Source organism: Streptomyces sp. NPDC042364, assembly GCF_056437585.1.
In genome coordinates this window covers 56,414-111,379 of the sequence record NZ_JBWKAJ010000019.1, presented here as the reverse complement: position 1 = coordinate 111,379, position 54,966 = coordinate 56,414, and the positions used below count along the sequence as shown (strand labels likewise).

Sequence of the window (54,966 nt, the reverse complement as noted above, 5' to 3'; positions counted from 1 at the left end):
CCCGGTCCTGAAGGTCGCCACCGCCGACGGCGAGGCGGTCGTACGGTCCGTCGCCGCGGGCCGGGTCTCCGCGCTCGCCGCCACCATGGGCCAGATCATCCGCACCGGCGCCGATGTCGCGGCCGTCGAGAAGGTCGCGGACCCCGACGACCCGCTGTACGCCACGGTGTATGTGCCCGCCGCGAACGCCGCCTCCATCCCGCGGAACGCGCCCGTGGACCTGACCGTCCAGTCGGCCCCCACCCAGCGGTACGGGGTGCTGCGCGGCCATGTGAAGTCGGTGGACCGCACCGCGCAGACCCCGCAGTCGATCACCGCGTTCCTCGGGGACGGCCAGCTCGGCGAGCAGTTCACCAGGAAGGGCCGGCCGGTGGCCGTCACCGTGCGGCTGGACCGGGCGGCGTCGACCGCCTCGGGCTACCGGTGGTCGTCGCAGGACGGGCCGCCGTTCGAGCTGACCTCCATGACCATGGCCACGGGTTCCATCCGCATGGCCGACGAGCGTCCGATCGATTGGCTGCTCCCGTGACCTCATCACCGGACACCGCGCCGCCGCCGACGCACGGCCGACGCAGGGCGGCGCCGAAGAAGCGCCCGGTGCCCAAGGGCGTCCGCAAGGGTGTCCGCACCCCGACCGTGCTCCAGATGGAGGCCGTGGAGTGCGGCGCCGCCTCCCTCGCCATGGTCCTCGGCCACTACGGGCGGCACATCCCGCTGGAGGAGCTGCGCATCGCCTGCGGAGTCTCCCGCGACGGCTCCCGCGCCAGCAATCTGCTGAAGGCGGCCCGCAGTTACGGGCTGACCGCCAAGGGCATGCAGATGGACGTGGAAGCGCTGGCCGAGGTCAAGGCGCCGGCCATCCTGTTCTGGGAGTTCAACCACTACGTCGTCTACGACGGGATGGGGCGCCGCTTCGGGCGGCGCGGGGTCCACATCAACGACCCCGGCAAGGGCCGCCGGTTCGTGGCGATGGAGGACTTCGACGCCGGCTTCACGGGTGTCGTCCTCGTCATGGAACCGGGCGAGGACTTCGCGAAGGGCGGCCGCAGGCCGGGGGTGCTCGGCGCGATGCCCGCCCGGATGCGCGGCACCTCCGGCACCCTGCCGGCCGCCGTCCTCGCGAGTCTGCTGCTGGTGGCCGTCGGCGCGGCGGTGCCCGCGCTCAGCCGCACCTATATCGACATGTTCCTGATCGGCGGCCAGACCTCGCTGCTGGGCGTGCTGTTCACGTCCATGGGTGCCTGTGTGCTGCTGACGGTCCTGCTGACCTGGCTGCAACAGGCGAACCTGCTGCGCGGGCGGCTGATCTCGTCGACGCTCGGCAGCGCCCGCTTCCTTCGCCATCTGCTGCGCCTGCCCGTCACGTTCTTCGCGCAGCGCAGCCCCGCCGACCTCGTCCAGCGGCTCCAGTCCAACGACGCGGTCGCCGAGACCCTGGCCCGCGACCTCGCGGCGGCCGGCGTGGACGCGGTCGTGGTGGTCCTCTACGCCGTGCTCCTCTACACGTACGATCCGCAGCTCGCCTTCGTCGGCATCGCGGTCGCCCTGCTGAACGTGGTGGCGATGCGGGTGGTGATCCGGCTGCGCGCGACCCGTACGGCCAAGCTGCGCGCCGACAACGCCCGGCTCACCAACACCGCGTACACCGGTCTTCAGCTGATCGAGACGATGAAGGCCACCGGCGGCGAGGACGGCTACTTCCGCAAGTGGGCCGGACAGCACGCGACCACGCTGGAGGAACAGCAGCGGCTGGGCGTGCCGAGCGCCTGGCTGGGAGTCGTCGCCCCGACCCTCGCCACCCTCAACAGCGCCCTGATCCTCTGGATCGGCGGGATGCGCGCGGTCGAGGGGCACATGTCGGTGGGCCTGCTGGTCGCCTTCCAGGCGCTGGTCACCCGTTTCACCGCGCCGATCACCCGGCTCAACGGTGTCGCGGGCCGCATCCAGGACTTCGCGGCCGATGTGGCCCGGCTGAAGGACGTGGAGAACTTCCAGGCCGACCCGCTGTACGCCCGCCCGGACTCGGCCGAGTCCACCCGCCGCCTCCACGGCCACATCGAGCTGGAGAACATCACCTTCGGCTACAGCCCGCTCGACAAGCCGCTGCTCACCGGCTTCGACCTCACGGTCGGGCCGGGCCGGCAGGTGGCGCTCGTCGGCGGCTCGGGCAGCGGCAAGTCGACGGTCTCCCGGCTGATCGCGGGCCTGTACGCCCCCTGGGAGGGCGTGATCCGCATCGACGGGCGGCGGCTCGAGGACATCCCTCGCGGAGCGCTCGCCGCGTCCGTCTCCTTCGTCGACCAGGAGGTGTTCCTGTTCGAGGGCACCGTCCGCGACAACGTGGCCCTGTGGGACCCGTCGATCCCGGACGAGGCCGTGGTGGAGGCGCTGCGGGACGCGGCCCTGTACGACGTGGTGGCGCGCCGCCCCGGTGGCATCCACAGCAGGGTCGAGCAGGACGGGCGGAACTTCTCCGGCGGTCAGCGCCAACGTCTGGAGATCGCGCGGGCGTTGGTCCGCAGGCCCAGCATCCTCGTCCTCGACGAGGTGACCAGCGCGCTCGACGCGGAGACCGAGCTGGTCGTCATGGACAACCTGCGCAAGCGCGGCTGTGCCTGCGTGGTGATCGCCCACCGGCTCAGCACGGTCCGCGACAGCGACGAGATCGTCGTCCTGCAGCACGGCACGGTCGTGGAGCGCGGGCGGCACGAGGAACTGGTGGCGCGCGGCGGCGCGTACGCCCGGCTGGTCAGGGAGCGGTGAGATGACGGCCGTCCACGAGGAGGACCTCGTTCTCGGTGCGCTCGGCGCGATGGGCACGCCCCTCGACTGCGTCGGCCTCACCCGGCTCGACCTCGAAGGCCCGCAGGTTCTGTGGCTGGTGGCCTCCGGTGCCCTGGACCTGTTCGCGGTCGACGCCGTGGAGCAGGGCCACTGGCACCACCTCGGCCGGCTGGAGGCGGGTTCCGTGCTGCTCGGTCCGGTCGCCGGGCCGCAGCACACCCTGGCCGCACGCCCGCTGAGGGACTGTGTGGTGCGCCGTATCGGGCTGCGGGAGCTGTACCAGCCGGTCGGCACCGAGACCTGGTCGTACGACGAGTGGGGCAACCCCCAACCGGTGCCCCCGCAGACGAGCCCGCTGGAGTACGCCCTGGCCCTGGGCGTCGGCCGCGGCCTGTCCGTCCTCTTCCAGGCGCCGATGGCCACCGAGCAGGCCGCGGCCCCCACCGACGACGACGTGTTCTGGATGCGGGTCCCGCCCGGCAGCGTCCAGTACGGCTCGCTGTACGGGGCGGAGGCGGCGGCCGATCTGCTGATGGACCCGGGGGTCTGGCAGAGCATGGTCGACCAGCAGTACCGGCTGCTGGCCACCCTGGACCGCTGGATCGAACAGCTGGAGCGCACCCACGAGGACCGTACGGCCGCCGGTATCAAGGCCGGTGAGGCGGTCCGCGCCCAGGCCGACCGCACGCTGCTCGCCTCCCTCGGCCGGTCCTCGGCAGCCCGGCGGACGACGGCCGCGGACGCCGACGCCACGTACGCGGCGTGCCGGCTCGTCGCCCGCGCGGCCGGGATCGTGCTCGCGGAGCCCGCGCAGAGCGGCACGGAGAGCGACCGGCTCGATCCGGTCGAGCGGATCGCGCTGGCCTCCCGGGTCCGGGTCCGTGCCGTGCGGCTCGCCGGAAACTGGTGGCGGGACGACGTCGGTCCGCTGGTCGGCCACCGGGCACTGTCCGGCGCGCCGGTGGCCCTGTTGTGGCGGCGCGGCGGCTATGTGGCCGTGCAGCCGTCGTCGGGCCGGGAGACGCCGGTCGAGAAGGCGAACGCGGCGGAGTTCGAACCGCGGGCGGTGATGTTCTACCGTCCGCTGCCCGAACGGGTGCTGACGCCGCTGCGGTTGATGCGGTTCAGCCTCCACGGCACCGGCGGCGACATGACGGGCCTGCTGCTGAGCGGTCTGGTGACGGTGGTGCTGGGCTCGCTGGTGCCGATCGCGACGGGCCGGATCCTCGGCGAGTACGTGCCGAAGGCTCAGGAGGACCTGATCGCGCAGGCGTGTCTCGCGGTGATGCTCGCGAGTGTGGTGTCGGCGGCGTTCCTGCTGCTGCAGAACCTGACGATCCTCAGGCTGGAGGGCCGGATCGAGGCGACGCTCCAACCGGCGGTGTGGGACCGGCTGCTGAGGCTGCCGACGAACTTCTTCGCGTCGCGCTCGACGGGTGAGCTGGCGAGCGCCGCCATGGGCATCAGCGCGATCCGCCGCACGCTCGCCGGGGTGGGCCCGGTGGTCGCGCAGTCGGTGACGGTCGGTGCCGTGAACCTGGCGCTGCTGCTCTGGTACAGCGTGCCGATGGCGCTGGCCGCGATCGGCATGCTGGTGGTGGTGACCGCCGTGTTCCTCGGCTTCGGTCTGTGGCAGGTGCGCTGGCAGCGCCGCCTGGTGGTCCTGAACAACAAGCTGAACAACCAGGCGTTCCAGACCCTGCGCGGACTGCCGAAGCTGCGGGTGGCGGCCGCCGAGAACTACGCCTACGCGGCCTGGGCGGGCCAGTTCGCCCGGAGCCGGGAACTCCAGCAGAAGGTCGGTGGCATCAGGAACCTCAACACGGTGCTCGGCGCGGTGTATCTGCCGCTGTGCACCCTGCTGATGTTCATGCTGCTCGCGGGCCCCGCGCGCGGCTCGATGTCGGCGGCGGACTTCCTCACCTTCAACACCTCGGTGACCATGCTCCTCACCTCGGTGACCCAGCTGACCGGCGCGTTCGTGTCGGCGGTGGCCGTCCTGCCGCTGTTCGAGGAGATCAAGCCGGTGCTGGAGGCGGCCCCGGAAGTACGGACGGCGAGCACCCGCCCCGGCCTGCTCTCCGGAGCGATCGAGGCACGCCGGCTGTCCTTCCGGTACGCGGACGACGGTCCGCTGGTGCTGGACGACGTGTCGTTCGCGATCGAGCCCGGCGAGTTCGTCGCGGTGGTCGGTCCGAGCGGCTGCGGCAAGTCGACCCTGCTGCGTCTGCTCATCGGCTTCGACCGTCCGGTGTCGGGCGGTGTCCTGTACGACGGGCAGGAACTGACCGCCCTCGACCAGTCGGCGGTGCGCCGGCAGTGCGGTGTGGTGCTCCAGCACGCCCAGCCGTTCACCGGCTCGATCCTGGACGTCATCTGCGGCACGGAGCCGTACACGCCGGAGGAGGCGATGGCGGCGGCCGAGATGGCGGGTCTCGCCGAGGACATCCGGCGCATGCCGATGGGCCTGCACACCGTCGTCCAGGGCAACGGGGCGGTCTCCGGCGGCCAGCGCCAGCGGCTGATGATCGCCCAGGCCCTCATCCGGCGCCCCCGCATCCTCTTCCTCGACGAGGCGACGAGTGCCCTCGACAACGAGACCCAGCGCACGGTCATGGAGAGCACCCGCGCCCTCAACGCCACACGGATCGTGATCGCGCACCGGCTGTCCACGGTCATGGACGCGGACCGGGTGGTCGTGATGGAGGACGGCAAGGTCGTCGAGGTGGGTCCGCCGGCGCGACTGCTGGCGGACACCGGCGGACGGCTGCGCGAACTGGTGCGACGGCAGATGGCCTGACTCGCCCGGCGGACGCGGGGGCGGGCCGGTCCGCCGCCGCGCCTCAGCCGTGCGCGCGCCGGGCCCGCCCCCGCGGCACGGGGTCGCGCAGCACGTCGACGGCCGTGCACGCCAGTGCCTCCGTGACCGCGCGGAGTACCCGGCGGGCCCGCTCGGAGGCGGCGGCGTCGGCGAACTCGGCGGCGCGACAGCGGCGATGCTCCCGACGGGGATGCCCCGGGCCCGCTCCCCCGACGGAGAGACCGGTGCGAGCAGCCCGGCGGCACACGCGGCCAAGGCGACGGCGAGGTCCACCACGGCACCTCGCCCGGTCCTCCCGGGAACCGGCACCCCCTCTTCCTCTTCACCCGCCGCCCGGCCACGCCGTCGCTGCGCGGCGGCCCGGCCCCTCGGGGAACATCCGAGACCGCAACCCGGCGCGTCCGGCGCGCATCACCCTGCGGCGCCGGCCTCGACCGCGTCCGCCTCGACCGCACCCGCCTCGGCTGCTCCGTCCTCCGGCGGGCCGGGCTCCCAGCGGAGCAGGTCCCCCGGCTGGCATTCCAGCACCTCGCACAGGGCCTCCAGGGTGGTGAACCGCACCGCCCTGGCCCGGCCGTTCTTGAGCACGGCCAGGTTGGCGGGCGTGATCCCGACGCGTTCGGCGAGTTCACCCACGGACATCTTCCGCCTGGCGAGCATCACGTCGATGTCGACGGCGATCGGCATCAGATCACCTCGGCGAGTTCGGCCCGCATCCGAGCCGCCTCGATGTCGCGGGCGACGGCCTTGGCGAGGAGCAGTCGCAGGACGAGCACGATCAGCGCGACGCCCAGGACCGCCAGGGAGACCCCGCCCAGCAGCAGCACGACGCCCGGTGCCACCGCCTCACCCGGGGCGAGCACCACGCCGAGCGCGAACACCAGCGCCGAGGCCGCCACCATCGCGCCGATCACGCCGTGCACATAGCGGAAGGCCGCGTGGGAGAAGACCGTGTCGCGCCGGACCATCGTCACCAGCCGCCACACACAGACCAGTACCGCCTGGACGGTCACCACTCCCAGGACCACGATCACCAGCACCGGGGTACGCACCCGCGCCACGTCCGGGTCGAGATCGTCCAGATCGGCCGCCAGCAACGGCACCATCACCGTCTGCACCAGCACCGAACCCGCCAGCAGCACCGCGATCACCACGCGGAGCGCGAGCGTCGTCAGCTTTCCCATCACCCCTCCTTCTCTCGATGAGCGATGGAAATCTATCGATATTCGATACTCAAGGCAACAGCAGAGGCCCTGACCGCAGGCCGGCGGCGGGCCGTCAGGGCCGCCCGGCCGTCTCCCGGCGGCGGGGCAGGAGCATGATCGAGGCGACCGGGACCGCGGCCAGCGCCACCCAGGGCACGGCCGCGGGCAGCCGGGTGTCCATGAGGAACCCGGTGCCCGCACTGCCCAGCAGGACGATCAGACCGGAGACGGACGACATGGCCCCCGTGTAGAGCCCGAGCCGCCCCTCGACCGCGAGGTCCGGCACCCAGGCACGCGCCGCCGGAGCCACCAGCATCTGCCCCAGCGTCAGCAGCACCACGAACCCGGCGGCGGGCAACAGCCCCGCCATGCCCGTCCACGCGGCGGGCCGGGCCGCGGACACCACCACGAACCCGGCCGCGATCAGCAGCAGCCCCGCCGTCATCGACCGCCTCAGGTCCAGCCGGTCGGCCGCCCAGCGGGTCACCGGCAGCTGCGCGGTCACCACCAGCAGCGAGGACAGCCCGAACAGCCAGGCGAGCGCCGACTGCGACCCGGTCGCGCGCTCCACCTCGTCGGGGAGCAGGAGGTACAGCTGGTTGTAGGCCAGGAGATAGGCCCCGTAGGCGCCGCACAGGGCCAGGAAGCGGCGGTTGCGCAGCAGCCCGCCGAGGCCGCCCCGCACCTCGACCCGCTGCCGTCCGGGTATGTGCTGCGGCAGCAGCCGGGCGTGACCGGCGAGGACGAGGACGAAGACGCCGGCACCCGCGAGGCATACCACGCGGTAGTCGACCGCCAGCAGCAGTGCCCCGATGAGCGGGCCGACGAACGCCCCGGCCTGCCCCGCCACCGTGAACAGCGCGAGGACGGCGGTACGGGGCCCGGCGCCCGACGCCTCCCAGACCACGGCCTGCCGGGCGACCTCGGACTCGACGGCCGGCGAGAACAGCGCCGCCGCGAAGCCGGTCAGCAGCACCGCGCCGAGCACCGACCAGGCCGCGTCCGCGTAGCCGAGCCAGGCGAACCCGGCGATCCGCAGCACACAGCCCGTGAGGACGACGGGCCGCACGCCGTACCTGTCGGCGAGCGCCCCGCCCACCACGAACAGGCCCTGCTGGCTGAACGTCCGCAGCCCGAGGACGAAGCCGACCATCCAGCCGGCCATGCCGATCGCCGTGCCGAGGTGCTCGGCGAGGAAGGGCAGCACCGCGAAGAAACCGACGTTGAAGGCGAGCTGGGTGAGGATCAGCAACCGGAGCAGAGGGTTGAGCTGCGTCCAGACGCGGCGGCGCGAGGGCTTGGCGGGTCGTGGCGCGGGCACGTCACCCGCGTCGGTCACCCGCTCGGGGGCGGTCGGGCTCGGTTGTCGCCGGGGCTCGGTCATGCGGTCTCTCCTGCGGGGGTGGCGACGGCGGGCTCCGCCCGCCGTACGGCCTTGGCGTTCGGGCGGGGGAGGCGCACGCCGCCCGCCGCCGTGACGGCCAGCGCGCCGAACAGGGCGAGGGTGGCGGCGGGTGCGAGGACGGCCCAGGGGGCGCGTTCGGCGTACGGCTGGTTCTCGGCGAGGAGGAGTCCCCACTCGGGGCCGGGGGGCTGGGCACCGAGGCCCAGGAAGCCGAGGGAGGTCAGGGCGAGGGCCACGGCGGGCACCCGCAGCAGGGCGTGTCGGGTGACGGGCGGGAGGAGGGCCGGGAGGAGTTCGCGGCGCAGCAGATGGCCGCGGGTCGCGCCGAGGCCCCTGGTGGCGGCGATGTGGGTGGTGGCCCTCTCCTGTTCGAGCAGGGCGCTGGTGTGGGCGGCCAGTGGCACCCAGGCGACGGCGGCCACGGCGAGCGCCGGGGTGGCCGCTCCGCTCCCGGCGACGCCGGCGACGAGCAGGCCGGCGAGGACCGCCGGTATCGCGTTGACGGTTTCGACGAGCGGCCCGGACAGCCGCGGCAGCAGCCCGAGCAGCACACCGGTCACCAGTGCGGCCGCGCTGATCGCGACGGCCTGGGAGAGCGTGGTGAACGCCCCGTGTCCGACGCGCGCGAGGAGGTCACGGCCGAGTGCGTCGGTGCCCAACGGATGTGCCCAGGAAGGGGGTCGGAGCCGGGCGCCGGTGTCGAGGGCGAGCGGGTCGCGGGTCAGCCCGAGGGCGACGGCGCCCAGCAGGGCGGTACCGAGGAGGAGGGGCGCGACGCGGGGCTCGGGGGGCCTCGGGCCGTGCAGGGAGGTCAGGGCGCCGTCACGCAGGGCGGGGCCGACGAGGAGTCGGGCGGCGAGCCGGGCGAGACCGCCGGCGAGGGCGGCCAGCGCCAGGAGGGCGAGGGTGCCGGCCTGGAGGACGGGGAGGTCCTGGGCGATGGCGGCCTGGAGGGTGGTGCGGCCGAGCCCAGGTATGTCGAAGATCTGCTCGACGGCGACGGCGCCGCCCGTGAGACCGACCACGAACAGGCCGGCGTTCGGCAGGAGTCCGGGCAGACAGCGGCGTACGGCCTGGCGGGCCACCCTCCGCCCGGGTATGCCGCGCGCGGCGGCGGCCAGGGCCCAGGGCTCCGCGAAGGCGGCCGGCAGCAGGTCGTCGAGCATCCGACCGAGCACGGCGCCGGCGGGCAGACCTAGGGCGAGGGCGGGCAGCACCATCCACCGCGGCCCGTACCAGCCGAGCGCGGGCAGCCAGCCGAGGTGCACCCCGACCACCGCCGCGAGAACCGAGCCGGTGAGGAACTCGGGCAGCGCGGCCAGTACCGCCGCCCCGCCGCCCGCGCTCCGGCGGTCGTCGAGGCGTCGGCCCGCCCCCAGCCGCAGGCTGCGGGCGCACACCGCCCCGGCCGTGAGGAGCGCGACCACGAGAGCGGCGGCCATCAGCAGCAGGGAGACGCCGAGGGCTTGGACGACGGCGGGGGTGACCTCGGCGCCGGAGATCCACGACCGTCCCGCGTCACCGTGCGCCAGCCCGCCGAACCACTCCCCCAGCAGCTTCGACGGGCCCGCGTCGAGCCCCAGTTGGTCGCGTACGGCGGCCAGGGCGTCCGGTGTCGGGTCGCGTTCGGCGGAGCGCGCCTTGAGGACGGTGAGCGCCGGGTCGGTGTGCGACAGCCACGGCAGCAGGCCGATGCCGCAGAGGAGGGCGGCGGCGAGCAGGGCACGCCAGAGTGTCCGTCTCAGGGCCGGGTCCCCGTTCCTATGAGGGTCCGCTCGTACGGGTCGAGGATCACGCCCCGTACGGAGGTCCGGACGCCGGTGATGATCCGCTGGTGCACGAGGGGGACGATGGCGTCGGTGGTGAGGACCGCGGCCTCGGCGTTCAGCGCCGCCTGCCGCCGCTCGTCGGTGCCGGACTCCTTCTGGGCGTCCGCGACGGCCCGGTCGACCTTCTTGTCGCACAGCAGCGCGAGGTTGTAGCCGCCGTCGCAGGTGAAGTCGCCGGCGAGGATGGAGACGGGATCGCCGGTGTCGAGCAGGGAGTTGCGGGTGCCGACGAACGCGTCGAACTTCCCGGCGAGGGCGTCGCTCTCCAGCCGTGAGTACTCGCGCACCTCCAGCTTCACCTCGAACCCGGCCTTCCGGAGCTGCTGTTGCAGCACCTGGGCGACCTCGGGCAGTTCGGGCCGGTTGTCGTAGGTGGCGACGGTGATCGGGGTGCCCGCGGGGTCGGCCGCCCTGGCCCGTGCGGCGGGCTCGACGCTCCCCCGGCCTTCGGCCGGGGGGATCCCCATCGCGCTTCGCGTGCCTGCGGCCCAGGTCACGGCGGGTCCGAAGATACCGACGCCGGGGTCGGCGTGCCCCTCGTACACGTCCTTGGCGAGGACGGAGCCGTCGACGGCCTCGCGGGCGGCGGCGCGGAGCCTCGGGTCCTGGAACGCGCCCTTCTCGGTGTTGAGGAGGAGGCTGGTGGTGCGGGTGGTGGCCGTCTCGTGGCGGGTGCCCCGGTCGAGGGTGGCTGCCTGCGACACGGGGACGGCCTCCGCCACGTCGACCTGTCCGGTGCGCAGGGCGTTGGTGCGGGCGGTGCCGTCGGCGATGAAGCGGGCGTCGATGCCGGATGCCTGGGCGCGGCCGGCCCAGTGGTCGTCGTAGCGGTCCAGGGTGGCGGCGGTGGTACCGGTGACCCGGGTGATCTCGAACGGGCCGGTGCCCGTGCCCACGGGGTTCACGCGCCGGCCGGCGTAGGCCTTGGCGGAGAGGATCGCGAGGCCCGGGCTGGACAGGCGCAGCGGCAGGGCGGGGTCCGGGTCCGCGGTGGTGATGCGGACCCGGCGGTCGCCGCTCTTCCTCGCGGTGAGCGTGACGCCGGAGAGCGCGGCGGTGACGGGCCGGGCCTCGGTGGCGTGGGTGAGGGCGGCGGCGACTGCGGCGGGAGTGACGTCGGTGCCGTCCTGGAAGGTGGCTTCGCGCAAGGTGAAGAGCCAGTTCCGGTCGTTCTCGCGCGTCCAGGACTCGGCGAGGGCGGGCGCCGGGGCGCCGTTGGCGTCCAGCGCGGTCAGCCCCTCGGTGACACCGAGGCGGCTGAGGAGGGTGGCGTCGGCGCCGTACGGGGAGAGGTTCTCGGCGGGCGGGAACGCGAGGGCGACACGCAGCCGGGAGCCGTCGGCGGAGTCGCCCCTGGACGGATCGCCTCCGGAGGCGAAGCAACCGGTCAGAGCAGGGGCGAGGAGCAGTCCGGCGATGACGCGGCGGCGGGGGGAGCGCATGGTCCTTGGTTCTCCGGGGGGGGCGGGGACGGCCGGGGTAAGGGCGGCCATGGGGAGCGGGCACGGGGTCGACGGGGAGCGGCGGACAGCCGGTAGGGCAGCCGTCTTCATCCGGTGGGCCGGGCGGCCCCGCCGACGGGCCCGCCGGGGACGCGGCGCGCGGGCAGCGGGAGCTCGAAGTGCACCACCCGCTCACCGGTCTCCACTCGTTCGTCGCACACCACGTCACCCTGTGAGCGCCAGAAGTCCTCGGCGCCGGGTACCGCGGGATCGGTGTGCAGATAGACGGAGCGATAGCCGCCGTCGGCCGCCGCGAAGTCCAGCAGTGCCGCGACCAGCCTCCGGGCGAGGCCGCGCCGCCGGTGCTCGGGGCGCACATAGACCCGGCGGAGCTGGGCGGTCCCGCCGGACGGGTAACGCTCGGCCAGACGGCCCGGGTTGGGCGGATGCGCGGGGCCCCGGGAGTCCAGTGCGCCGGTGGCGACGACCGCCCCGTCCTGCCCGTCGACCGCCACCAGCAGAGTGTGCCGGGCGGGCAGGACGTACGCGCCGTGGAGGTCGATGATGTCGCCGTGCCAACGCGGCACGTACCCCGTGCCGAAGTCGCGGTAGACGGTGTCGAGCATCACCGCGCGAGCACGGTCGAGGTCGCCGGGGCCCGCCGGCCTGATGTCGTAATCCTGCACCTGCACATCATATGCAATAAGACCGATCCTCTTGGTCGGGGTGGCCGGGCGCCGGATGCGGCGGGCTCTGCGCGGACGGTCGTCGGCGGACGGGGTGGTGCAGCGGGGGCGCCCCGGCGGCCGGTACACGACTGTTCGCCACCGGCCGCCGTTCCCGGTACGCGTGCCGCGGCGGGGCGCGGGTACTCCGGGGTCATGCGGATGAGCGTGGTGGATGTGGGATCGAACGCCGTACGGCTCGTGGTGGCGGACACCGAGGGCGGAGTGCCGCTGCCGGTGCACACCGCCAAGTGGCGGCTGCGGATGTCGGAACAGGTGCCGCCGGGAGGGGACGTCCCCGGCGAGGCCGTACGACGGCTGTCGGAAGCGGTCGCGGCGGCGGCGCGCACAGCGGAACGCTGGGGCGCCTCGGCCCCGTTGGCCTTCGCTACGGCCGTGGTGCGCTCCGCGCCGAACTGCCGCGAGGTCCTGCGCACCGTACGCGAGGAGACCGGCGTACGACTGTGCACGCTGCCCGGCGAGGTGGAGGCGGAGTTGACCTTCCTCGGGGCGCGGCGGTGGATGGGCTGGCGGTCGGGGCCGCTGGCGCTGCTCGACATCGGGGGCGGCTCCCTGGAGGTCGCGTTCGGGCGGGGGCGGCTGCCGGACTTCGTGGCGTCGCTGCCGCTGGGCGCGGGCCGGCTGACCCATGAGTTCTTCGACGGCCAGGACCCGCCGACACCCGAGAGCGTGAAGGCGCTGCGCCGCAAGGTCCGCCATCAACTCCGGGACGTCGCCGCACGGATCCGGTGGGAAGGGCCGCGCACCGCCGTGGCCACTTCCCGCACCTTCCAGCAGCTGGCCAGGCTGTGCGGGGCCTCGCCGGGCCGGCACGGGCCCTTCGTGGAGCGGGAGTTGCACCGGGCGGACCTGGCGCGCGCGATCGACCGTCTCGCCGCGCTCCCCGCGGCGGAGCGGTCCACGCTCCCGGGCATCTCCGCACCGCGCGCGGCGCAGAGCCTGGCCGGAGCGGTGGTCGGGCACACCACCATGAAGCTCACCGACCTCAGGACGGTGACCGTCTGCCCGTGGGCGATCCGCGAGGGAGTGTTCTTACGACACATCGAGGACGGCCCGGCCTGGTGGGCGGAGGTCACCCACGACGACGTGAAGCCCGCCGCCCCGCTGCCGAGTCCGGCCGGCGCGGTCCCCCTGCGGATCGCGACACCGGCCGGCTGATGCCACAGGGAAGGAGAAGGAACCCATGACCCGTCACGACGAGCGTGCGTCCGGCGACCGGCGACCGGCCCGAGACGGCCCTGGAGGAGGTCCTGCACGAGGCCGAGGAGGCCGTCACCCGCGTCACCGAGTCCGCCCGCCGGCGCCGCCGCCGGGGCGAGGCCGGAGAGGCGATCACGCCCGACGAACGGGCACAGGAGCAGTCGCGCCACGACTGACGTCCACGGGATCGGTGACGAGGCACGGGGCCGGGCAACGGACCGCCCGGCCCCCGCTCGTGCGCGTTCCCGGGAAGGAGAGCCCCCTGTCCGCGAGAGCCATGGCGAAAGGCCCGCACCTGAAACGGGAGTTCATTGTTCCGAATGCCGGGGTCGAGGACGAAGGTGGAACCGCCATGCCTCCGGACGCCGACGCACGGTCCACCGGCCGCCGCGAGGACACGGCCGGCGGACCGGGGCTCGCGGAGCCCAACGCACATGCCCGCAGCCGTCGGGCCGGCCCGTACACCGTGATCGAGGCGTCCGGGGAGATCGACGTGGCGTCCGCGGCCTTCCTGGCCGAGCATCTGACGGCCGCCGTCGGTGGTGACGGCAGGCCGGACGTCCTGGTGGACCTGCGCCCGGTGGTCTTCCTCGACTGCTCGGCGCTGCGGGTGCTGTGCCGGGCGGAGGCCACGGCCAGAGCGCGCGGCGGCCGGCTGCGCCTCGTCTCCGACCGGCCCCGTGTCCACCGCCTGCTCCGCGCCGCACGGCTGCTCGGCCGCTTCCCACCGCTCCCGGAACTCCCTCTCGCCCCTCCCCCACACCAACGGCGAGGTCCCGGTGAGGGGTTGTGAACTGCTCAGGGTTGACTGCGCACAAGCACGTTCCACCGCCACGACGCGGCCGCCGTGGCGATCGGCAGGCGCACCCTCGGGCATCCGGTACGGCGACGGACGGCACCGCCCCCACACGACCGGAGCGATCGTGCGGGGCATCGGACCGTCCAGGCCCCACCGGGCGTCCCGGGAACGCGAGGGACCCCGCCCCCGCGTTCCCGGACCACGAACACGATCCGTGCCGCCCGGACGCGGAGCGAAAGCGGGCGACCAGGACACCCAACACCGTTCGGGGCGTCCGGCTGAGCTCGAGTCCTGGCAACAGGACTCACTCCCGCTCAGTATTCAGGAACGGTCGGGATGAAACGATTGATGGACCCGGGGCAGGTGTACACCGTCGCGGCCGCACCGGTACGGAATCCGAGCCACACAGAAGTGGAGACGCGGAAGTGAAGTTCCTTCTCGAGGTCGACCTGGACAGTACGGGCTGGGACGAGGGCACCACCGTCCAGGAGCTGGAGCGCATCCTGCGGTACTGGGGCGGCAACCTCCGGCACTGCGAGTTGGCACCGGGAGACGGGCAGGCCCTGTACGACTCCGGGCACCGGGAGGTGGGCCGCTGGGCCGTCACCTCCGAGTGACCGGCCGCCCCCGGTCCGGACGGGCGGCTGATCCCGGCCGGACGCCCGGCCGATCCCGGCCCGAACAAGATGCCGGGGGCCGGCCGGCAGCCCCACTCTGCCTGGCCGACCCCCGGATGGGATCGCGTGGCGCACCACGACAGGGCTCGCACTCCCCAGTTACGGGCCCTCGCTCATCACTCGCGGAACCACACGACCCCGGTCTCGGGATCCCCTTCTAGAAGGAGAACAGGGCCGTCGTCGCGGAGTTCTTCACGCACTCGTTGGAGAAGACTCGCTCGTACGCGACGCGCTTGCCCTGCCAGACGCCCTGGACGGTGACGACCACGGGGTCGTACTGCTTGGTGCAGAACGCCCCGGTCGTACCGCTGAGGGCGTCGAAGTCACCGTCGCTCGCCCGGAGTTCGGCACAGGCCTCGACGACGGCCGGGTGGGTTCCGGACGGGCGCGGCGCGCAGGTCAGGGTGACCGCGCGCTCAGGGGTGGCGGCCGCCGCGTACTCGCCGTGGCCCGTGGTCAGGACCAGGGCGGACGGCGCGTACAACCCGGTTGTCCCGGGTTGTGGGGCGGCCAGCGCAGAGCCCGCGAAGGGGCCGCAGACGGCGGTGGCCGTCAGGGTGAGAGTCGCTGCCCATCGCGCGGTTTTCGGCATTGTGTGCATCCTTCCGCTCTTGAAGTGCCGGACGTTTCGTCTCACCTGTCACGTGGACGAAGCCCGTCCGTTCGGTGCCGGTTCGGCGAGCGCGAGTCTGCCGGGTCCGGGACCGGAACACACATCGACCCCACAGGTTTCAGTAACTTTGAGTGTTGAAGTAGTGGCGCGAAGTCACGGAATTCGAACATGCAAACCCCGATTCTGAGCGGTTCTTGATCGTCCGGTGATCATGGATGGCTGGATCTCCACGGCTCGGCAATCGGCCTGAAACATTCCGCTTGCCCCCGTGACGAACCCCGGTGTGACCCCTGTGAGACCCCTGCGAGACCCCTGACGTTCATGTCGGGGGAGCACGGGGCCGGGGTGGAGTCGCCGTGTCGTGGCCGCGTGGTGGACGGCGGCGGGTCGAACTCGTCAGGATCGTCGGCGGGACGGCACCTGCTCGACGACGAGAGGCGGGACGCGGCGCATGGCGAAGCACTGGGCGGATTTCCAGTACGAGATCTATCTGAAAGGTATGAAGGGGGCCGTGCCCCGGCTGCCCACCGACCTCACCCGGCTGGAGGAACTCGCCGAACACCGGCTCGGTGCCGGCCCCGTCGGTTATGTCGCGGGCAGCGCGGGCGACGGCGGCACCGCCCGCGCCAACCGTGCCGCCCTGGACCGCCACCGGATCGTGCCGCGGCTGCTGCGGGACGTGCGGGAACGGGACCTGACCGTCGAGGTGCTGGGCCGCACCCTGCCCGCGCCTCTGGCCCTCGCCCCGGTCGGCGTGCTGTCGATCGTGCACCCGGACGCGGAGTCCGCCGCCGCCGGGGCCGCCGCCGCCCAGGGTGTGCCGTACATCCTGTCCTCGGCCTCCAGCACACCCATGGAGCAGGTCGCGGAGGTGATGGGCGACGCGGAACGCTGGTTCCAGCTGTACTGGGCGAAGGACCGCGAGGTCACCCGGAGCTTCCTCGGGCGGGCGGGGGCCGCCGGGTTCACGGTGCTCGTCGTCACCCTCGACACACCGATGCTCGGCTGGCGGCCACGGGACCTGGAGCGCGCTTATCTGCCGTTCCTGCACGGCGTGGGCACCGCCAACTACTTCTCCGACCCCGCGTTCCGGGCGGGTCTCGCCAAGCCGGTCCACGAGGACCCCGACGCGGCCGTGCTGCACTTCGTGGGCATGTTCGGCGATCCGGGCAAGACCTGGCCGGACCTGGCGTTCCTGAGGGAGCACTGGGACGGGCCGATCGTCCTCAAGGGCGTCCTGCACCCCGACGACGCCCGGCTCGCCGCCGATGCCGGGATGGACGGTGTGGTCGTGTCCAACCACGGCGGCCGTCAGGTGGCCGGCTGCGTCGGCGCCGCGGACGCCCTGCCGGGGGTCGCCGAGGCGGTCGGGGACCGGCTGACCGTGCTGTTCGACAGCGGTGTGCGCACCGGCGACGACGTCTTCAAGGCGCTCGCGCTCGGCGCCCGCGCCGTCCTCGTCGGCCGTCCCTATGTATACGGTCTCGCCCTCGACGGACGGACCGGCGTCGAGCACGTGATCCGTTGCCTGCTGGCCGAGTTCGACCTGACCCTCGCCCTCTCGGGACACCGGACCCCCGGCACGATCGGCAGGGACTCCCTGGCCACCGCCACGGCGTGACCGCAGGCCGGCTGCCGGCCGCCGGCGCATCCGGCGGTTGGGGCGGCCCACCGTCGGCCCCGCGATCAGGCCGCCGGCAGTTCCTCGGCCGGGAGCCGGCCGGCGCGTACGGCGTCGTTCAGCGCCTTGTGGTCACGCTCGTTCTGGTCGGCGTAGGTCTCCGCGAAGGTGGCGAGGGCCCGTTCGAACGACTCACCGCCCCCCAGGTACGCGGCGATGGCGATCCGGTCGCCGGACCGGGCGTGCGCACGGGCCAGGGTGACCCCGCACAGCTGGCCGAACGCCCGCATGTCCTTGGGCCGCATCCGCTCCGGCACCGCGATTCCCTTCCAGTCGCGGAGCTGGCGGACGTAGAAGTCGCGCTGCCTGCCGTCGAACCCGTCCACCCGTTCCCAGCCGAGGAAGATGTCGCTGGTGGCCTGCATCAGCCGCTGGCCCGAGACCACCCGTTCGCCCTGGTTGCTGTATTTGCTCGCGCCGACGTGCGGGGCGAGCACGGAGGTGCCGGCCTCCTTGGCCTGGAGGAAGAGCGGGTCGCGACCGTCCCTGCCGAGCAGGAGGAAGATCCAGCACCGGGTGCCCACACTGCCCACGCCGACGACCTTTCGGGCGACGTCGGCGAGCCGGTAGTCCTCCAGGAGCGTGCGCCGGTCGGACGGCAGGGTCCTGCCGTACCGCTCCAGGAGACCGCGGAACTGGCGTTCGAGGCCGGTGCGCTCGATGTCCGGCAGCAGATCGGCGACCGGGACGAGCAGCGGGGGGTCCGCGGCGATCCTGGGCCGGCCGTCGACCGTCTCCGTGAGCTTGTCGAACGCCTGGAGGCTGTCGCGGGTGCGGGCCTTCGCCAGCGCCCGGGCCACATTGCGCTGACCGCGCTTGTGGAGCCGGCCCGCGGCCAGGGCTTCGAGGAGGTCCGCGCCGATCTTCGCGTACCAGACGTCGAGGTTTCCCGTCCGCGCGAAGCGGTTCATCGACTCGCGGTACGAGCGGACCGTGGCCCGCACGACACGGGCTCGCTCGGCGTCGTCGAACCCGTTCGCCCGGCCCGCGATGACGAGACTGGCCGACAGCCGCTTGACGTCCCACTCCCAGGGGCCCGGCAGTGTCTCGTCGAAGTCGTTGATGTCGAACATCAACTGTCTCTCCGGCGAGGCCAGCAGCCGGAAGTTCAACATGTGCGCGTCCCCGCACAGTTGGGCCGTGAGGCCCGAACTCGGGCTGCCGGCCAGGTCGGAGGCCATGATCGCGGCGGCGCCCCGGTAGAAGCGGAACGGGGACTCCATCATCCGGCCGTAGCGGATGGGGACGAGTTCGGGCACCCGTGCCGCGGACTGCGCCTCCAGGATGGACAGCGGGTCCGGCCGGCCGGGGGACGGCTTGTACACGGCGTGGCCCGACCGCGGCGAGCGGCGGCGCGCCGCCTTGCCGAGGGCCGCGCGTTCCTCGGGCGTGGCGTGGGGTGCCGCACGCATCGCCGTGGTCGCCTTCTGGGACATCGGGGCCCCTCCTGCCTGTGGTGCCGCGGCCGTGCGGTCAGACCTGGGGATCGATCCCGGCATCGGCGACGGCGATGGCGATGCCCAGGGCGGTGGAGATGTTCCCCGCCGCCGTCATGACGCGGGCGGTGCCCACGATGGGCGCGATGGCGACGAGCACGTCCTGGAGCTGCTCTGCGGTCAGACCCGCCCTCAGGGCCGGGTCGATGTGGGCCACGTAGGAGATGGGCGGGGCGTCCGACGCGGCGAGTGCCGCGATCCGCGTGAGGATCAGCATGTCCGGGGGCAGCCCGCACCGCTCCAGCGAGTCGACCGTCATGGCGGCGAGGGTGTCAAGGACCGGGGTTTCAGACGCAGTGGACATCGAATGCCCTCCAAGTGGGGTGCGAGCCGGGGAGACCTGGGCGCAGGGGCTCCGGGTGCCGCGGGCTCGGGGCTTCCCTCAACCGTAGAGCCGGTCCGGTCCGCCCGCACGGGAAGGCATGGCGGCGTCCCCACGGCGGCGCCGCCGTCGCGCGGAGGTCATGCGGATGTCCGATCCCGCTGATGGCAGCAGAATGGTCGGTGTCCACCTTTGCGTGACGGATCGGAGACGTCCATGAAGGACCTCAAGTTCGAGCAGAAGCGCTCGCTGTCACGTCTTGAGGCGGCCGACCAACTCACGGCGCTGGCGGAGGCCCTGCGGGAGGGCGGGGAGGCCGACATCGAACTCACCACCGGAACGCTGAGCCTGCGGATCCCGGACGACCTGCGCAGCGAGATCGAGGTCGGCATCGGAAACGGCGAGATCGAGTTGGAGATCGAGTTCAAGTGGCCGACGGCGGGGAGCCGCACGGAGTCGGGCGGGGCGACGGCGGCGGCGGACCCGGAGAAGGCGGCGGCGCGCAGGAAGGCTCCCGCCGAGCCCGCCCGCGGCACGGGAACGAGCAGGGGCAGGAGCACGAAGCGGCCCCCGGCGAAGAAGTCCTGAGCGCTGTCCCGGGACGTGGGTGACCCGCACCGGGTGCGGGAACAGCCGGGGGCCTTCTGGAACAGCCGGGGGCCTTGCGCCGTCCGGTGGCGGCGAAACGAAATCCCGTACGTGCCCGGACCCCGTACGTGCCCGGACCCCGTACGTGCCCGGACCCCGTACGTGCCCGGACCGCGAACGCGCCCGCGGCCTGCCCCCTGTCCGCGGCTGATCCCGGACCCCGCCTCCACCCCGGCCCGCACATGCCCCCAGCCCGCCGCGCCGCGGTGCCCCGTGCCCCCGCGGCGCCCTCTTCTACAGTTCGGCCCCCGGCAGGACGCCCGGCACCAGATCCGGCAGGTGCCGCGTCGTGAGGGACGACAGGCCGCCGGGGTCCGCCCCGGGCTCTCCCCGCGCGCCGTCGCCGATCGACATGACCGAGCCGCTCCGTTCCGGTGACCCGCCGGGCGTGGGCTCGTCCGGCTTCCCCGCGCCCGGCGCCGGCGCCTCCTCCTTCGCCTCCGGCTCCTCCGTGACCGGTTCGGTCTCGGCGGTGGGCGCCTCGGAGCCGGAGACGGAGAGCGACTCGGGACTGGCGGTGACGCCGTCGGTGAGCCAGCGCTGGGTGGTGGAGTTGTCCCGTCCCTTCACCACGACATCCGCCCTGGCCTCGGTCTCGGTGGGGGCGACGGCCAGCCCCTCGCCCCACCGGGGCAGCAACTCCCCCTGCACCGTGAAGTCGTAGCGCACGTCCTCGCCGCGCCCGGAGTCCTCGTCGGCACAGGTACCGAGCACGACGACACCGGCGTCCACCTGCGAGTCCAGGCACAGCTCGGGGTTGGCCACGCTGCGCAGCAGCCCGTCCTCCTCGTAGGACCACTTCTGGGTCCAGTCGGAGGAGCACACGGCGAGTTCCGTCGAGGCGCCCTTCACGGCCTTGCCGCCCTGGATGTCGAGGCACAGGTCGGCGGCCTGGTTGCGCAGCCGGGTCTGCTGGGGTGCCGTGGGGCGGCCAGCCTTCGCGGGCGGTGTCGGCGAGGCGCTGGTGCCGCTCTCGTCGCCGGTGTCGGGCGCCGTGGCGACGCCGCCGCCGGCGCTGGTGGACGCGGCGGGATCCGCTCCGCTGCCGTCGTCGGACAGCAGGGCGGCCCCGAGGATGGCGGCCAGCAACGCCCCGGAGGAGACGCCGACGGTGAGCAGGGTCCGGGGGGTGCGCGCACCGGCGGTGTTCCGGCGGCGCTGGGCGGGGATCTGGGAGAGCAGGCGGTGCTTGCCGCCGCCGCCGGAACGTCGCTGGTTCCCCTTGTACGGCATCCGGCCGGGCCGGGAGTCGAGATAGCGCCGGGCGCCCCAGCCGAGGACGGCCTCGGCGATGACCCCGCCGAGTCCGCCTTCGAAATGACCGAGCTGGTCGGCCGCGTAACGGCAGTAGCGGCACTCCAGCAGATGCTGCTGGACATCCGGGAGCAGGGCGCCACCGCGGCGAATCGGCACGTCGAGAAGCCGGTTGTAGAAGCGGCAGTCCTTGGACGGCGCGAGTTCCCGGTGGGCACGCACGCAGCCCTCGCGGAATTTCTCGCGTGCCTGTTCCAGTGTGGCGGTCGCGCTGTCGGTGTCCAGGCCCAGGAGACCAGTGGGTATGGTTATCGTTTCGGCTTCTACCTCGGTGTGCCACAACAGGCACTGGGCGACGGCCGGGAGCGCCTGGAAAGACCGCTCGATGAGCTTGCGATTTTCGGGCGTCATGGACTTCGCCGCTCGCATGCCGCGACCGCCGGCGGGTTTCCGCAGGTCCGGCAGAACACCGGAGACGCCGTCCTCCGCGGACCACTCCTTGACGGTGTCGCGCGCGGCCACGAGCAGCCTGGGCCGCAGCGCGACGCCCGACTCGCCCCGCATCAGCCCGTCGAGCACCCGGTGGAAGGCGGTCGCGGTGACCATCGAGGCGACGCTCGACCCCGCGGCAAGGCAGATGACGGCGTAGTCGTACGTCGCCTGCCAGTGCCGCGCCATCAGCAGGGCCACGGGGTCACCGGTGCCGCCTTCCGGCCAGCCTCGCAGCCGGGCGGCGAGAGCCTCGTCGGACTCCCCCGGGACCGGTCCGGGCGCGGGCGCATAAGCAGGGCGGGGAGGGTGGGGGGTGTGCACAGAGCGGGTTCCTTCCAAGGCGCAAGATGGCACACGGAGTTGTGACCGCCGAAAAGGGCCCTGGATTGGTGCGTACCTTTTGGCGGGCGCCGGGAAAGCGGCCGGGGACTGAGCCGCACGATGGCCGGCGACCTAGAGCCTTTTGGACTCTTCGGTGACCCGAAAACCCAAATGGCCTTTCAGGCCGGGCCATTACCCATGCGCAGGAGATTCACCCTTGCACAAGTTACTCGTGGTCAACAAGGCACTTGGGCAACATCTGCATCACCAAAAGCAGGTCAGATGACCGGAACGGTGCCCTCCGATTCGCAGAACGAACCCTTCCGGTTCTGCCGGGCATGCAGGCTTCAAGCGCCCCGTGTGAACCGTGCGCACGTCTCGGTGCTCCACGCACTCTCCCGGCCCGGCGGGGGCCGGTTGTTCACTGAAAGCGGCCGAATCGCAGGGGCCACGCGTGGAACGGCGGCTCTTCCGCGCGAAACGGGCCGCCGACCTTGCTCCTCCCGCCCTCGGTCGGCGGCCCCGGCGTTCCGTCCGCCGGATCCGCCAGGAGCGGAGCCACCGTCCGTCAGATCTGCCAGGAGCGGAGCCGGTCCGCCGCCCCGTACACGTCCGTCTTGCCGGAGATCAGATCGCGGGCGAGGTCCACCAGGGCCCCGTAGGGCGGGTTCATACCGACACCGCTGACGAACATGTACGCGATGGCCGTGGCGCAGGCGAACCGTGCGTTGGCGGCAGGCAGGGGCTTGAGCACCGCCAGGGTGTGCAGCAGCGCGGCGGCCCGCCAGGCCGGATCGGGGTCGACCCCGAGGCGTGGCGGGTCGACGCGGTGCCGGGCCACGGCGGCGACGAGGGCGGAGAAGTCGTTGATCGTGGGCTGCTCGGGCAGGACCTCTTCGTGGCGCTGGAGCAGCCAGGGCACGTCGATGTGGATGACGGGAGCCATCGGTCAGACGGCCCGTCCCCCGGCGGTGCGCGCGACGGGTTCGTCGTCGGGGAAGGCGGCGGCGAACTCGTCGGCGTGCGCCGTGAAGAACCGCCGGAACTCCTCGGCCCCCTCCTTCAGCGCCCGGTGCCGCACGATGTCGGCCGCGGCCGCCTCCCGCACGAGCGCCTTCATCGACGTACCGCGTTCCTTGGCCATCTGCCGCAGGTCCTCTAGCTCGCGGTCGCTGAACTCCACATTCAGAGCTGGCATGCGTCAACGGTACCGCGCGGGTACTTAACCGTAAATACTCCCAGGTCATCGCCGCTTCGGTGCGGTACCGAAAAGGGGCGGCCGGCACCCCCGGGCAGGAGTGCCGGCCGCCGTGATCAGCCGTGGACCTCAGGTCTGGTCCGCCACGAACGAGGCCATCCGGGCCAGCGCCGCGTTCCAGTTGACGGTGTGCTCGTTGGTCGACCAGGACTGGATGTCGTCGATGTAGCAGAACTGGCCGACACAGCCCTGGAGTTTGCCCTGCGCGAAGGGGTCCTGGATGCCCGAGTTCGCGCCCCCCGCCAGGGTGCCCACGGGCGGGTTCGGCTGCGCCGGGTCCAGCTGGTGGGCGTACCACCGGCTGTGCTGGTTGCGGGCGTTGACCTCGCCGTAGCCGGTGACGTACGAGATGTTGAGGGCGTTGCGGCCGAAGAGGTAGTCCATGCTCTGGAGCGCGCCCTCACGGTACTTCGACGCCCCGGTGATGTCGTAGGCGGAGGCGATGACGACCGCGTTGTTGAGGATCTGGTGGTTGGAGCCCCAGTCGTAGAGGTTCTTGTCGGGCGCGTACGGCATGCCGTACGGGTGGTCCCTGAGCGTGGCCAGGTAGCGGTCGGCGCCCTTGATCACGGACTCCCGGACCTTGTCCCGGCCCGGCAGCCGGTTCGGGACGAGCGCGAGGTCGAGGCGCCCGGCGGCGGCCGTCCTCGCCCAGTCGAAGCCGATGGGACCGAAGATGTCGGCGGTGTGCACCGGGGAGCCGAGGACGAAGTCGGCGAACGTCTTCTCACCGGTGGTGAGGTAGAGCTGGGCGGCCGCCCAGTAGAACTCGTCGGCGACGTTGCTGTCGGCGTACGAGCCGCCGCCGGTGCCGTCGCTCTCGGAGGCGTACATGTCGGGGTGCTCCAGGGCCGCCGCCCAGGCCGTGCGGGCCGCGGCGAGGTTCTTCGCCGCGAAGGCGCGGTCGTAGGGGCGGTAGAGGCGGGCCGCCTGGGCCGCGGTGGCCGCGAGGTTCAGGGTCGCCGCCGTGCTCGGCGGGTGCAGTTCACGCTTCTGCGGGTCGTCGGCCGGCATCAGCGGCAGTCCGGTCCACTGCTCGTCGTGGATCTTGTGGTGGGCCATACCCGCGAGCGGCTTGCCCTGCGGCACCTGCATCTTCAGCAGGAAGTCCAGCTCCCAGCGGACCTCGTCGAGCAGGTCGGGCACCTTGTTGCCGCTCTCGGGGATGTTCAGCGAGCCGTCGCCCAGCTTGTGGGTGCGCCCGGTACGGGCGTGCAGCGAGCGCTCGTAGGTGCTCAGCACCTCCCAGGTGGAGATGCCGCCGTTGACGACGTACTTGCCGTGGTCGCCCGCGTCGTACCAGCCGCCGGTGACATCGAGGGTGTAGTCGCAGACGCCGGGCTGGCAGGGCACGTCGTCGTCGCCCTTGTTGGGGGCGGCGTTGAGGTGGCCGGCGGCGCGCCCGTAGCCGGGGCGCAGCTCGTCGTCGATCGCGATGCCGCTGCGCTGGGTGTAGTAGTACTTCAGCGAGTCGAGCCGCAGCCGTTCGTAGGCGCTCGGGTCGATGTCGAAGGGGCGGCTGGTCTCCCCGTCGACGACCAGGGTGAAGCCGGTGCCGCGCTTGCGGTAGGAGCCGAAGTCGATGGAGTGGACGTTCTGCCCGGAGGAGGCGTCCACGCCGCGCGGCCGGGTGGCGCCCCGGGCGACCACGGAACCCGTGGCGCTCCTCAGCTCCCAGGGGAGCTTGGCCGTGGCCTCGGTGACCAGGGTGGCGTTCTTGGGGCCGGCGGGCAGATAGGCGACCTGGTTGACGCGTACCCGTGGCCCGGTGTCGGGCTCGTAGACCTCCGGCGGCACCCCGCCGAGCAGCGACACGTCGTCCATGCAGAAGGTGAACGGGTCGGCGTTGCCGCCGACCTGGAAGCCGACCTGCCCCTGGGTGGTGTCGACGGGCGAGGTGAAGGTGTACGAGTACCGGTCGCCCGAGACGTTCAGCTGCGGGCTCACCTCGAAGTAGGTGTCGTAGGGCGCGGCCTGGAGGCCGACGATCGCCCGCAGGATCTTGCCCTGGGGGGTGCCGGAGGCGTAGAAGCTGAACCGGTAGGACTCGCCCTTGACCAGGGTGATGTCGTTCTGTCCGACGGCCGCGTCCCAGCGGTTGGCGGTGCCGCCGGGGATCTCGGCGCAGAGGCGGCCGTCGGTGAGGCCTGCGGTGACGTTGCCGGTGGTCCACCACGGGGCGGTGGTGGTGTCGAAGGTGCCGTTCTTGACCTGTTCGACCTCCTCGGCCTGGGCCGAGGAGGCGGGCAGCGCGGTGAGCGCCGCCGCGAGGACGGCCGTCAGGGCGAACAGGGCGGTTCTGCGTCGTTTCACGTCTGGGCTCCTCGGAGGAGGTGGGGGCGCGCAGCGGTGACACCTGGCGTGGGAGCGCTCCCAGATGCGGACGATCGCCATGCTGTTCGAGACATGACAGCCCGTCAACGGTCCGGACAGAACTGGTTTTCCGACCGGACCGGGGGGCGGCCCGACGGTCGGGCGCGAACGCCGCCGCCTGGGTCGTGGATCTCACGCGGGCCGGGCGGCCCGGACGGCCGCCTTCCCGCCGCGCCGGCTCGTGCGCCCGCCCTTCAGGGCCCGCGCACGACGGTCACGGCACTCGGTTCGTCGAACGTGCCGGGCGGGCGTCCGGCGAGACGCGGCAGAAAGCGCAGTAAGCCATCACAACCGCTCGCGAGCAAACAGAAGCCGATGAAGCACCCCGTAGACCCCGGCAGTCCCCCTGAGGCCCTCGGGCCCGCGCGGGCCGCCGGAGCCCCGTGGAGATGCGGTTTCCGGTCCGCATTCCCGGCGGAGCACATAGGCTTGAATTCACCCGTAAGCCCGTTCGGTCCGGCGGAATGGAATTCGCGACGATGAGGACCCGCAAGGTAACGCACGGTGACCAGCCTGCGTATGCCCTGGACGGTGCCGCCACGGCGCGGGCGGTCGTGGACCGCGACGGCCGCGTCGTCGAGTGGAACGAAGGAGCCGGTCGCCTGCTGGGCCGGCCCGCGGCGGAGGTCCTCGGCCGGCCCGCCGCCGAACTGCTGTCCCCGGACGCGTGCTTTCTGCCGCCCCCGCCGGGCAGCCTCAGCTGGAGCGGCACGCTCGCGCTGCGTCACCGTGACGGACACAACGTGACGGTGTGGCTCCTCGCACACCAGCGCGATCCGAAGGACGGTGGCGACAGCGGCGGATGGCTGGTTCTGTGCCCGCTCGACGATCCCGGCCCGCTGGTCCGCGACGATCCGCTGGCCGCGGCGGTCATGGTCCAGTCGCCGTGCGCCATGGCGGTCTTCGACGACCGGCTCCGGCTGCGCGGCATCAACGACGTGATGGCCGACGCGGTGGGCATCCCCGAGAAGAATCTCCGGGGACTGCACATGTCGGAGATCGTGGGCGGGCGGCAGGGCGAGAAGCTGGAGGAGCATCTGCGCGAGGTGCTCGCCCTGGGCCGGCGCAAGGACGTGCAGACGTTCCTCAGAGCCGCCGACGAGAACCGTGCCCACGCCTGGTCGGCGGCCATCGCACCGCTCTGCGACGACACCGGCCGGCCGATCGGGGTCTGTGTCACCGGGCACGACATCACCGAGCAGTACCTGGCCCGTCAGCGGCTGCAGCTGGTCAACGAGGCGAGCATCCGCATCGGCACCACCCTCGACGTCCGGCGCACCGCCCAGGAGCTGGCCGACGTCTGCGTCCCGGCGCTCGCCGACTTCGTCAGCGTCGACCTCATGCAGTCCCTGGACCACGGCGACGAACCGCACGAGGGCCCGCTGTCCGCGCCCTTCGTCCTGCGCCGTGTCGCCCACCAGTCGATCACCCAGGGCTGTCCCGAGGCCGTCGTCGAGCTCGGCCGGACCGATGTCTACCCGGCCACGTCACCGCAGGCGGCCTCGCTGTCGGTGGGGCACACGATCGTGGCGACCGACCCCGCCAACACTCTCGTCGACTGGCTCGCCTGGGACCCGATACGCAGCGCGCGGGTCAAGGAGCTGGGCGTCCACACCACCATGTCGGTGCCCATCCGGGCCCGCGGCACGACGCTCGGCGTGGCCGTCCTGACCCGCTTCAAACGGCTCGACCCGTTCACCTCGGACGACGAGCTGCTGGCCGAGGAGGTCACGGCGCGGGCGGCCGTCTGCATCGACAACGCCCGCCGCTACTCCCGCGAGCGCGAGACCGCCCTCGCCCTCCAGCGCAGCCTGCTCCCCCAGACCCTGCCGCACATGCCGGCCCTGGAGGCGGCCTCGCGGTATCTCCCGGCCGCGCAGGCCGGAGTGGGCGGCGACTGGTTCGACGTGATCCCGATGTCCGGGATGCGGGTCGCGATGGTCGTCGGCGACGTCGTGGGACACGGCGTCCAGGCCTCGGCCACCATGGGCCGGCTGCGCACCGCCGTCCGCACCCTCGCCGACGTCGACCTCGCCCCGGACGAACTGCTGACCCACCTCGACGACCTCGTCGTACGGCTCTCCGAGGAGGCCGGCAGCGAGGGCGTGACCGGTGAGGTGGGAGCCACCTGCCTGTATGTCGTCTACGACCCGGTGACCCGCCGCTGCACCTTCGCCCGGGCCGGCCATCCGCCGCCGGTGCTGCTGGACCCGGACGGGCGGCCGATGGAGGTGCACGTGCCGTCGGGGCAGCCCCTCGGCCTGGGCGGACTGCCCTTCGAGTCCGCCGAACTCGAACTCCCCGAGGGCACCGTCATCGCCCTCTACACCGACGGGCTGATCGAGACCCGGGACCGCGACATCGACGCCGGCCAGGAGCTGCTGGCCAACGCCCTCTCCGGTCGCAAGGGGCCGCTGGACGACATCTGCCGTGAGGTCGTCCACTCCCTCCTCCCCGCGGGCGGCGCCCCCGACGACGTGGCGCTCCTGCTGGCCCGCACCAAGGGGCTCAGACCGACCCAGGTCGCCACCTGGCCCATCCCGGCCGACCCGGCGTTCGTCGCCCGCACCCGGCAGTACGTGCTCACCCAGATGGCGCTGTGGGGCATCAGCGAGGCCGCGTTCACGGCGGAACTGGTGGTGAGCGAGCTGGTCACCAACGCCATCCGGCACGGCGCCCCGCCGATCCAGCTGCGGCTGATCCACGACGAGACCACCCTGATCTGCGAGGTGTCCGACGGCAGCGGCACCGCCCCCCACCTGCGCCGGGCGAAGACCTTCGACGAGGGCGGCCGCGGTCTGCTGCTGGTCGCCCAGCTCACCCAGCGGTGGGGCAGCCGGCACACCGAGGACGGCAAGACGATCTGGGCCGAGCTGACCCTGTCGGAGGAGTGATGTCGGTCCTACGGGCCTCCGGCGATTCCAGGGGCCCGGACTCGTCCGACCAGCGCTTTTCCCCCCGGGACCGCTGCGCGGACCGGCCATCCCGGGCCGTACGCCTGTTCGTCGTACGCTGATCCGCGGCGGTAGGGTGCGTCAGTCCCAGCGCCGCCGAAGTCCCGAAAGTCCCCTTGTGAACACCGCCCTCGCCGAGGTCCTCTCCGTCTTTCTGCTCATCGTGGTCCTCGGCGCCGCGGTCGCTCGTCCGTTCGGGCTTCCGGAGGCCGTCGTCGCCGTACCCGCGGCGGGGATCGCGGTCGCGACCGGCGCCGTCTCGTTCGACCACGCGCGTGCCGAGGCCGAACTGCTCGGCCCCGTGCTCGGGTTCCTCGCCGCCGTGCTGGTGCTGGCCAAGCTGTGCGACGACGAGGGGCTCTTCAAGGCGTGCGGGGCATGGATGGCGCGGGCGTCGGCGGGGCGCCCCCAGCGGCTGCTGGGCTCGACCTTCGTGCTGGCCTCCGGGATCACGGCGGTGCTGAGCCTGGACGCGACGATCGTGCTGCTCACACCGGTGGTCTTCGCGACCGTCGCCCGGCTGGGCGCCCGCCCCAAGCCGCATGTGTACGCCACCGCGCATCTGTCGAACACGGCGTCGCTGCTGCTGCCCGTGTCCAACCTGACCAACCTGCTGGCGTTCACGGCGAGCGGGCTCACCTTCACCCGGTTCGCGCTGCTGATGGCGGCGCCCTGGGCGGTGGCCGTGGCCGTCGAGTACGTGGTGTTCCGGCGGTTCTTCGCGGACGACCTCGGCATGGCGGCGCCGCCGGAGGAGGCGGTCGAGCGGCCGGAGATGCCGATGTTCGCGCTGGTCACCGTCCTGTGCACGCTCGCCGGGTTCGTGGTGACGTCGGCGCTCGGCATCGAGCCCGCGTGGGCGGCGCTGGCCGGTGCGCTGGTGCTGTCGGCGCGGGCGCTGGTGCGGCGCAGCACCACCCCGGTGGCGCTGTTCCGGTCCGTCTCACTGCCCTTCCTCGCGTTCGTGCTGGCGCTGGGCATCGTGGTCCGGGCCGTGGTGGACAACGGCCTCGCCGACGCGCTGGGCCGGGTGATGCCGTCCGGGTCGGGCCTCCTGGCCCTGCTGGGTGTCGCCGCGCTGGCCGCTCTGATCGCCAACGTCATCAACAACCTGCCCGCCGTCCTCGTCCTGGTGCCGCTGGCGGCGCCGCTGGGCACGGGCGCCGTCCTCGCCGTCCTCCTCGGCGTGAACATCGGCCCGAACCTCACGTACGCCGGGTCGCTGGCCACCCTGCTGTGGCGGCGCATCGTCCATCACCACGACCACGACGTGGACCTCGGCGAGTTCACCCGGCTCGGGCTGCTCACCGTCCCGGCGGCGCTGGGCTCGGCCGTGGTGGCGCTGTGGCTGTCGCTGCGCGTGTTCGGCGGCTGAACGGGTCCGTGCGGCCGGGCGGTGAGTCGTTCAGCCGCCGTTTCTGAGCGTCTGCCGGTACGCGCCCGGCGGCACCCCGTAGCGCTGCCGGAACACCCGGCTGAAGTGGAACGGACTGCCGAACCCGGAGGCCGTGGCCACCCGCTCGACGGGCAGTTCGGTCGCCTCCAGGAGCCGCGCGGCGTGCAGCAGGCGGGCGTGCAGCAGGGCGCGCATCGGGGAGTGCCCGACCTGCTCGGTGAAGAGGTGGGCGAACCGCGACGGGGAGAGCGCGACCCGCTCGGCGAGCGAGCGGACGGTGTGCGGGGCGCCGGGGTCCGCGGTGATCAGGTCCTGCGCGCGGCGGATCCTCGGGTCGACGCCCGGCCGGTGGGGTTCGGCACGGGCCGCGGTGAGCAGCACGATCTCCTCCAGCGAGCACAGGGCCAGTTCGCGGGCGGCCGTGCCATGCGCGACGGCGACCTCGCCGTCCACCGGGGCGCCCTCGGGCGCCGGTGGTGGTCCCTCTCCCGTCCAGCGGGCGTCGGCGAGCATCCGGCGGAAGGCGGCGTCGACGCGCTGACGGCCGCCCTCGGGGGCGGGGGTGACGGCGTAGACCCGGTCGCCGATCTCGTACGGGCGCAGCCACACCGCCCACGACGCCCTCGGCCGGCAGTGCACCCACCAGAACGCCCAGTGCCCGGTGTCGGGTCCGACGGCGTAGTGCTGGGGCACGCCGGGCCCGAGGACGACGAGGTCGCCCGGGTGCGCGACCGTCCGCGCCGCGCCCTGCCGCAGGACTCCCCCGCCGCCCGTGGTCCAGGTGAACAGCCAGCTGTCGGCGCCGTCCGGCCGGTTGACGGCGTACGGCGGCCGCTGGTCGAAGCGGCCGACGATCACCTGACCGGGCGGCGGCGACGGAACGGCGGGCGCAGCGGTCTCGGACAGGTCGTCAGCATGCACAGGCATCCTCCCGGAAGGCGCGCGGACCTAGCCTGAAGCACAGCGGACACCGATGTGAAGGGACGCGCGGATGGCAGTCGCGGGCAAGGCCGAGTTCGAGGAGAACGGCTATCTGGTGGTGCGGGGACTGTTCTCGTCCACCGAGATCGACCAGCTGTGCGAGCGGTTCGCGGCGCTCCGGGCGGGCGGCCCGGTCCCGGGGCACTTCGAGCCCCGCGGGCCGGCGGCCGACGGACCGGCCGACCCGCTGCACACCCATCCCCGGGTCATGCACCCCCACCGCATCGACGACCTGTCGCTGCGGGTGCTCCTCGACGCACGGTTGCGCGAGGTCCTCGAGGAGCTGCTCGGGGAGGAGGTCCTGGCCGCGCAGAGCATGTTCTACTTCAAGCCGCCGGGCGCCCGCGGGCAGGCGCTGCACCAGGACAACTTCTATCTGCGGGTGGAGCCGGGCACCTGCGTGGCCGCGTGGATCGCCTGCGATGTGATCGACCGGGACAACGGCGGTCTGGAGGTCGTGCCGGGCACGCATCGCATGGACCTGTTCTGCCCGGAGGAGGCGGACGAGCAGCTGTCCTTCGTCCGTGAGTACGTCCCGCCGCCGCCGGGCCTCACCCCGGTTCCCGTCGACATGGCGCCGGGTGACGTGCTGTTCTTCAACGGCAGCCTGGTGCACGGCTCGCAGCCCAACCGCACCGCCGACCGCTTCCGGCGCTCGTTCATCGGTCACTACGTCGGCCGCTCCACCGAACGCATCGGGCGCTACTACGAGACGCTGACGATGAGCGGTGAGCCCGTCGCGCTGGCGGAGAGCGAGGGCGCCGGGCCGTGCGGCACGGAGTTCGAGCCGGCGGGTGCCCACTGAGGGCGGCCCGTACCGGGGCTCCGGCGGCCGGGTGACAGCCCGGTGTGAGCGCCGCCCGGCCGGTCAGCCGATCTCCAGCAGCCCCCGCCGGACGGCCTCCGACACCGTGCCCGCCCGATTCTCCGTGCCCAGCTTGCGGTAGATGCGGACCAGGTGCGTCTTGACCGTGGCCTCGGTGACGTGGAGGGAGGCGGCGATGGAGCGGTTGCTGCCGCCCCGCGCCAGCAGTCGTACGACCTCGATCTCCCGTTCGCTGAGGACGGCCCCCGGATCGGCCAGGTGACAGGCGAGGTGTCCCGCCGCCTCCGGGGCGAGGCCCATGCCGCCCCCGGCGGCGGCGCGCACGGCACGGAACAGCTCCTCGGGCGGGCCCGCCTTGAGGATGTAGCCGCGGGCGCCCGCCTCCATCGCCCGTATGACGTCGCCCTGGCCGCTGTAGCTCGTGAGGACGACCACGCGGGTCTCCGGGGTCCCGGCGGTGATGCGGCGGGTGGCGTCGAGTCCGTTCAGCCGGTCGCCGGGTGCGGTGTCGTCCGTCAGGCGGAGGTCCATCAGGACGACGTCGGGGCGGAGCCGGGCCGTGAGACGGACGGCTTCGGCGCCGTCGCCCGTCTCGCCCACGACCTCGAAGCCCGGTTCGCCGGAGAGGAGGGCGCGCAGTCCGGCGCGTACGACGGTGTGGTCGTCGACGATCAGGACGCGGAGCGGGGCGCGGGGGCTGTCGTTCACCGGCCGCCCGCCCGGCCGGCCAGGGCGGGGGCGCCGACGGGGAGGGTCGCTCGGGCGAGGGTGCCGCGTCCGGGGGCGCTGTCGAGGGTGAGCGATCCGCCGAGGGCGCCGAGGCGCTCCCGGCCCGCGCTCAGCCCGTGGCCCCGGTCGCGGGACCGGGCCGGCGTCGTCCCGGTGTCGAAGCCGACGCCGTCGTCCCGTACCTCGACGGTGACCACCGCCTCGTCACGGTGGTCGAGGGTGACCCACACATGGCGGGCGGCGGCGTGTTCGCAGGCGTTGGCCAACAGGCCCTGGGCGACCCGGAAGAGGGCGGCGGCCCGGTCCGCGGTCAGCGGGGCCGGGCGGCCCTCGCTGCGGAACACCACGCGGGCCGGCGTGGTGGTGCGGCGGGCGCACAGCGAGCGCAGCGCGGTCCCGAGGTCGTCGTGCTCCAGGGCGGGCGGGGTGAGGTCGCGGATGATGGTGCGGGTCTCGGCGAGGTTGGCGCCCAAGGCGTCGGCGACCGCCCGGACCCGGGTCCGGGCGAGGCCGGGGCGGCGGTCCCAGTCGCGGTCGGCGGCCTGGAGGAGCATGCGGCTGCCGGCGAGTTCCTGGGCGAGGGTGTCGTGCAGATCGCGGGCGATGCGGGCGCGTTCGGCGAGCCGTCCGGCCTCGCGCTGGCCGCGCGCCAACTCCTCACGGGTTCGGCGCAGTTCACCGAGGAGCCGCTGCTGGCCCCGGTAGAGGGCGACGGTCGCCCAGACCGCGGCGGCCGGGGGCGCCACCAGTTCGACGTCGAAGGCGCCGGTGGCGCGGGCGACGAGGAGGACCACCAGAGCCGTGATCACACCGACCGCCGCCGACGCCGCCCGCTCGCCGAACATCCGCAGCGCGAGGATCGCGAGCGGGACCGCGAGCCAGAGGTAGCCGCTGCCGTACTCGGCGGGCATGGCCCAGGAGATCCAGCACCACAGTCCCAGCAGCGTGCCCAGCCAGACGGGCCTGCCCCGCGGCCCCAGCCGGTCCCAGAGGGCCAGTCCGCCCACGTACCCCACGGCCAGCAGCACGGTCGGGGGGACGACGACCCAGCACAGCGCGGAGTTCAGGTCGACGAGGCGGATCAGGCCGCCGCTGACGACGGTCAGGAAGACCAGGTCGGGCAGGCGTCCGAGCGACAGCCAACGGCGGCGTACGACGGCGGGGACGGCGATGGCGGGCACGGCGGCGGTTCCCTCTGCGACGATCCGGAACTGACGGGGAGCCAGCCGAGTGTAGGCAGTGACTCGTGTGACCGCGGTAAAGGATGATGCAGTGCCCGCTGTTTTGAGTCAGCCGGTCAGCGACCGGGGTGCAGGCCCAGGAAGCCCGGCGTGGGGTCACCCTTGACCTCGCCGAAGTAGAGGGCGAAGGTCTGCTTCAGCCGTTCGACGGTCGCGCGGTCCTCCATGAAGCGGGGGAAGCCGTCGACGTGCGCGTTGTCGTACTCCCAGACGGGCTTGAGACCGCCGGCCGGGGTGACGTCGGTGCGGACGGACCAGCCGTTGAAGGATCCCTGCTGGCGCTCCGTGGACAGCGACCAGTTGAGGTACAGCTTGGCGGCGGTGGGGTGGGCGGCCTTCCTCAGGATCGCGGCGCGCTGGCCCCAGGCCATGAAGGGGTGCCCGTCGGCCACCGCCCATCGGGTCGGGGCGGTTGCGGGCGTGGTCAGCGAGCCGGAGCCGCCGACGCCGATGACCTTCTGCTTCCCGTTGACGGCGACGCCCGCGGAGTGCGAGCCCCGGTTGAACTGCGGCCGCTGCGCGGCGAACTTCGCGATCCAGTCCCAGCCGTACGCCTGCTGGTAGAGGGAGAAGAGGTAGAGCACCGCGTCGTCGTCGTGCGGGTAGGAGGAGGCGATGGCGCCCTTCCAGCGCGGATCGACCAGCTCGTAGGGCGACTTGGGGGCGTCGGCTCCGGCGGCGGCCACGTCGTACAGGTAGCTGAAGCCGATGACCGTCACGGCCGTCCACGCGCCGTCCGGGTCACGGAAGGACGGGTACAGCCGGGAGAACCCGGCGGGCCGGTACGGCAGCAGCTTGCCCTGGCGCTTCCAGCGGGTGAAGTCCTGGAGGGTCTGGAGCTGGACGATGTCGGGGACCAGGGTGTCGGTCACGAGCTGGTTGTCGACGCGGACGTCGTGGTACTTGCTGTAGTCCACGACGACCGTGAGGTCGATGTCCGGGAAGCGGGTCCGGAACGCCTGGGCCGTGGCGTTCTGCTGGGTGGCGGTGTCGCCGCCCGCGTAGATGACGAGCCTGCCGCCCTCGGCGACGGCGGCGCGGTACAGCTCGTCGATCGACCGGGTCTCCTCCCCGCGGGCCGGCGCGGACCCGTGCGACGACGTGCCGGAGGCGGGGGCGGCCTGGGCGGCACCGGCGGCGGCGAGTCCGCCGAGCGCGGCGCCCGCTCCGGTGGTGAGGATGCGTCGTCGGCTGAAATGGCTGGCCATGGGGGCAAGGTCCTTTCCGCGGCTCTGCTGCGTTGGGCGGCGCCGCTGTGGCGGCGCCGTCAGTCTGCGGCCGGGAAAGGACGTCGCGCGTCGCCCGCGAGGTGATGTTCGGTTCAACCGTTCGGTTGAACGCTGTGGCCCTCCGTCTCCAGCAGGTCCAGGGCCCGCTCCCAGGTGAACTCGGGGTGCGCACCGTCGGACCGGGCCTCACCGGCGTACGGGTCGCCGAACCGTACGCCCATGCCGCGCAGTCGCTCCAGGCTCGCGCGGTACGCCGGGTGGGCCGCCAGGGCGTCGGACACGCAGGGCAGGACGGCGATGGGGACGCCGAGGCCGTACGCCTCGCAGAGCGTGCCGAGGGCGAGGGTGTCGGCCGTGCCCGCCGCCCACTTGTTGAGGGTGTTGAAGGTGGCGGGCGCGACCACGACGGCGTCCGGCGGCGGAAAGGGGCGCGGGTCGCCCGGGGAGCGCCAGGCGGAGCGGATGGGGCGGCCGGTCCGCGCCTCGACGGCCGCCGTGTCGAAGAACCCGCCCATGGCGACGGGTGTCGCGAAGACCCCGACCTCCCAGCCCCGTTCCCGTGCCGCCGTGAGGAGTGTGCCGACCTCGGCGGCGATGCCGGCGGCGCAGACGACGACGTAGAGGAAGGGCTTGTCGGGGGCGGATGCCGGGCTCTGCCGGGTTCCGGGCGCGGTGTCGGTCATCCGTGGAACCCTACTGAACCGCCGTCAGCCGCCGGGCGCCCTCTCGACGAAACGCTCGATGTCCTCGGCGGTCGGGCGGAGCAGCCCGTCCCGTACGGCGAGGGCGGTGGCCTCCGCCCGGGAGGCGGCACCGGTCTTGCGCAGCGGTGTCCCCGCGCACGCGCGTACGCCGATCTGGCGGCCGCGGGGAGCCTGCACGCCCGGGTCAGCGTCCTCCTGCTGCCCGCGCCCATGGGAGGCTCGGCCGCGGACATGCGCAGGGGCTCGCCGAACTCCGCCGCCCCGAGTCGGCCGACCCCCGCCGGCTCAACGCCATCGGTGTGGAGATCTTCGCCGACGGGGTGCCCCCGAACCGTACGGCCTGGATGTCCGAGCCCTACCTCGACGGCGGCCACGGCTCCCTCTGCGTGCACGGGCACACGCCCGAACGCGCGGCGTTCGACGCGGGAGTGGCGGTGTGCGCCGGCTCGGACGCGCCGATCACCGAGCCGGACTGGTGCCGGGGTGTCGCGGGGATGCTGCTGCGCGAGTCGAAGGCCGGCGGCCGGGTCGGCGGTCCCGAGCAGCGCGTGGATCTCGCGGAGGCCCTGCGGGCGTACACGATCAACCCGGCGCGGCAGGACTTCGCGGAGGACTGGAAGGGGTCCGTGGAGGTGGGCAAGGTGGCGGTCCTGTGCGTGCTCGACCGGCCGCTGCTCGGCCTCGACCCGCACGACATCACCCGGGTCGAGGTCGACATGACGGTGTTCGACGGCGGCATCGTCTTCGAGCGGTGACGGGGTCGGGCCCGAGCCAGGGGCCCCGGACGGGTGCGAGCCACGTCCGGGGTCCCTCCCCTGTTTCACCCCGTCAGGACGGCCACCCGTCGCATGACCTCCTTGCAGAAGGCGCCCACCCCGTCGGGGTCGTCGATGAACTGGTTCGGCTTGACGCAGAAGGTCGTGAACCCCTGCTCCAGCTGTTCCGGCAGGGAGGCGAGGGCCGCGCCGAGGTCCGCCGGGGAGTGGTCGTCGGGGAAGACCGCCTGGGTGCCGCCGATCATCTCCAGCTCGGTGATGTCCCGGCCGGCTGCGGTCATCGCCTCCTTCAGGGCCTGGAGGTCCTGTGGTGTGGGCCGGCCCAGGGGGTGGAAGCCGTGGCCGTACCGGACCAGTCGGCGCAGCACCGGGCCGTTGAGGCGCTGCCCGCCGAACCACAGCCGGGGCCCCTCGGGCCGGTACGCCTTGGGCTCGAAGTACACGTCCCGGAACGGGTAGTGCTCGCCGTCGTGGGAGACCGGGGAGGGCCCCCAGGCCTTCGACCAGACTTCGAGGTGCTCGTCGAGCAGCCTCCCACGGCTGCCGAAGGGCACGCCGAGCGCGTCGTACTCGTCCTTGCTCCAGCTCACCGTGGGCTGCACCAGCAACCGCCCCTCGCTGATGAGGTCGAGGGTGCCGAGCTCCCTGGCCATCAGCAGGGGGTGGCGCAGCGGGGCGAGCACCGCTGCGGCGGCGAGCCGCAGCCGCTCGGTGACGGAGGCGATCGCGGCGAGCAGCAGCAGGGAGTTGGGCCAGGGGGTGTACGGGTCCTGGTTGCCCGGGAGGGCGTAGTCGCGGGGGTTGCCCATGATGCCGGCGGCACCGGCGTCCGGGCCGAGCACGATGTGCTCGCTGACCATGACGGAGTCGAACCCGGCGTCCTCCGCCTCGCGCGCCCACCGTACGGCGGCGGGCAGATCGGCCCGGCCGCCCGTCAGCGTCCAGTTCTCGCTGAGCACGAGCAGCATGCGTGGTGCGACGACCATGACACCCCCTCTTCGTTTGACTTCAAACAAGATAGGGAGGCCCGGAATCCCCGGTCAATACCTGTCCAGATGGACACCTTCGCTGTCCACGGCTGGGGCCCGTCTGCCGCCGGGCCTCCGTAATTCGATTGCGGGGGTGGCGCGCCCGGCCTCAAGCTCTGCCCATGTTCATCACCGATGCCTGCCTGCCGCCGACCTCCGCCGCCGTTCGTCCGGTGCGGGGGCGGCAGCAGTCCGGCCGACCGTGGGGACCGACGCCGCCCCGGTCATGACGGGCGCGCTCGTCGCGGGGCTCCTCGCGGGCTATGGCATCGCCATACCCGTCGGAGCGGTCGCGACCTATCTGGTCTCCCTCACCGCCCGTACGTCCCTGCGGACCGGCGCCTGCGCCGCACTCGGCGTCGCGACCGCCGACGGGCTCTACGCCCTGGTCGCCGCCCTCGGCGGCACGGCGCTGGCCGTCGCCCTCCGGCCGGTGCTGGTGCCGCTGCGCTGGGCGTCCGCCCTGGTGCTCCTGGTCCTCGCGGTAAACGGCGCGGTCACGGCCCTGCGCCGGTACCGCGCCCGGCGGCTCGCCGTCCGGCGGCAGCAGGACCCGGTGGGCCCGGCTCGGGCGTACGCCGCTCTCCTCGGCGTCACCCTTCTGAACCCCACCACCGTCGTGTACTTCGCCGCACTCGTCCTGGGCAGCCGCACCGCCGAGGCCGCACGACCGCTGGACCAGGCGGCGTTCGTCCTCGCCGCGTTCCTCGCCTCGGCGAGCTGGCAACTGCTGCTGGCCGGCGGCGGCGCCCTGCTCGGCCGCGCGCTGACCGGGCACCGGGGGCGGCTGGCGACGGGCCTCGTGTCGAGTGCCGTCATCGCGGTCCTGGCGGCAGGCATGCTGCTGCCGTGGTGAACAGCCGGCGGCCCGGCGGAGCCGACCGCCCTGACCGGACCGCCCGGTGAGGATGAAAACGGCGGGGACGTGTGTTGAAGACGGGGCGGTATCCGGACCCGACAGGAAGGGACTGTTGCCCCATGCCCCTTGAAGGCGAGTATGTGCCGAGCCCCACGCAATGGGTGCGCGAGCAGGTGGAGGTGTACGAGAGCTCGGGCGGCACCGAGGGGACGACGCTGCTGGACACGGGAATGCCCGTCGTCATCCTCACCACCCGTGGCGCGAAGAGCGGCAAGATACGCAAGACCCCGCTGATGCGCGTGGAGCACGACGGGCGGTACGCGGTCGTGGCCTCGCAGGGCGGCGCGCCCACGCACCCCGTCTGGTACCACAACGTCAAGTCCGACCCGCACGTGGAGCTCCAGGACGGCCCCACCCGGCAGGACATGACGGCCCGTGAGGTCACCGGGGACGAGAAGGCCGTGTGGTGGGAGCGCGCGGTCGCCGCGTATCCGCCGTACGACGACTACCAGAAGAAGACGGACCGGGAGATACCGGTCTTCGTGCTGGAGCCGGTGGACGGCGCCTAGCAGGGCGTGGTGACCGGCCGGGGGCGGAGGAAAACTCCTCGAAGCGACGCGCATGATCCCCCGGAGGCCGGGCACCCGTGTCTCAGGCCCCGCCGCGTTCCCCCGTCGCGGCGGGGCTTTTCGCTGCCTGCCGCGCCCGCCGCGCGGCGCGGGCATCCGTCACATCGAGGAAGATCTGGTCGGCTTCGGGGACGATGTGGGCGATGGAGCGCTTGATGCGTACGGCGATCTCCTCGACCCGCTCGCTGTCGAGACCGGGGACGAGGTCCACGCGGGCGGCCACCAGGGTGGAGTCCAGGCCCAGTTCCATGGTGAGCAGCGCCTCGACGCTGTCGATCTCGGGCTGCGCGTCCAGCAGGGCGCGGATCCTGCGGCTGGGTTCGGCGCCCGCCGCGCGCCCGATGAGCTGTTCGCGGGCGTCCCCGCCGAGCCAGTAGGCGACGGACATGAGGAGGGCGCCGATCGCGAACGAGGCGAGCGCCTCCCAGAGCACCTGGCCCGTCACCATGTGCAGGGCCATGCCGGCGATCGCGACGGTCACCCCGAGCACGGCGGTGCCGTCCTCGGCGACGACCGTGCGCAGTGCCGGGTCCCGCAGGCCGCCCGCGCCACCGCCCTGCCGGCGCACCTGGTGCAGGGCGCGCAGCAGTGAGGCGCCCTCCGAGAGCAGGGCGACGCCGAGGACGACAAGGCCGGCCACATAGCCGTCGTAGGAGTCCTCCGAGCCGCCGGCCAGGGCGTGGAACCCCTGGAACACGGAGAAGCAGCCGCCCATGACGAAGATGCCGACGGCGGCGAGCAGGGACCAGAAGAAGCGTTCCTTGCCGTAGCCGAAGGGGTGACGGCTGTCCGCCGGGCGGCGGCTGCGGCGCAGGGCGGCGAGCAGGAAGACCTCGTTCAGGCTGTCGGCCACCGAGTGCGCGGCCTCCGACAGGAGTGCCGGGGACCCGGCGATCAGTCCGCCGATGGTCTTGGCGACGGCGATCACGAGATTCGCGCCGAGCGCCACCAGGACGGTGACACGGGTCCTGTGGTCGGCGCCGGCCGCGTCGCTCTGCCGCGGAGTCGGCTCGCAGAGCTCCGCCGGCCCCTCGCCGGTCCGCTCCCTCTCCTCGGGCCCCGCCCCGTCCGTGCCGTGTCGTTCGGATGCTTTTCCGCCGGGCAGTGCGCCGACGGTCCCGTCCCCGGGTATCCCGTCCCCGGGCCGTTCCCTCCCCATCAAGCCCCCTCCTGGCCCTGCCGTCCGGTGTCCTCGTGACCGTCGCGGTGCCGGTCACCTACGCCGACTGCCCCGACCGGTCCGGCTCACACAGTGGAGGTGGCGGAAATCGGGGAACTCGCACCAGGGCATACGGACGCGGCGAACGGATCGGGAAGGCGGGCACGGTGAGCGTCGGCGAGGGCAACGAGGAGTACGGCAGGAAGCGGTTCAGGCGGTCGGCGAGCCACTTCACGGACCGCGTCACCGCCGACGGCCGGGACGGCTGGCCGGTGGAGGCGGGCCGGTACCGGCTGGTCGTCAGCAGGGCCTGTCCCTGGGCGAGCCGGGCGGTGATCTCGCGACGGCTGCTGGGGCTGGAGGACGCGCTGTCGATGGCGATCGCCGACCCGGTCCAGGACGACCGCAGCTGGCGGTTCACCCTGGACCCGGACGGACGCGACCCCGTGCTCGGGATCCGCTTCCTGAAGGAGGCGTACGACGCGCGCGCGAGCGACTACCCGGGCGGGGTGAGCGTCCCCGCGGTGGTGGACGTGCCGAGCGGGAAGCTCGTCACCAACGACTACCAGCGGCTCACCCTCGACCTCGCCACCGAGTGGACCGCGCTGCACCGGGAGGGCGCGCCCGAGCTGTATCCGGAGCGGCTGCGCGACGAGATCGACACGGTGATGGCGGAGGTCTACGAGGACGTCAACAACGGCGTGTACCGGGCGGGCTTCGCGACGGAGCAGAAGGAGTACGAGGAGGCGTGCACCGGGGTGTTCCGGCGGCTGGAGGCGCTGTCGCAGCGGCTCGCCGGGCGGCGTTACCTGGTCGGGGACACGATCACGGAGGCGGACATCCGCCTGTTCACCACACTGGTGCGTTTCGATCCCGTCTATCACGGTCACTTCAAGTGCAACCGCTGGAAGCTGGCGGAGGAGCCGGTGCTGTGGGCGTACGCGCGTGATCTGTTCCAGACCCCCGGGTTCGGCGACACCGTCGACTTCGACCACGTCAAGCGGCACTACTACCGGGTGCACACGGGCATCAACCCGACCGGCATCGTGCCGCTCGGGCCCGATCTGTCCGGCTGGCTCGCGCCGCACGGCCGTGCCTGCCTGGGCGGGCGCCCGTTCGGCGACGGCACACCGCCGGGGCCGGTGCCCGCCGCCGAGGTCGTGCCCCCGCAGGGCCGGGCCTGACGCCGGCCGCACGGCGGCGTGAGATCGCAACGCGAAGGAGGAAGGCCAAGTGTCCAAGAAGAAGAAACTGCCCCTCGCCTACAAGCCCGTCGGCTTCGCCCTCGGCTGGGTGAGCGGTGCGCTGGCCTCGCTGGCGTTCCAGAAGACGTGGAAGGTGATCCGGCACGAGGACGACGCACCGGACGCGCTGGACCGGGATCGCGGGTGGGGCGAGATCCTGCTGGCGGCGGCCGTGCAGGGCGCGATCTTCGCGGTGGTGCGCAGCGCGGTGGACCGCACGGGCGCGAAGGCCATCGAGCGGTCCACGGGCGTGTGGCCGGCTCCGGAGAAGGGGGGCCGGGACTGAGCCTGCCGCGGGTCAGCCCTGTTTCGGTGCCGTGGGGTGCTCGCGGCGCAGGGTGAACGAGTGGCCGGCCGGGTCGGAGTAGCCACGCTCCTCGAAAGGCCCGGCCGGCTCCTTCGTGTCCACCGGGCGCCCGCCGAGCAAGACGATGCGCCGCTCGGCCTCGTCCAGGTCGTCGACGTAGAAGTCCAGGTGGGCCTGGAGGGAGTTCTCGGGCCGCGGCCAGCTCGGCGGGGTGGCGTTCACATCACGGCGGAAGGCCAGACGGGTGCCGCAGGCCCCCAGGATCTCGACGCGATTGGCGGTCGCCTCCGTCTCCTCCGCGTCGAGCAGCTGCCTGTAGAACCCCGCGAGCTTCTCCGGCTCGGCGCAGTCCAGCACCACCAGCCCCGCACGTACCAGTGCCATGTCTCCTCCGCACAGTCTCCCGGACGCGGGCGGACCCCCGGCGCCCATACGCTCCCCGGGTACCCCCTGACGACGGGTTCAGCCGCGGAGTGACGGGCCCGCGCGACGGACGACTCCCGCTCGTGGAACGGGATGCGTCGGCGTGCACCGCGGCCGGCCGTCACCTCGGCGTGCACCGCGACCTGGTGCCGCGCCGACTCGCCGAGGGACCGGACAGGTAACCCGCCACGTCACCGCCGTACAGGGCGGCCAGCAGCAGCCGGGAGGGGTCCTCGAGGGCGGCGGTGAAGGCGGCTCGGCCGTGTCGCCGCGGCCGGTCCGGGCCCGGGTCGCGTGGGCCGCCGTCGTCGGCGCACGGGCGGGAGCCGGCGATCGGGCGGGGGCTGGAGCCGGCGATCCCCGGCGGGTCCTCGGCGCGGGCGCGGCCGGCGGTCACCTCTTGATCACTCATGAACCGGACCGTAGCGGCTGGGTCTGACAGTCCCCGGACTAGTTCTTGGACAGCCGTCCAGCTATAGTGGACACCTGTCCAAGAAGTTTCGGGTACCGCTGAGTGAGTGACGGAGTCTGCCGAGCATGGAGATCCTGGCGAATGTGCTGGTCGCGCTGGTGGCGTTGGAGCACGCGTACATCCTGGTGATGGAGATGTTCCTGTGGCAGAAGGCGCCCGGGATGAGGTTCCACGGGTTCGACGCGGACATGGCGCAGCGGACGGCCGCGCTGGCGGCCAACCAGGGGCTCTACAACGGCTTTCTCGCGGCCGGTCTGGTGTGGGGGCTGGTCTCGGACGATCCGACCGGGTTCCGCGCCCAGGTGTTCTTCCTGAGCTGCGTGATCGTCGCCGGCGTGTACGGCGCCGCCACCGCCAACCGGCGCATCCTCGTCATGCAGGCGCTTCCCGCCGCACTGGCCCTGGCCGCCGTCCTCGTCGCCGGATGACCGCGGAGGACCCCCGGGCTTCCCGTACCCGGGCCAAGCTGCGGGAAGCCCTCCTCGAGGAGTGCGCCCGGCGCCCCCTGGACGAGGTCAGCGTGGCCGCGCTGGTCCGCCGGGCGGGGGTCGGCCGGGCCACGTTCTACGTGCACTACGCCGACCTGGAGGCGCTGGCGGTGGACGCCTGCGCCGATGTCGTCGGGGAGGCCGTGGAGGCACTGCACGCCTGGCGCGGCCGCCCCGACCCGGTCAGGGCACCCGCGGCCCTGGTGGAGTTCTTCGCCTCGCTCACCCCGCACACGGCCCTGTACCGCACCCTGCTGGCACCGGGCGGCGGCGGCCCGCTGGGGCGGGTGCTGTACCAGGACCTGCGGGCGTACAGCCTGCGCGAGCGCGAGCTGGCGGGGGCCGCGGACGCCCCGCTGGTGGCGTCGGCCGTGGCCGCCACCTTCGCGGGGGTCCTCGCCGACTGGCTGCACGGGCGGATCGAGGCGTCCTCGGAGGAGATCGCCCACCAGTCGTGGCAGTTGCTGGTCGCCCTGCACCGCAGCCGGTGAGCAGCCCGCCTGCCCGCCCCGCGCCCGCGACCCCGCCGCGCATTCCCCACCCCTTCCTCGTTCCGAACGCCATGTCTTCTCCTCCGGCGCCGCGGGGCCTCGACGTTCGACGGCCCGGTGGGTGTGACCGTGGTTCCCGGTCACACCCACCGGGCCTGAGCCGCGCGGGCAGGGCGCGGCTCGGGGGGGGGAAGGGCCTTGATCAGAACGTCAGCACCGGCTTGATGCTCCTGCCGCCGCTCATGTCGGCCACCGCCCGGTCGATGTCCTCGAACCTGTAACGGCTGATCAGGCGCTCCAGGGGGAGCTTGCCGTCCTTGACCAGCTGGACGAGGACGGGGATCGCGGTCTGGATCTCGTTGTCGCCGAGGGTGAGACCGACGACACGCTTGCCGCCGAGCATGCCGTTGACGTCGAGGGAGACCTCGGTGCCGAACGGCGGCGCACCGACGATGACGAGGGTGCCGCGCGCGGCCAGGGAGTCCACGCCCTTGCGCAGGACGAAGACGCTGCCGGTGGTCTCCACGGCGCCGTCGACACCCTGGCCGCCGGTGATCTCCATGACGGCCTCGGTGATGTCGGCGGCCTCGCTCGCGTTCACCGTGTGCGTGGCGCCCAGTTCCTTGGCCAGTTCCAGCCGCTCGCCGACCTTGTCGACGGCGATGATCGTGGTCGCCGGCGTGAGGGCGGCGGCCATGACGGCCGACAGGCCGACGGCTCCGGCGCCGAGCACGAGGAGCGCGCTGCCCGCACGCGGCTCCAGCACGTTCCAGACGGCGCCGACACCGGTCTGGACGCCGCAGCCCAGCGGGGCGATGGAGTCGAGCGGCACATCGGGGTCGACCTTGACGAGGCCGCGCTCGTCGACCAGGGCGCGCTCGGCGAAGGACGACTGGCCGAAGAAGTGGCCGCCGAGTTCCTGCCCGTCGCGGCTGATGGTGCTGGTGCCGTCGGCGCGGCGGCCGCCGATCAGGTTCAGCGGCAGCCAGGTGGCGCAGTAGGCCGGGTGCCCGTCACGGCAGTTGCGGCAGCCGCCGCAGGAGGTGAAGGACAGCACGACGTGGTCGCCCGGTTCGACGGAGGTGACGCCCGGGCCGACGGCCTCGACGACACCGGCGCCCTCGTGGCCGAGGACACCGGGCAGCGGGAAGGGCAGCGCGCCGCCGGCGACACCGAGGTCGGTGTGGCACAGCCCGGCGGCGACCATGCGGACCAGTACCTCGCCCGGCCCCGGCTGGTCGAGGACGACCTCACAGAGGGTGAAGGGTGCGCCCCCGGACTCGACCACGGCGGCACGTGTGGTGGTGGACATGCTCGTGTACTCCTTCTTCGTGGCGGGCCGCCGGAGCGCCGCGGCCCACCGGTGATCCCGGGGCGGCGCTCAGTCGAGCGAGACGACGACGGACTTGACCTTGGTGTAGGACTCCAGGGCCTCGGGGCCGTACTCGCGTCCGAAGCCGGAGGACTTGACGCCGCCGAAGGGCACGGCGGGGTCGAGCATGGCCCAGTCGTTGACCCAGACGATGCCCGCCTCCAGCCTGTCGGCGACGCGGTGGGCGCGGGCCAGGTTCGTGGTCTGGAGGCCGGAGGCGAGGCCGTACGGGGTGGAGTTGGCCAGGGCGACGGCCTCGTCCTCGGTGTCGAAGGGCTGGACGGTGAGGACCGGGCCGAAGATCTCCTCCTGGACGACGCGGGAGTCGTTCGCGAGGTCGGCGATGACGGTGGGCTGGTAGTAGAAGCCGCCGTTCAGGTCGAGGCGCTCGCCGCCGCAGACGATGCGGGCGCCCTCCTTGCGGGCCAGCTCGACGTACTCCTCGACCTTCCGCAGGTGCCGCTCCCCCGCCATCGGGCCGACCACGGTCTCGGGCTGCCTGGGGTCGCCGACGGGCACGCCGGGGACGGCGTCGGCGAGGATGCCGACGAGGGTCTCGTACAGCGGGCGGGCGACGAGCAGACGGGGGCCGCCCATGCAGAACTGGCCGGTGTTGAAGACGAAGCCCTTGATGATCGCGCCGACGGCCTTCTCGATGTCGGCGTCCTCGAAGACGATGTGCGCGGCGTTGCCGCCGAGTTCCATCGTGACCGGCTTCAGGCTCTCGCCGGCGACGCTCGCCGCGTGCCGGCCCACGGCGGTGGAACCGGTGAAGGCGATCTTGTCGACACCGGCGTTGCGCAGCAGGGCCTCGCCGGCGACCGGGCCGGTGCCGGTGACGACGTTGTAGACGCCGTCGGGGACGCCGGCCTTCTTGAGGAGTTCCGCCATGTAGAGGGCGCTGAGCGGGGTCTCCTCGGCGGGCTTGTGGACGACCGTGTTGCCGGCCGCGAGCGCCGGGGCGATCTTGCTGCCGGCGAGGATGAGCGGGAAGTTGAAGGGGGTGATCGCGCCGACCACGCCGATCGGACCGCGCTTGGTGTAGGCGAGGCGGTTCATCGGGACGTCGCGGTTGCCGCCGTCCAGGGTCCAGGCGAGGGAGGCGTAGTACTCGTAGTCGTTGGCGGCGTTCGTCACGTCGACGGCGTGGCACAGGGTGATGGGCTTGCCGACGTCACGGCTCTCCAGGGCCGCGATCTCGTCGGCGTTCTCCCGTATCAACTGGGCGACCCGGTTGAGCACCCGCCCGCGCTCGCGGCCGCTCAGCCCGGACCAGGCGCCGCCGTCGAAGGCCTCGCGTGCGGCCCGTACGGCGGCGTCGACATCGGCCGCGCCCGCTTCCGCGACGGTCGTGACCACCTGTCCGGTGGACGGGTCGATCACGTCCATACGTGCCCCGTCAGCCGCCTCGCGCCACTGCCCGCCGATGAACAGCCGCCCGGGCCCGCTCTCGAAGGTGGTCGTCATTGCCCACTCCTCAGCCTTGATCGCCAAGTTTTCAACAAACAGGAATCCTGTTGGTCCGCAGTCTCTGTACACACAGGTTTCCTGTCAATGCCCTAGGCTGGCCCCATGGTCGGCACAAAGGCACCCCCGTCCCTGCTCTACATGGTCAAACAGGTTGAGCTGGTTGTCCGCTCGCGTCTGGACGAGCTGGTGAAGCCGGCCGGGATCACGGCCCTGCAGTACACCTCCCTCACCGTGCTGGAGCGGCACGACGGACTCTCGGCGGCACAGCTCGCCCGCGACTCGTTCGTCACCGCCCAGTCCATCGCGGATCTGGTCCGCAGTCTCGAGAACCGGGGGCTCGTGCGCCGGGAGCGCAATCCGCGCAACCGGCGCGAGCTTCTGATCCTGCTCACCGACGACGGACGCGAGCTGCTCGCCCGCTGCGCCGAGCCGGTGCGCGACCTGGAGGAACGCATGATCCGCGAGCTGACCGCACACCAGGCCGAGCAGTTCCGGCAGGCCCTGTCCAAGGCGTGGCAGGCACTGTCGTAGACCCTGCCGCGCAAAACTTCGGACGACTGGCCGAAGAAATCGAAGACATATGTCAATCGACCATGCTGAAATTCACCCTGACGGGGGTAACTTCCAGAGCGGGGACGGGTTTTGCCCTCACACAGTCCGGTTGGAGGCGATGCCGTCGTGTCGAGCGACCCCACACCTCCGGGCACCGGTCATCTGCGCGTGCACGAGGACCGCGGTCGCACCGTGCTCGAACTGCACGGCGAGATCGACATCGCGGCGGCAGTGGAGATCATCCCGCATCTGGACGCGCTGACCGGCGGGCCCGGCGCCCGCATCGTGATCGACCTCAGGCACGTGGAGTTCTTCGACTGCTCCGGTCTTCGCCTGCTGCACCGGGCCCGGCACCGGGTCCTCGACCGCGGCGGTGAGCTGCGCCTGGTCTGCACCCACCCGCTCACCCTCCGCGTCCTCAAGGTCACGGGCCTGGCCCGGCTGCTGCCACCGGCTCCGACGCTGGACGCGGCCCTGGAACAGCCCGAGGCCACATCCGGCACGTTATGACGCCGCTGCGGAGTCCCTTCCGTGTGCAACGGCCTCCGCGGCGCGGGCTTCTCGGGCACGGTGTCGGCGCAGACCATCTCCAGGCGTCCGGCTGCTCGCCCGGCCGCTTCCGGGCCCCCGCCGCGAACCACCCGTGCGTGCGGACCGGCCGGATCGAGCGCGGCCCCGACTCCCGCAACCGCTGAAGGAGTTCCAGGACGATACCGCCCTCGGCGATCTCGTCGCCGAGCACCGCCGAGCACCGCCGAGCACCGCCGAACACGATGACATCCGCCCGGTGACCCCACCGATCACCGATCACCGATCACCGATCACCGATCACCGATCACCGATCACCGGCCCGATGCTCACCCGGTAGTCCGCGAACACTGCCTGGCACCCGCGCCGACCCCGCGCGCCGATCATCCGGGCGAACGCCGCGCCTCCTTGGCGTTGCCCAGATCATCCGCGACGAGGCGACCGCCGACGGAGATGCGCGGGGCGTCCCGCCGATGCCACTGGCCGCCCCTTCTCCGCGGGTTTCGAGCGGCAGCTGCCGGACGAGGGGTGCCCGCGGCCTACGACGAAGTACGGACAATCCCCAACTCGGCGTTCTCCCAAGGCCTGTGCGGGCATTCGTTGAATCAGGAAGGAGGACCGTCGACATGACGACGTCCATCAAGCGCACTCGTCTGCCCGGCTGGGCCAAGGTGCTCACCGCCGTGGTGGTCCTCATCGTGGTGCTGCTGGCCGCGCTGAGGCTGCTGGTCTTCAAGGGGTTCGACGACATGTTCGGCACCGAGGAGCACGACCGCTCGGGGCCCACGCTGCTCAGGTCCATCCAGGACATGAGCCGCTACGAGGCCGCCTCGGGCAATTTCCAGGTGGTCGTCGACCTGGAGAAGGACGCCAAGTACCTGCCGGACGCGATCCGCGGCACCCGCACGCTGTACGTCGGCGCGGGCACCGTCGACGCCTATGTCGACCTCGGCAAGGTCGGCGAGAACGATGTGAAGGTCGACGAGGGCCGCACGTCGGCCACCATCAACCTGCCGCACGCCCGGCTCGGCACCCCCGCCCTCGACACCGAGCACTCCTACGCCGTCTCCAAGCAGCGCGGTCTCCTCGACCGCCTCGGTGATCTGTTCTCCGACAACCCCAACGGCGAGCAGGCAGTCCAGCGTCTCGCCGTCAAGCACATCGGCGACGCCGCGAAGGACAGCCGGCTGACGGACCGCGCCGAGGCCAACACCACCGACATGCTCGAAGGGCTGCTGAAGTCCCTGGGCTTCGAGGAGGTGAAGGTGACCTACGGCTGACCGTCCACCGGGACCTCCCGGAGCGCGCATCGTGAGCCGCTTCGGGGGTAACCGCCTTGATACAAAAGGAAGTTGAAACTGGGAGGGTTGCATGGCCCGTACCACGTCGCGTTCCCGGTCCACCGTCTCGGGCCGCCGTTCGCCGACCACGCGAAGCGATCGACGGCCCCTTCCGCTGCCCGTGCGGGTGCTGGTGATGGCACTGGCCTTCGCGGCCATGGTGGCCTTCGGCGCGGTGCTGGCGGGGCTCACGCTCCAGCCGTCCCCGGCGTCGGAGACCCTCACCCACAGCAACCTGCAGCCCGGCAGCTCCCTGGAGCTCTACTGGCACCACCCGTCCCCGCGCGACGCCGTCAAGCAGCTCGGCGGGAACGTCCTGCTGGGGGTGCCCTTCGGGATCCTGCTGCCGGTGCTGGCGCCCGGGGCCCGCGGGCTCCTGCGGGTGCCCGCGCTGACCGCCCTGATGATGCTGCTGGTCGAACTGGTGCAGGGCGCGCTCGTGACCGGTCGGGCGTTCGACATCGACGACGTCATCCTCAACACCACGGGTGCGCTGCTGGGCTATCTGCTTCTCGGGCGCCGGCTCGGACGCGCCGTACACGCCCCCTCGGCCCCGGCGCAGCCGGCGAGCCCGCGCGGCGCGACCGCCGGACAGCCGCGCGGGACCCGCAGGCCGGCGTGGCGCCTGCCCCGCCGGGCCAAGGCGGGGGCGGACACCAAGCGTGCTAGTGCAGTGTCCAAGTGAACTTGCCGCCGCCCACCCAGCGCACCTGGTCCGGGTCGTCGAGGTCATGGACGGTGATCCCGTAAGCCGCCGCGGCCCGGAGCACGTCCGTCATCGCCTTCGCCTCGCCGACCACCTGACCGTCGATCTCCACGATCCGGAACGGCGGCGTACCCGGCTGCACCCCGAGCACCGTGACCCGGGGGTGGGAAATATGGGGACTCGAGATTTCCGTCATGTCTAGAGCGTAGGCCCGTTCCGCCGTCCGTGACCCGGGAGACGGGCGGCGGGCGGAGCGGGCGGCGGGCGGCCGCCGTGCGGGTGCCCGGTGCCTGGGCGAGTCTGTAAGCGGAACGCTGGAGGTGCCATGGATCCCGTCGAGGCCCTGGAGCGGATCGCGTTTCTGCTGGAGCGGGACCGGGCCCCCACCTACCGCGTACGGGCGTTCCGTACGGCCGCCGCCGTGCTCGGCGCGTTCACGGCGGACGAGGTGGCCGAACGGGCGGCCTCGGGGTCGCTGGAGTCGCTGAAGGGGATCGGGCCGAAGACCGCGCAGGTGGTGCGGGAGGCGCTGGCCGGGCAGGTGCCGGACTATCTGCGGAAGCTGGAGCGGGAGGCCGAGACCCCGCTCGCCCGGAGCGGCCGGCAGCTGATGGAGCTGATGAGGGGCGACTGCCATGTGCACTCGGACTGGTCGGACGGGGGCAGCCCGATCGAGGAGATGGGCCGGACCGCCGCACGCCTCGGCCATGAGTGGACGGTGCTCACCGACCACTCGCCCCGGCTGACCGTCGCGCGTGGGCTGTCCCCCGACCGGCTGCGCGAGCAGCTCGACGTGGTGGCCGCGCTGAACGAGACATGGGCGCCGTTCCGGCTGCTCACCGGCATCGAGTGCGACATCCTCGACGACGGCTCCCTGGACCAGGAACCCGGGCTGCTGGAGCGGCTCGACATCGTGGTGGTGTCCGTCCACTCCAAGCTGCGAATGGACGCCCGTTCGATGACCCGGCGGATGGTGGCCGCGGTCCGCGATCCGCACTCCGACGTGCTGGGGCACTGCACGGGGCAGCTGCTCACCGGGCGGGGCCGGCCGGAGTCGGAGTTCGACGCGGACGCGGTGTTCGCGGCCTGCGCGGAGACGGGGACGGCCCTGGAGATCAATTCCAGGCCGGAGCGGCTGGACCCGCCCCGGCGGCTGCTGCGGCGGGCGGTGGAGGCGGGGGTGCTGTTCTCCATCGACACGGACGCGCATGCGCCCGGTCAGCTGACCTGGCAGATCCACGGGTGCGCGCGGGCCGAGGAGTGCGGGGTACCCGCCGAGCGGGTGGTGACGACGTGGGGCGTGGAGGACCTGCTGCGGTGGGCCCGGGACCGCGAGGTTCCCGTTCCGGGCGCACCGCAGGGGGCACTCCCCCTCTCGGGAAGCGAGAAGTAACGCCCGATGCGAGGAAAGGTGCGTCATGGTCAAGGCCGCTGTGTTCGATGTCGACGGGACTCTTGTCGATACCAACCATCTGCATGTGGTCGCCTGGTGGGAGGCGTTTCGGCAGGCCGGGCATCAGGTGGCGATGCATGACATCCACCGGGCGGTGGGCCTGCCGTCGGGGGATCTGATCACCCACGTGCTGGCCGAGGAACCGGGGCCGGAGGAGAGCGAGGCGCTGAGCGCGGCGCACAAGGCGCTGTACGGGACGTACTTCGAGCGGCTGCCCCCGCTGCCGGACGCCGGACGGCTGTTGCGGCGGCTCGACGGGCGGGGCTGGCGGGTGGTGCTCGCGACGTCCGCCGGCGGGCCGGAGCTGGCCGCACTGCGCCGGGCCATCGGCGCGGACGACGCCATCACGGCGACGGCGAGCGCGGAGGACGTGGCCGCGGGCAAACCGGCCCCCGACCCGGTGGAGCACGCGCTGGAGCTGGCGAATGCCCCGGCCGAGCGTTCGGTGTTCGTCGGGGACACGGTGTGGGACATGCGGGCGGGCGCCCGGGCGGGGGTGCGCTGCGTGGCGGTGCTCAGCGGAGGCATCCCGCGCGCCGAGCTGGAGGCGGCCGGTGCGGAGATGGTGTTCCGGAACACGGCGCATCTGCTGGCCGCGCTGGACGACAGCCCGCTGGGCCGCGAGGAATGACCTGATTAGGCCGCCGGGGCCGGCCCGGACGGCGTGACACAGGTCACCGGCGATCTCGGGACCGGAGGGAACAGCCACTGGTGGTTGTCCGTTGAACCAACCGTGGGTGCGGATGGGACAGTGTCCCCGGGCCTCACCTTCTGCCCACAGGGACGATCGTTCGGCTGAAGCCCTGTGGAGCCTTCGCCGAGAGGCGACCGCCATCCGCGCCCACCCACAGGCCGCCCCGACCGTGATTCCCCCGTCCGGTCGGGGCTTCTCCCTTTTCCGCGGACGGAACCCCCCGGGGGTCCGGCATCAGAGGAGACCGGTGTGGGCGGGGCCCGGTGAGGTCTTCGGATCGCACATCAGGATGATCCCGGTCATGGCGGTGATCTTCTCCTGGCGCGTGCCGGCACCACCGGATTCGGCCAGGCCGGTCCGGCCGCCGGGGGCCGCCGCGTGCATCGGTGCCGTCCGGGTACTCGTGGGCGGCCCTTGGGAGTCGCGGCGCGAGAGGAGTAAGCGGTGAACGGAGAGTCCGGCGACAGGATCGTGATCACGGGCGCCACCGGCAATGTGGGGACGAGCCTGGTGCGGCTGCTCGCGGAGGACGCACGGGTCGGCCGGGTGCGGGGCCTGGCCCGCCGGGTCCCCGACCGGTCGCCCGAGAAGACGGAGTGGTCGGCCGTGGACCTGGGGTCCGAGGACGCCGATCTGACGAAGGAGTTCGAGGGGGCCGCGGCGGTCGTCCATCTCGCGTGGGCGTTCCAGCCCACCCACGACCCGGCCGCCACCTGGCGGACCAACGTGCTCGGCAGCATACGCGTCTTCGAGGCGGTGGCGGCGGCGAAGGTCCCCGCCCTCGTGCACGCCTCGTCGGTCGGCGCGTATTCGCCGGGCCCGAAGGACCGGTCGGTCGACGAGTCATGGCCCACGCACGGCTGGCCGGACGCCGCCTACTGCCGGGAGAAGGCGTACCTGGAGCGCGCCCTGGACTCCTTCGAGTACGAGCACCCGGAGGTACGCGTGGTGCGGATGCGGCCGGCGTTCCTGTTCAAGCGGGAGTCGGCCGGCGAGCAGCGCCGGATCTTCGGCGGCCGTTTCCTGCCGGGGCAGCTCGCCCGGCCCGAGCTGCTGCCCTTCATGCCCGATGTTCCGGGGCTGCGGGTGCAGGCACTGCACACCGACGATGCCGCCCACGCGTACCGGCTGGCGCTCCACTCCGATGTGCGCGGTGCCTTCAACCTGGCGGCGGAGCCGCCCGTGGACGCGGGGCTGCTGGGCGAGATGACGGGGTCGCGTCCGATGCGGCTGCCGAGGGCCGCGGTCCGTGGGGCGGTCGCCGCCGCGTGGAACCTGCGGCTGCTGCCCGCCTCGCCGCACCTCTTCGACGCGGTGGTGCGGCTGCCGCTGATGGACTGCAGCCGGGCCCGCGACGAGTTGCACTGGCGGCCGGAGCGGACGGCCGTGGAGGTGCTGGAGGAGTTCCTGGAGGGGCTGCGGCAGGGGGCCGGAGCCGACACGGAGCCGCTCAGGGGGCGGAAGGTGGGCTGAAGCGCCACCGTGCACCGGCGTGCTCGCCCGCGGCCGGCCCGGCATCTCGTACGGCTCGGGCAGTACGGTTCCGGCGCGGACATGACGGCGCCTCCCCGGGTCCCACCGGGGAGGCGCCGAGTCGGTGCGGCCTGAGCGGCCGTGAGGCCGGCCGCCTCGCAGGGCCGCCGTGCAGCCCTGCGGGTCAGCCGGACGGCTCGTCGGGGACGGGCTGCTCGGGGTTGACGCCGCCCGAGCGGGGCGCGCCCTGCCGTCCGGTGCCCGCCTCGTCCGTGTCGGGCACGTCGGTACCGGTCTCGTCGGACACGTCGTCGTCCCCGGGGCCTCCGGTCCCCCTCCCGGGGGCCACCTCCCAGGGGTCCTCGCCCGCGTGCGCCTGCTGATCGGGCAGGTCCCTCGGTATCGGGTCACCGTTCTCGCCGGGACCCTCCAGCCTGTGATCGGTCACGGCGTGCTCCCTTCCTGTCGTGCACCGCGCGCGAGTACCGCGTACCGATCGGCTGAAACCCCGTCGTCCTCAGACGGGGTCGGCCAGTTCGTCGAGGGCGGCCGTCAGCTGCGGTGCGACCTGTTCCCGGCGCCAGGCGACGTCGTGCTCGCCCGCCTCGCGCGGCACCGTCTCGACCAGCATGATCAGGTACAGGTAGCTGCGGTAGAGCGCGTACCGCCGGGCGGCGGAGGGACGGAGGTGGGTCTCCCCTCCCGCTTCCTGATAGCCCGCCAGGAAGTCCGCGTCCCGGCGGATGTCCCCGAGCAGCGCGAGCGACACGAAGTCCGCGACCGGGTCGCCCCAGAGCATGCGCTCACCGTCGATCAGTCCGCCCACTCGGGCGGACACGCCGTGCTCCACGAGGATGTTGCCGCTCCACAGGTCGAAGTGGACGAGCCTCGGCACGGTCACCTCGTCCAGGGCGTCGTACGCGGACTCCGCGGTACGGGCCACCTCGTCGACGGGCCGGGGCAGCCAGGCCGTATGGCGGCGGGCGTCGTCGAGCACGGCCTCGTACATGGCGGTGAAGGCGGTGCGCCAGTCGGGGGCGAGGGGGCCGAGGGCCCCCGTCGGATAGCCGAAGCCGGGGCCGGTGACCTGGTGCAGCCGGGCCACCAGCGTGCCCAACTCCCGCCGCAGGGAGGCCTTCCGAGGAGCCGTCAATCCCTCCCATCCGGCGCCCGGGCAGTGGGACAGCAGCAGGTGGCGGCCCGTCGGCGCGGTCTCGTCGAGGACGGCGGCGACCACACCCGGCGCGGGGACGCCGACGGTCCCGGCCGCCCGGCAGAACTCGGCCTCGCCGACGAGGAGGTCACGCTCGTGGGACAGGCCGGGAGCGGTGGACGGCGGGGGGATCTTGAGCACCAGTCTGGTGCCGTCGGTGAGGCGGAGTTCCTCGACGGTGTTGTAGGTGCCGCCGCCGAGCGGCCGCCGCTCGGCGAGGCTCTCGGGCGGCAGTCCCGCCGCCGCCAGTACCAGCCGAGCGCGCTCCTGCGCGTCCACCGCGGTCCCCCCTCGTTCACAGCCGGCATCCGGGGCCCACTGTGCCAGGTGGGCCCCACCGAGCACAGCGGGTCGTCCCGCCACGCCCGCACCCGCCGCGACGGAATCCATTGGCCCCTCCCCGAAAGTCTGAGTAGCTTAGCCCAGAACCTAGGCGCCCTAGGTTCTGGGCTTCACTGTGTTCTGGAGGACCGCCATGAAACCGCTCACCGAGCCGGAGATCCGCAGCTCTTTCATCAACTGCTCCAAGGGGGAGGCGAAGCGCATCTCCCTGCCCCGCGACCTGGCCGAACGGCCTTGGGACGACCTGGACTTCCTCGGCTGGCGGGACCCCGGAGCGCCGGACCGCAGTTATCTCGTGGCCGAACGCGACGGCCGGGCCGTGGGAGTCGCGCTGCGGTTCCCCTCCGCGCAGCGCGGCTTCCTGCACCGCAGCATGTGCTCACTGTGCCTGACGACGCACCGGGGCGGCGGGGTCTCGCTGATGACGGCCCGTAAGGCGGGCGCGGCCGGGCGGGAGGGGAACTCGGTGGGGGTCTACATGTGCGCCGACCTGGCGTGTTCCCTGTATGTACGCGGCAGGA

At 72.8% G+C, this 54,966-nt stretch carries 54 protein-coding genes and 3 pseudogenes (2 of these 57 only partly in view); 28 read left to right on the top strand and 29 right to left on the bottom strand.

The genetic code is table 11. The annotated features are described in order from the left end of the window. From AC067N_RS30310 to AC067N_RS30300, 3 genes are all read left to right on the top strand, one after another. A protein-coding gene (locus AC067N_RS30310; protein WP_478682081.1) for a hypothetical protein crosses the window boundary here: on the top strand, positions 1-529 show its 3' portion. It extends 278 nt beyond the left edge of the window; 529 of the gene's 807 nt are visible here — the last part of the coding sequence; its start codon lies beyond the left edge, outside the window; its stop codon occupies positions 527-529. A gap of 68 nt (positions 530-597) precedes the next feature. Then, positions 598-2,763 carry an NHLP family bacteriocin export ABC transporter peptidase/permease/ATPase subunit gene (locus AC067N_RS30305; protein WP_478682118.1) on the top strand — a complete coding sequence of 722 codons (2,166 nt, stop codon included), beginning with the start codon at positions 598-600 and terminating at the stop codon, positions 2,761-2,763. Position 2,764: 1 nt separating this feature from the next. Next, positions 2,765-5,584 carry an NHLP bacteriocin export ABC transporter permease/ATPase subunit gene (locus AC067N_RS30300; RefSeq protein ID WP_478682080.1) on the top strand — a complete coding sequence of 940 codons (2,820 nt, stop codon included), beginning with the start codon at positions 2,765-2,767 and terminating at the stop codon, positions 5,582-5,584. Positions 5,585-6,016: 432 nt separating this feature from the next. Here AC067N_RS30300 and AC067N_RS30295 read toward each other — a convergent pair whose 3' ends face one another. From AC067N_RS30295 to AC067N_RS30270, 6 genes are all read right to left on the bottom strand, one after another. After that, positions 6,017-6,292 carry a helix-turn-helix domain-containing protein gene (locus AC067N_RS30295; RefSeq protein WP_478682079.1) on the bottom strand — a complete coding sequence of 92 codons (276 nt, stop codon included), beginning with the start codon at positions 6,290-6,292 and terminating at the stop codon, positions 6,017-6,019. Next, positions 6,292-6,789, bottom strand: a complete 498-nt coding sequence (locus AC067N_RS30290) for a DUF2975 domain-containing protein (protein WP_478682078.1) — start codon at positions 6,787-6,789, stop codon at positions 6,292-6,294. Before AC067N_RS30290 ends, AC067N_RS30295 begins: the two co-directional genes overlap by 1 nt. Positions 6,790-6,883: 94 nt before the next feature. After that, positions 6,884-8,194: an MDR family MFS transporter gene (locus tag AC067N_RS30285; protein ID WP_478682077.1), complete on the bottom strand. Its 1,311-nt coding sequence runs from the start codon at positions 8,192-8,194 to the stop codon at positions 6,884-6,886. Further along, entirely contained in the window at positions 8,191-9,657 is a 1,467-nt protein-coding gene (locus tag AC067N_RS30280) for an ABC transporter permease subunit (RefSeq protein ID WP_478682076.1), read from the bottom strand. Before AC067N_RS30280 ends, AC067N_RS30285 begins: the two co-directional genes overlap by 4 nt. A gap of 299 nt (positions 9,658-9,956) precedes the next feature. Next, positions 9,957-11,486 carry an ABC transporter substrate-binding protein gene (locus AC067N_RS30275; RefSeq protein WP_478682075.1) on the bottom strand — a complete coding sequence of 510 codons (1,530 nt, stop codon included), beginning with the start codon at positions 11,484-11,486 and terminating at the stop codon, positions 9,957-9,959. A gap of 107 nt (positions 11,487-11,593) precedes the next feature. Continuing rightward, positions 11,594-12,172 (bottom strand): GNAT family N-acetyltransferase, encoded by a 579-nt coding sequence (locus tag AC067N_RS30270; protein ID WP_478682074.1) that lies wholly within the window; start codon positions 12,170-12,172, stop codon positions 11,594-11,596. Between the two features lie 195 nt (positions 12,173-12,367). Here AC067N_RS30270 and AC067N_RS30265 point away from each other — a divergent pair, with 195 nt between their 5' ends. From AC067N_RS30265 to AC067N_RS30245, 5 genes and pseudogenes are all read left to right on the top strand, one after another. Further along, on the top strand, positions 12,368-13,390 hold the full coding sequence (locus tag AC067N_RS30265; RefSeq protein WP_478682073.1) for a Ppx/GppA family phosphatase: 1,023 nt from the start codon (positions 12,368-12,370) through the stop codon (positions 13,388-13,390). Positions 13,391-13,434: 44 nt separating this feature from the next. Then, positions 13,435-13,608, top strand: coding sequence for a hypothetical protein (locus tag AC067N_RS30260; RefSeq protein ID WP_478682072.1), 174 nt, complete (start codon positions 13,435-13,437; stop codon positions 13,606-13,608). Positions 13,609-13,784: 176 nt separating this feature from the next. Beyond that, on the top strand, positions 13,785-14,225 hold the full coding sequence (locus tag AC067N_RS30255; RefSeq protein WP_478682071.1) for an anti-sigma factor antagonist: 441 nt from the start codon (positions 13,785-13,787) through the stop codon (positions 14,223-14,225). A gap of 36 nt (positions 14,226-14,261) precedes the next feature. Continuing rightward, positions 14,262-14,571 (top strand): annotated as a pseudogene (locus tag AC067N_RS30250) (IS200/IS605 family accessory protein TnpB-related protein); the annotation flags it as partial. An 85-nt stretch (positions 14,572-14,656) separates the two neighbouring features. Continuing rightward, positions 14,657-14,848, top strand: coding sequence for a hypothetical protein (locus AC067N_RS30245; protein WP_478682070.1), 192 nt, complete (start codon positions 14,657-14,659; stop codon positions 14,846-14,848). A gap of 217 nt (positions 14,849-15,065) precedes the next feature. On the opposite strand, the gene AC067N_RS30240 is transcribed toward AC067N_RS30245, so the two are convergent. After that, positions 15,066-15,500, bottom strand: a complete 435-nt coding sequence (locus AC067N_RS30240; protein ID WP_478682069.1) for a protease inhibitor — start codon at positions 15,498-15,500, stop codon at positions 15,066-15,068. A gap of 472 nt (positions 15,501-15,972) precedes the next feature. On the opposite strand from AC067N_RS30240, the gene AC067N_RS30235 reads away from it, so the two are divergent. After that, entirely contained in the window at positions 15,973-17,142 is a 1,170-nt protein-coding gene (locus AC067N_RS30235) for a lactate 2-monooxygenase (protein ID WP_478682068.1), read from the top strand. A gap of 65 nt (positions 17,143-17,207) precedes the next feature. On the opposite strand, the gene AC067N_RS30230 is transcribed toward AC067N_RS30235, so the two are convergent. Together AC067N_RS30230 and AC067N_RS30225 are read right to left on the bottom strand one after the other, a co-directional pair. Continuing rightward, positions 17,208-18,638 carry a DUF2252 domain-containing protein gene (locus AC067N_RS30230; RefSeq protein ID WP_478682067.1) on the bottom strand — a complete coding sequence of 477 codons (1,431 nt, stop codon included), beginning with the start codon at positions 18,636-18,638 and terminating at the stop codon, positions 17,208-17,210. Between the two features lie 37 nt (positions 18,639-18,675). After that, on the bottom strand, positions 18,676-19,002 hold the full coding sequence (locus AC067N_RS30225; protein WP_478682066.1) for a carboxymuconolactone decarboxylase family protein: 327 nt from the start codon (positions 19,000-19,002) through the stop codon (positions 18,676-18,678). A gap of 234 nt (positions 19,003-19,236) precedes the next feature. On the opposite strand from AC067N_RS30225, the gene AC067N_RS30220 reads away from it, so the two are divergent. Further along, a complete protein-coding gene (locus AC067N_RS30220) occupies positions 19,237-19,608 on the top strand; it encodes an amphi-Trp domain-containing protein (protein WP_478682065.1) in 372 nt (123 codons plus the stop codon). A 294-nt stretch (positions 19,609-19,902) separates the two neighbouring features. Here the strand turns inward: AC067N_RS30220 and AC067N_RS30215 are convergent, their stop codons facing one another. From AC067N_RS30215 to AC067N_RS30200, 4 genes are all read right to left on the bottom strand, one after another. Further along, a complete protein-coding gene (locus AC067N_RS30215) occupies positions 19,903-21,735 on the bottom strand; it encodes an RICIN domain-containing protein (protein ID WP_478682064.1) in 1,833 nt (610 codons plus the stop codon). Between the two features lie 568 nt (positions 21,736-22,303). Continuing rightward, on the bottom strand, positions 22,304-22,681 hold the full coding sequence (locus tag AC067N_RS30210) for a toxin Doc (RefSeq protein ID WP_478682063.1): 378 nt from the start codon (positions 22,679-22,681) through the stop codon (positions 22,304-22,306). 3 nt (positions 22,682-22,684) lie between these two features. Continuing rightward, positions 22,685-22,933, bottom strand: a complete 249-nt coding sequence (locus AC067N_RS30205; RefSeq protein ID WP_478682062.1) for a hypothetical protein — start codon at positions 22,931-22,933, stop codon at positions 22,685-22,687. A gap of 129 nt (positions 22,934-23,062) precedes the next feature. Then, complete coding sequence (locus AC067N_RS30200) at positions 23,063-25,306, bottom strand: glycoside hydrolase family 9 protein (protein ID WP_478682061.1); 2,244 nt, start codon at positions 25,304-25,306, stop codon at positions 23,063-23,065. A 539-nt stretch (positions 25,307-25,845) separates the two neighbouring features. Between AC067N_RS30200 and AC067N_RS30195 the strand changes: the two genes are divergently transcribed. Both AC067N_RS30195 and AC067N_RS30190 read left to right on the top strand, forming a co-directional pair. Continuing rightward, positions 25,846-28,260 (top strand): SpoIIE family protein phosphatase, encoded by a 2,415-nt coding sequence (locus AC067N_RS30195; RefSeq protein ID WP_478682060.1) that lies wholly within the window; start codon positions 25,846-25,848, stop codon positions 28,258-28,260. A gap of 178 nt (positions 28,261-28,438) precedes the next feature. After that, complete coding sequence (locus AC067N_RS30190) at positions 28,439-29,695, top strand: SLC13 family permease (protein ID WP_478682059.1); 1,257 nt, start codon at positions 28,439-28,441, stop codon at positions 29,693-29,695. A gap of 30 nt (positions 29,696-29,725) precedes the next feature. Here AC067N_RS30190 and AC067N_RS30185 read toward each other — a convergent pair whose 3' ends face one another. Next, the gene (locus AC067N_RS30185; protein ID WP_478682058.1) at positions 29,726-30,643 is read right to left on the bottom strand and encodes a helix-turn-helix domain-containing protein; all 918 of its coding nucleotides are present in this window, start codon (positions 30,641-30,643) and stop codon (positions 29,726-29,728) included. 64 nt (positions 30,644-30,707) lie between these two features. On the opposite strand from AC067N_RS30185, the gene AC067N_RS30180 reads away from it, so the two are divergent. Next, positions 30,708-31,502, top strand: a complete 795-nt coding sequence (locus AC067N_RS30180; protein ID WP_478682057.1) for a phytanoyl-CoA dioxygenase family protein — start codon at positions 30,708-30,710, stop codon at positions 31,500-31,502. A gap of 63 nt (positions 31,503-31,565) precedes the next feature. Here AC067N_RS30180 and AC067N_RS30175 read toward each other — a convergent pair whose 3' ends face one another. From AC067N_RS30175 to AC067N_RS30160, 4 genes are all read right to left on the bottom strand, one after another. Continuing rightward, on the bottom strand, positions 31,566-32,231 hold the full coding sequence (locus AC067N_RS30175) for a response regulator transcription factor (protein ID WP_478682056.1): 666 nt from the start codon (positions 32,229-32,231) through the stop codon (positions 31,566-31,568). Continuing rightward, positions 32,228-33,433, bottom strand: a complete 1,206-nt coding sequence (locus AC067N_RS30170) for a sensor histidine kinase (RefSeq protein ID WP_478682055.1) — start codon at positions 33,431-33,433, stop codon at positions 32,228-32,230. The genes AC067N_RS30175 and AC067N_RS30170 overlap by 4 nt, the downstream gene beginning before the upstream one ends. Before the next feature lie 116 nt (positions 33,434-33,549). Then, complete coding sequence (locus AC067N_RS30165) at positions 33,550-34,701, bottom strand: ABC transporter substrate-binding protein (protein WP_478682054.1); 1,152 nt, start codon at positions 34,699-34,701, stop codon at positions 33,550-33,552. 113 nt (positions 34,702-34,814) lie between these two features. Continuing rightward, on the bottom strand, positions 34,815-35,405 hold the full coding sequence (locus AC067N_RS30160; protein ID WP_478682053.1) for a flavoprotein: 591 nt from the start codon (positions 35,403-35,405) through the stop codon (positions 34,815-34,817). A 108-nt stretch (positions 35,406-35,513) separates the two neighbouring features. Between AC067N_RS30160 and AC067N_RS30155 the strand changes: the two are divergent. After that, a pseudogene (locus tag AC067N_RS30155) lies at positions 35,514-36,181 on the top strand (amidohydrolase family protein); the annotation flags it as partial. Between the two features lie 65 nt (positions 36,182-36,246). Here AC067N_RS30155 and AC067N_RS30150 read toward each other — a convergent pair. Beyond that, positions 36,247-37,188 (bottom strand): TIGR03619 family F420-dependent LLM class oxidoreductase, encoded by a 942-nt coding sequence (locus tag AC067N_RS30150; RefSeq protein WP_478682052.1) that lies wholly within the window; start codon positions 37,186-37,188, stop codon positions 36,247-36,249. Between the two features lie 268 nt (positions 37,189-37,456). Here AC067N_RS30150 and AC067N_RS30145 point away from each other — a divergent pair, with 268 nt between their 5' ends. Next, a complete protein-coding gene (locus AC067N_RS30145) occupies positions 37,457-38,086 on the top strand; it encodes a LysE family transporter (protein ID WP_478682117.1) in 630 nt (209 codons plus the stop codon). Positions 38,087-38,208: 122 nt separating this feature from the next. Beyond that, positions 38,209-38,658, top strand: coding sequence for a nitroreductase family deazaflavin-dependent oxidoreductase (locus AC067N_RS30140; RefSeq protein WP_478682051.1), 450 nt, complete (start codon positions 38,209-38,211; stop codon positions 38,656-38,658). Between the two features lie 82 nt (positions 38,659-38,740). Here the strand turns inward: AC067N_RS30140 and AC067N_RS30135 are convergent, their stop codons facing one another. Continuing rightward, entirely contained in the window at positions 38,741-39,877 is a 1,137-nt protein-coding gene (locus AC067N_RS30135; RefSeq protein WP_478682050.1) for a cation diffusion facilitator family transporter, read from the bottom strand. A 167-nt stretch (positions 39,878-40,044) separates the two neighbouring features. Between AC067N_RS30135 and AC067N_RS30130 the strand changes: the two genes are divergently transcribed. Then, entirely contained in the window at positions 40,045-41,061 is a 1,017-nt protein-coding gene (locus tag AC067N_RS30130; RefSeq protein WP_478682049.1) for a glutathione S-transferase family protein, read from the top strand. A 49-nt stretch (positions 41,062-41,110) separates the two neighbouring features. Beyond that, positions 41,111-41,407 (top strand): DUF4235 domain-containing protein, encoded by a 297-nt coding sequence (locus AC067N_RS30125; protein ID WP_478682048.1) that lies wholly within the window; start codon positions 41,111-41,113, stop codon positions 41,405-41,407. A gap of 12 nt (positions 41,408-41,419) precedes the next feature. On the opposite strand, the gene AC067N_RS30120 is transcribed toward AC067N_RS30125, so the two are convergent. Both AC067N_RS30120 and AC067N_RS30115 read right to left on the bottom strand, forming a co-directional pair. After that, entirely contained in the window at positions 41,420-41,812 is a 393-nt protein-coding gene (locus tag AC067N_RS30120; RefSeq protein ID WP_478682047.1) for a VOC family protein, read from the bottom strand. Positions 41,813-41,972: 160 nt separating this feature from the next. Then, positions 41,973-42,263: a hypothetical protein gene (locus AC067N_RS30115; protein WP_478682046.1), complete on the bottom strand. Its 291-nt coding sequence runs from the start codon at positions 42,261-42,263 to the stop codon at positions 41,973-41,975. A 125-nt stretch (positions 42,264-42,388) separates the two neighbouring features. Between AC067N_RS30115 and AC067N_RS30110 the strand changes: the two genes are divergently transcribed. Both AC067N_RS30110 and AC067N_RS30105 read left to right on the top strand, forming a co-directional pair. Continuing rightward, positions 42,389-42,751, top strand: coding sequence for a DUF1304 domain-containing protein (locus AC067N_RS30110; RefSeq protein ID WP_478682045.1), 363 nt, complete (start codon positions 42,389-42,391; stop codon positions 42,749-42,751). Continuing rightward, complete coding sequence (locus AC067N_RS30105) at positions 42,748-43,302, top strand: TetR/AcrR family transcriptional regulator (RefSeq protein WP_478682044.1); 555 nt, start codon at positions 42,748-42,750, stop codon at positions 43,300-43,302. The genes AC067N_RS30110 and AC067N_RS30105 overlap by 4 nt, the downstream gene beginning before the upstream one ends. Positions 43,303-43,504: 202 nt before the next feature. On the opposite strand, the gene AC067N_RS30100 is transcribed toward AC067N_RS30105, so the two are convergent. Next, positions 43,505-44,614, bottom strand: coding sequence for an NAD(P)-dependent alcohol dehydrogenase (locus AC067N_RS30100; protein WP_478682043.1), 1,110 nt, complete (start codon positions 44,612-44,614; stop codon positions 43,505-43,507). Positions 44,615-44,683: 69 nt separating this feature from the next. Further along, entirely contained in the window at positions 44,684-46,141 is a 1,458-nt protein-coding gene (locus AC067N_RS30095) for an aldehyde dehydrogenase family protein (protein ID WP_478682042.1), read from the bottom strand. Between the two features lie 105 nt (positions 46,142-46,246). Here AC067N_RS30095 and AC067N_RS30090 point away from each other — a divergent pair, with 105 nt between their 5' ends. Further along, on the top strand, positions 46,247-46,675 hold the full coding sequence (locus AC067N_RS30090; RefSeq protein WP_478682041.1) for a MarR family winged helix-turn-helix transcriptional regulator: 429 nt from the start codon (positions 46,247-46,249) through the stop codon (positions 46,673-46,675). Positions 46,676-46,822: 147 nt separating this feature from the next. Next, on the top strand, positions 46,823-47,206 hold the full coding sequence (locus AC067N_RS30085) for an anti-sigma factor antagonist (protein WP_478682040.1): 384 nt from the start codon (positions 46,823-46,825) through the stop codon (positions 47,204-47,206). A gap of 53 nt (positions 47,207-47,259) precedes the next feature. On the opposite strand, the pseudogene AC067N_RS30080 reads toward AC067N_RS30085, so the two are convergent. Beyond that, positions 47,260-47,661, bottom strand: a pseudogene (locus AC067N_RS30080) (hypothetical protein); the annotation flags it as partial. Positions 47,662-47,850: 189 nt separating this feature from the next. On the opposite strand from AC067N_RS30080, the gene AC067N_RS30075 reads away from it, so the two are divergent. Then, positions 47,851-48,504, top strand: coding sequence for a DUF4230 domain-containing protein (locus tag AC067N_RS30075; protein WP_478682039.1), 654 nt, complete (start codon positions 47,851-47,853; stop codon positions 48,502-48,504). Positions 48,505-48,595: 91 nt separating this feature from the next. Further along, a complete protein-coding gene (locus AC067N_RS30070) occupies positions 48,596-49,249 on the top strand; it encodes a VanZ family protein (protein ID WP_478682038.1) in 654 nt (217 codons plus the stop codon). On the opposite strand, the gene AC067N_RS30065 is transcribed toward AC067N_RS30070, so the two are convergent. Continuing rightward, a complete protein-coding gene (locus AC067N_RS30065; protein WP_478682037.1) occupies positions 49,230-49,466 on the bottom strand; it encodes a hypothetical protein in 237 nt (78 codons plus the stop codon). The genes AC067N_RS30070 and AC067N_RS30065 overlap by 20 nt on opposite strands. A 129-nt stretch (positions 49,467-49,595) precedes the next feature. On the opposite strand from AC067N_RS30065, the gene AC067N_RS30060 reads away from it, so the two are divergent. Continuing rightward, positions 49,596-50,663 carry a PHP domain-containing protein gene (locus tag AC067N_RS30060; protein WP_478682036.1) on the top strand — a complete coding sequence of 356 codons (1,068 nt, stop codon included), beginning with the start codon at positions 49,596-49,598 and terminating at the stop codon, positions 50,661-50,663. Between the two features lie 25 nt (positions 50,664-50,688). Continuing rightward, on the top strand, positions 50,689-51,354 hold the full coding sequence (locus AC067N_RS30055) for an HAD family hydrolase (protein ID WP_478682035.1): 666 nt from the start codon (positions 50,689-50,691) through the stop codon (positions 51,352-51,354). Positions 51,355-51,651: 297 nt separating this feature from the next. On the opposite strand, the gene AC067N_RS30050 is transcribed toward AC067N_RS30055, so the two are convergent. Continuing rightward, positions 51,652-51,801, bottom strand: a complete 150-nt coding sequence (locus AC067N_RS30050) for a hypothetical protein (protein ID WP_478682034.1) — start codon at positions 51,799-51,801, stop codon at positions 51,652-51,654. Between the two features lie 60 nt (positions 51,802-51,861). Here AC067N_RS30050 and AC067N_RS30045 point away from each other — a divergent pair, with 60 nt between their 5' ends. Beyond that, entirely contained in the window at positions 51,862-52,890 is a 1,029-nt protein-coding gene (locus AC067N_RS30045) for an SDR family oxidoreductase (RefSeq protein WP_478682033.1), read from the top strand. 184 nt (positions 52,891-53,074) lie between these two features. Here the strand turns inward: AC067N_RS30045 and AC067N_RS30040 are convergent, their stop codons facing one another. Together AC067N_RS30040 and AC067N_RS30035 are read right to left on the bottom strand one after the other, a co-directional pair. After that, positions 53,075-53,338: a hypothetical protein gene (locus AC067N_RS30040; protein ID WP_478682032.1), complete on the bottom strand. Its 264-nt coding sequence runs from the start codon at positions 53,336-53,338 to the stop codon at positions 53,075-53,077. Between the two features lie 69 nt (positions 53,339-53,407). Further along, positions 53,408-54,382 carry a phosphotransferase family protein gene (locus AC067N_RS30035; RefSeq protein ID WP_478682031.1) on the bottom strand — a complete coding sequence of 325 codons (975 nt, stop codon included), beginning with the start codon at positions 54,380-54,382 and terminating at the stop codon, positions 53,408-53,410. 196 nt (positions 54,383-54,578) lie between these two features. Between AC067N_RS30035 and AC067N_RS30030 the strand changes: the two genes are divergently transcribed. After that, positions 54,579-54,966, top strand: the 5' portion of a protein-coding gene (locus AC067N_RS30030) for an FBP domain-containing protein (RefSeq protein WP_478682030.1). 107 nt of this gene lie beyond the right edge of the window; 388 of the gene's 495 nt are visible here — the first part of the coding sequence; it begins with the start codon at positions 54,579-54,581; its stop codon lies beyond the right edge, outside the window.

Excerpts from the sequence above, each read along its gene's own strand:
- AC067N_RS30300 (WP_478682080.1), top strand. The coding sequence starts at position 2,765 with ATGACGGCCGTCCACGAGGAGGACCTCGTTCTCGGTGCGCTCGGCGCG.
- AC067N_RS30295 (WP_478682079.1), bottom strand. The coding sequence starts at position 6,292 with ATGCCGATCGCCGTCGACATCGACGTGATGCTCGCCAGGCGGAAGATG.
- AC067N_RS30290 (WP_478682078.1), bottom strand. The coding sequence starts at position 6,789 with ATGGGAAAGCTGACGACGCTCGCGCTCCGCGTGGTGATCGCGGTGCTG.
- AC067N_RS30285 (WP_478682077.1), bottom strand. The coding sequence starts at position 8,194 with ATGACCGAGCCCCGGCGACAACCGAGCCCGACCGCCCCCGAGCGGGTG.
- AC067N_RS30280 (WP_478682076.1), bottom strand. The coding sequence starts at position 9,657 with ATGGCCGCCGCTCTCGTGGTCGCGCTCCTCACGGCCGGGGCGGTGTGC.
- AC067N_RS30275 (WP_478682075.1), bottom strand. The coding sequence starts at position 11,486 with ATGCGCTCCCCCCGCCGCCGCGTCATCGCCGGACTGCTCCTCGCCCCT.
- AC067N_RS30265 (WP_478682073.1), top strand. The coding sequence starts at position 12,368 with ATGCGGATGAGCGTGGTGGATGTGGGATCGAACGCCGTACGGCTCGTG.
- AC067N_RS30255 (WP_478682071.1), top strand. The coding sequence starts at position 13,785 with ATGCCTCCGGACGCCGACGCACGGTCCACCGGCCGCCGCGAGGACACG.
- AC067N_RS30240 (WP_478682069.1), bottom strand. The coding sequence starts at position 15,500 with ATGCCGAAAACCGCGCGATGGGCAGCGACTCTCACCCTGACGGCCACC.
- AC067N_RS30235 (WP_478682068.1), top strand. The coding sequence starts at position 15,973 with ATGGCGAAGCACTGGGCGGATTTCCAGTACGAGATCTATCTGAAAGGT.
- AC067N_RS30230 (WP_478682067.1), bottom strand. The coding sequence starts at position 18,638 with ATGTCCCAGAAGGCGACCACGGCGATGCGTGCGGCACCCCACGCCACG.
- AC067N_RS30225 (WP_478682066.1), bottom strand. The coding sequence starts at position 19,002 with ATGTCCACTGCGTCTGAAACCCCGGTCCTTGACACCCTCGCCGCCATG.
- AC067N_RS30220 (WP_478682065.1), top strand. The coding sequence starts at position 19,237 with ATGAAGGACCTCAAGTTCGAGCAGAAGCGCTCGCTGTCACGTCTTGAG.
- AC067N_RS30210 (WP_478682063.1), bottom strand. The coding sequence starts at position 22,681 with ATGGCTCCCGTCATCCACATCGACGTGCCCTGGCTGCTCCAGCGCCAC.
- AC067N_RS30205 (WP_478682062.1), bottom strand. The coding sequence starts at position 22,933 with ATGCCAGCTCTGAATGTGGAGTTCAGCGACCGCGAGCTAGAGGACCTG.
- AC067N_RS30195 (WP_478682060.1), top strand. The coding sequence starts at position 25,846 with ATGAGGACCCGCAAGGTAACGCACGGTGACCAGCCTGCGTATGCCCTG.
- AC067N_RS30185 (WP_478682058.1), bottom strand. The coding sequence starts at position 30,643 with ATGCCTGTGCATGCTGACGACCTGTCCGAGACCGCTGCGCCCGCCGTT.
- AC067N_RS30180 (WP_478682057.1), top strand. The coding sequence starts at position 30,708 with ATGGCAGTCGCGGGCAAGGCCGAGTTCGAGGAGAACGGCTATCTGGTG.
- AC067N_RS30165 (WP_478682054.1), bottom strand. The coding sequence starts at position 34,701 with ATGGCCAGCCATTTCAGCCGACGACGCATCCTCACCACCGGAGCGGGC.
- AC067N_RS30160 (WP_478682053.1), bottom strand. The coding sequence starts at position 35,405 with ATGACCGACACCGCGCCCGGAACCCGGCAGAGCCCGGCATCCGCCCCC.
- AC067N_RS30150 (WP_478682052.1), bottom strand. The coding sequence starts at position 37,188 with ATGGTCGTCGCACCACGCATGCTGCTCGTGCTCAGCGAGAACTGGACG.
- AC067N_RS30145 (WP_478682117.1), top strand. The coding sequence starts at position 37,457 with ATGACGGGCGCGCTCGTCGCGGGGCTCCTCGCGGGCTATGGCATCGCC.
- AC067N_RS30140 (WP_478682051.1), top strand. The coding sequence starts at position 38,209 with ATGCCCCTTGAAGGCGAGTATGTGCCGAGCCCCACGCAATGGGTGCGC.
- AC067N_RS30135 (WP_478682050.1), bottom strand. The coding sequence starts at position 39,877 with ATGGGGAGGGAACGGCCCGGGGACGGGATACCCGGGGACGGGACCGTC.
- AC067N_RS30120 (WP_478682047.1), bottom strand. The coding sequence starts at position 41,812 with ATGGCACTGGTACGTGCGGGGCTGGTGGTGCTGGACTGCGCCGAGCCG.
- AC067N_RS30115 (WP_478682046.1), bottom strand. The coding sequence starts at position 42,263 with ATGAGTGATCAAGAGGTGACCGCCGGCCGCGCCCGCGCCGAGGACCCG.
- AC067N_RS30110 (WP_478682045.1), top strand. The coding sequence starts at position 42,389 with ATGGAGATCCTGGCGAATGTGCTGGTCGCGCTGGTGGCGTTGGAGCAC.
- AC067N_RS30105 (WP_478682044.1), top strand. The coding sequence starts at position 42,748 with ATGACCGCGGAGGACCCCCGGGCTTCCCGTACCCGGGCCAAGCTGCGG.
- AC067N_RS30100 (WP_478682043.1), bottom strand. The coding sequence starts at position 44,614 with ATGTCCACCACCACACGTGCCGCCGTGGTCGAGTCCGGGGGCGCACCC.
- AC067N_RS30095 (WP_478682042.1), bottom strand. The coding sequence starts at position 46,141 with ATGACGACCACCTTCGAGAGCGGGCCCGGGCGGCTGTTCATCGGCGGG.
- AC067N_RS30090 (WP_478682041.1), top strand. The coding sequence starts at position 46,247 with ATGGTCGGCACAAAGGCACCCCCGTCCCTGCTCTACATGGTCAAACAG.
- AC067N_RS30075 (WP_478682039.1), top strand. The coding sequence starts at position 47,851 with ATGACGACGTCCATCAAGCGCACTCGTCTGCCCGGCTGGGCCAAGGTG.
- AC067N_RS30070 (WP_478682038.1), top strand. The coding sequence starts at position 48,596 with ATGGCCCGTACCACGTCGCGTTCCCGGTCCACCGTCTCGGGCCGCCGT.
- AC067N_RS30065 (WP_478682037.1), bottom strand. The coding sequence starts at position 49,466 with ATGACGGAAATCTCGAGTCCCCATATTTCCCACCCCCGGGTCACGGTG.
- AC067N_RS30060 (WP_478682036.1), top strand. The coding sequence starts at position 49,596 with ATGGATCCCGTCGAGGCCCTGGAGCGGATCGCGTTTCTGCTGGAGCGG.
- AC067N_RS30055 (WP_478682035.1), top strand. The coding sequence starts at position 50,689 with ATGGTCAAGGCCGCTGTGTTCGATGTCGACGGGACTCTTGTCGATACC.
- AC067N_RS30050 (WP_478682034.1), bottom strand. The coding sequence starts at position 51,801 with ATGCACGCGGCGGCCCCCGGCGGCCGGACCGGCCTGGCCGAATCCGGT.